The following is a 57,671-nucleotide window of genomic DNA, read 5'->3' as shown; positions in this document are numbered from 1 at the left end:
TGAAGGAAACCAGGACTGGAACTATGATAAGAATGGAGAAAAAACAAGCTGGCCTGTTGACAGGTATTTTATAGAAGGAAAAAGAAATACTACATTTCTAGGAGAAAATGTTATTAAATATCACAGAACCTTGACCACATATCTGAATACTTTATTGAAACAGGGCTTTCAAATAATAGAAATCATTGAACCGGAACCTAGTTCTGAAATGCTAAAGGAAATTCCGGAAATGAAAGATGAACTCAGAAGACCTATGATGCTTCTGATCGCTGTAGAAAAATAAAAAATTACTGTATCTGATTATAAAACAAAAACATAGTTTAAATATCCTTTAGTATATTGTATAACATGGTAATTAAATTAATTCATATCTTTGTATTACAAAATACATTATATGATTACTAAAAAAACAATAACCTTATTAATGGTTCTGCTAATATGCAGTTCTATGGGTGCACAACTCAACTCAAAAAAATATGAAAAGAAGATAGACAGTCTTATTCTTACCGGATTTGGAAATCAGGATGAACCGGGAGGTGTCTTTATGGTAGTTCAAAAAGGTAAAAACCTTTATCGGAGAGCCTTTGGAAAAGCCAATCTGGAACTGGATGTCAACATGACTCCTGAAAATGTTTTTCAGATCGGTTCTATGACCAAACAATTTACAGCTGTAGCGATTCTAATGCTTGAACAGCAGGGAAAACTTAAAGTAAGTGATCTGGTCTCAAAATATATTGCAGACTATCCGAATGGCGATAAAATTACTATTCATCATCTTCTTACCCATACTTCAGGAATCAAGGATTTTACAAAGATGAAAACTTTATCTTCTATTGCCCAAAAAGAAATAGAACCTAAAGCCATGGTTGATTTTTTCAAAAATGAACCTGTTGATTTTGCACCCGGAGAAAAATTTGATTACAATAATTCAGGGTATGTTGTTCTGGGATATATCATAGAACTTACTTCTGGAGATACGTATGAAAATTTTATTAAAAAAAATATTTTTCACACAATCGGAATGACCCATTCTTATTATGCTTCAGACCGGAAGATCATCCCTCTAAGAGCTTATGGATATCATAAAAAAGAATATGGTTTTGTAAATAAGACGATTATTAGCTTCAGTGTTCCCTTTTCTTCAGGTTCACTGATGTCTACCGCCGATGATCTATGGAAATGGCAGCAGGCTTTGAATCAAAATATCTTATTAAATCCACAGGAAACTCAGAAAGCCTTTCAAAAATATAAACTTAATAATGGAGAAGAATTCACCTATGGCTACGGATGGCATCTGAAAGACATCAACGGAACTCCGGATCGTGAACATGGCGGCAGTGTATTTGGATTCAAAAGCATGGGAGTCTATATTCCTGAAAAAGACATTTATGTAATAGGGCTCAGCAATTGCGATTGCCATTCTCCCACCGAAATTACACGCAACATTGCCAAAATAACCTTAGACGAAACAAAAACCTCATCCAAAAACCTTAAAACTAAGTAAAAGCACCTTAGTTAGAATGAAGTGATAAATCGTTTTATAGAAAAACTTTTGATTAAACTATTTATTTGCTTTTAGGAAGGACATGATGTGGTACTTTAAAAATAGCAGCCAAAACAATAATTAAGCATACAATATTAATCAGCAGGGCTATTGTAAAAGCAGTATGATAATTTTCTACTATGGGTTTTGCTCCGAGAAAATAATAGAACACACTTCCCACTGCTACAATTCCTATGATTGCTGCAATCTGCTGAAAGGTGTTATAGACTCCGGAGGCGTTTCCTGTCAGCTTTTCAGGCATTCCAGAAAAAGCAATACTGGCCAGTGAAGGAATTACAGAGCCCACTCCTGCTCCATGGAAAAACAACAGTAGATAAAACAGGTAAAATTCTGTATAATTATTGAACATAATAATCTGAAGGATCAAAACCAGCACAATAAAACAAAGTCCTGCTATCAGGGCTTTTTTTCCATATCTCAGAATCAGCTTCACTGAAAAAGCAGAAGCCATTATAAATCCCAGACCTTGAAATACGATCACTTCCCCTGCTTTCAAAGGACTCATCTTTAAACCATTTTGAAAAAATAAAGAGAGAATATAGAAATAAGAATCCAGCATGATAAAAAAGAAGGAAACAGCAATAATACCCAGATTGAAATTTTTATAACGAAACAATTCAAAATCAACAAGGTATGATCTTTTATTTTTTAATTTCAATTTTTGATTTTTTATGAAGTAAATCAAAATACAAATTGAAATAGCCACCAACAAGATATTCTGAACAGAAAAACCTTCTTTCTCAGAAGCGGTAAGAGCATACGTTGCACTGAAAAGCCCTACGGATAACAGAAAGACACCTCCAATATCAAAATATTCCTTTGTATTCATTTTGGATTCTTCCAGTTTCCAAAGGCTGAAAAAAATAGCCATTAAACATATTGGAATATTAATCAGGAAAATAAGCCGCCACGGTTCATCAAAACCTCTTAGTGAAGAAAAATATCCCCCAAGAAACTGTCCTGAAATGGTTCCGATCCCGATCGTAATACCATACCACCCCATTGCTTTAGTACGCTGTTCATGTTCCGGAAACAGAATCTGAATCATTGAAAGTACTTGCGGAGCCATCAATCCGGCACTTATTCCCTGCACCAGTCTTGAAATCATCAGCTGAATTGCTCCTCCTGAAATTCCACAGGCTATAGAACTAGCCATAAAGAAAATCAACCCGAGAATAAAAATCTTTTTTCTCCCATATACATCTCCCATTCGGCCGCCAGTAATCAGAAAAGAAGCAAATCCGATGAGATAAGCGGCTATCATCAGCTGCATTTCTCCATAAGAAGCCTGAATATCACGCTGTATAGAAGGAATAGAGACATTAATAATGAAAATATCCATTATTGTCAATAGCTGACCAAAAAGTATAACAAATAATTTCAAATAGTTACGTTTCATTTTTATATAGATATATCTATTTTTTATTTCGTGAAAAAATTAGGGTAATAAGCCCTGAATCATTTTTTTGATCTGGTCAAAAGAATCATTATTTTTGTTAATAGTAGAGGTTATCACAGCACCTTCTATCAGCAGAAATATATTTTCAGTGATTATATTGTGGTCCGGCAATTGATGCTCTTCATTGTATTCTTTTACAATTTTATTGATCATCATCTTTTGTTTTTCCTTATGATTTTTTGCAAAGGCAGATACTGCTGCATTTCCTTCTCCTGTCTCAGAAACAATTTTAATGAAAGGACATCCTGCAAATTTTGATGACTTTTGCAGTTTTTTACGATAGTCTATCATAGCAGAAATCTTTTCTTTCGGATCTGAAATATGGGCAATACTCTTCTCCAAACCTTCGAACCAATGCTGCTCTTCTTTAATCAGATAAGCCTGAAGAAGATCATTTTTGGATGCAAAATGATTATACAACGAACCAATAGCGATATCAGCTTCAGCAATAATCTGATTAATTCCTGTAGAATTAAATCCTTGCTTATAAAATAAGTCTGAAGCCACTCTGATGATTCTTTCACGTACTTTTTCCTTTTTCATTCTGAAAAATTTTCACAAAACTACATAAAAAATAGAGAAGTCACTCTATTTTTTTTATTATAGAGAAACTCTATCTAATTCATGAATTTTTTTTTCCGTGGAGTTATTATAATTGCCAAAATAATACGATCTTTAAACTAAAAGACCAAGCATGTTCAAATTTTTCAGGAAGAAGAAAAAAAATAAGGCCAATCTCCATTCTGTAACCATTCCTAACCAGGGATGGGAAAAAGTCTCTGAAGATCATGATGCTATCAGATGGGTAAATCCACAACAATCTGCCCTGATTGTCCTTCACTATTTTGATAAAGAACCTGATCTTCCTACTGTAAGAGATCTTGATTATCTGAAAAAGTTTTATAGAAATATAGCGGCTTCCTCCAATGGTGGCAGTATTGAAACAGATATTATCCATATTCATGATATTCCTTGTATAAAGACCATTATTAAGTTTCCTCAGCAGGAAACTGGAATGATTTATATCGCCTCTATCACCATTCCTTTTGAAAACTGCAGTTATGTGGTAAAAATTCAGGCTAACGAGATTGGCATTACAGGAATGAGAGATGCTGTTATTCTCAACAAGATGATCGAAGCCGGAGAAGTAAAAATAGATGACGAAACAATGACCCATTGGTTTGAAGATCCTTATGATCCCGACTTTAAGCAAGGAACACTTATGAATAAATCTGAGCTTGAGAAATATGATCATGAATTTCCTGAACATCCGCTTTCCATCGCCAGATCTCTAATCCGATCAATAACTGAAACAATTATTTTCAAAAAAGAAATAAAGGAACTTTCATCATTTAAAAGATAAAACCACGTCCATGAATTCATCCAACCCCGTTGTTTATTTTGAAATCCCTGTTAATGATCTGAACCGTGCAGAAGAATTTTATTCAGCTGTATTCAATTTCAGTTTTGAAAAGGAAATTATTGATCAATATGAAATGGCCCTCTTCCCTTTTGAGGAAAAAAACAGTGGAATTACCGGAGCTTTGGCTAAAGGTGATGTTTATAAACCAACAAAAGATGGGGTTATTATTTATTTTAAAACAGAAAGTATTGATGCTACATTGGAGAAAGTTCTTCAGCATTCAGGAAAAGTTCTTTATCCCAAAAGAACTGATGATAAATATGGTTTTGCAGTGGCAGAATTTGAAGACTCGGAAGGAAATAGGATTGCACTTCACCAAACGATCTGAGAGGAATGAAGATGGAGGCCGGGAGATGGAAGTTATGAAGTACATAGAAGCAAAATTTCCCACTAATGAAACATTGAGTGATACTAAACGAATTATTATGTAAGTATTTTACAAAATAATTTATTACTTCTGTGTTAAATATGAACCCATAGATTATTAGAGGTGTAATTGTTTTCGGTATAAAATAATTTTTGAAACGCTTTTGACATTAAAAAGATTTATGGTTTAAAACTTCCTGCCTCCATCTTCCATCTTCCATCCTCAAAACGCATTCCATTCATCGCATAACATTTTTCAATTTATGTTTCAGCATATTTTGTATCTTTAATTACCATTTCAATAAAAATATTTGGTAATTCGTTATGACAGAAGAACTTTATTTCATCAAAACCAACCCAAATATTGCCAAAATCAATTTGTACAATAAGCTTTGCCGTGAAGAAGAAAATTTTCTGAGCTTCCTTCAGCCTGATGGAAAAAGAAGTCTTGAAATCATCAAGGATAAAGTAAAAGATTCTGTAGAAGAGCTTACCCGGGAAGAGCTTCTCAATATATTTTCATGGTTCAGTAAGGCTTATCCTTCAGATCATGAAGAAATAAGAACGCAATTGTTCATCAATGGTATTGATCTTTTTTACGAAATTCAATCGCCGGTACATACTGAATACTTTCTTAAAATTCTTTCAGACTATGAGAAGCTGTCCCAGGAAAATCTGAATTATATTGTCAATGCCCAGAACTTTAACCAATTTCTAATCTATGGAATTTTTCTTACAGAAATAATCAACAGAGAGCAAGGCAAAGAAAATATCCTATCTGATTATCTTAAAACGGATTACCAGTCTTTATATACGCTGGCTGAAAATCAGTCCGAGTTGAAAAGCTGGGATGAGAATAACACGGCTAATCTTCAACGTTACTTCAATGATCTTTATGACCTAACTAAATTTTATAAGGGTTCAATTATTCAATTATAATTCAATAAAAAAAGAGAATGTTATACCTCTTTCCAAAGTTCAGGATGCTGCATTAAATAATCAAACGCTTCCTGTACAGCTTTTTCTGGACTTTTAGGATTAAAACCCAGCTCATTCCTGGCTTTTGAAATATCAAAATCCTGTTGCAATCCTGAGAACATTGAGATATCTTTTCTAGTCAATACAGGAGCTTTTCTGCTCAATTTTGCAGAGAATTCCATTAAAGCAGCAATAGTAAACAAAATTCTTTTGGGAACAGATTTGGGGATTTTCAATTTAAGATCAGGGTATCGCTTATTCGCCAGAATTGTTGTATCTGTAATTGTCATGCATTTCTCATTAGCCAGAATATAACGTTCTCCAGGACGTCCTTTTTGCGCGGCCAGATAACAGCCTTCTGCAACATCTTTCACATCTATCCAATTCAGGGTAATCTTTGTATCTACAGGAATCTTTTTGTTCAGGATAAGCTTTAGTATACCATAGGAAACATTCAAAGGTAAAAAGGCTTCACTGCCAATCATCGCGGACGGCATAATGGAAACAAGTTCTACTCCAAGTTTTGCTGCGAGTTCAAAAGCTAGTTTTTCACCATCATTTTTGGAATTATAATACATATCTCTCCTATCCGGATTGTATCCATTGCTTTCCTTTGTGGGCAGTTGAGTATAATCAAGAGCTGCGATAGAACTTACATAAATGATTCTTTTTACTCCTGCTTCAGCAGCGGCTTCAATGGTATTTCGGATTCCTTTGATATTGACATCATAAATTTCTTTTTTTGGATCTTTAGCCCACAGCTTAAAAGAAGCTCCCACCGCATAAAATGTTTCTACTCCCTGAAGTGCTTTTACAAAAGAAGCTTTGTCCGTAATATCAGCCTGAACCAATTCACAATTCAGGCCGGCAAAAGGTTTTGTATTGTGGACATTTCGTACCGTCGCCCTTACCGGAATCTCCCTATTCAGTAAAAATCTGACTAAATTATTTCCTAAATGTCCATTAGCACCAGAAACGAGGCTTAGATTATTCTTTGTCATTGCATTAATTTTAATACAGCAAATTTCATCCTCTTGCTCTCGGTACCACTTGACTTTTGTTAGTTAATTATTTTTCTTCTGATTCGGCTCAGGCTTTCCGGTTTCATTCCAAGAAATGACGCGATATACTGAATAGGAACATGCTGAATAATTTCAGGATAATCTTTTAAAAGCTTAAGATACCGCTGTTCTGCATTGAGGGCAGACAATTCCCTGGAACGGTTTTCATTATAAGCTATAGAGTGTTGAAATACTGAAATACTGAAGTCTTTCATCGCCTGACTCTCGTTGACCAAATGATCGAGATTTACCTTTGTAATCCTTAGAAGTTCACATGCGGTAATACATTCCACACTATGATCCGAGACCGTTCCATTGACAAGATGAGAATAAGAAGTAAAAAATCCTGGTGGGCAGTTGATATGTGTTGTCACTTCATTTCCGTCCTCATCCATATAAAATAATCTGAGGTACCCTGAAACAATATAATATAGGTAATTGGGAACCTTTCCAGCTTCTTCTATCACTGTATTTTTAACAAAAGATACAGGCTCAAAATATTGTTGAATCCTTTCAATTTCTTTTTGACTAAAATTATGATTGGAGCTGATGTATTGTAATAGTTTGCCGTGCATCAAAGTCAAATTTATATACTTACAAAAATACCAAAAAGAATAGTCCACTATTTTATTAATAAGAAAACATTTTTCACAAATCGATGTAATATTCTCTGCAAAATAATTGTCTTGTATAAAAAGCTAAATATGAACCGGAAAATTATTCTTCTTTTAAGTCTTACAGTTTCTTCATTCATTTTTGCACAAAGTGTAGAGGGAACCATTACGGACAAAGAAAATAAACCTGTAGCAGAAACAGAGGTGCTTATCACAAAAAATGATAGTAAATTTTCTGCTATTACAGATGACAAAGGATTATTTAAAATTCCTTTGAAAGAAGATGGAAATTATATACTTGAGATTATAAAAGATGGGGTAAAAACCAACAATGAGAAGATTGAAGTAAAGGGTAATATCAGAAAGGACATCCAGATCAAAGATGAGCCTGTAATACAGAAAGTAGAAGGAGTAACCATTACCGCAAAGAAAAAATTATTCGAAAGAAAAGTAGACCGTCTGGTCTTCAATGTAGAGAATTCTGTAGCATCCCAAGGCATAGACGCCATAGAAGCACTTGCTAAAACACCCATGGTAAAAACCACTGATGAGTCTATAAGTATTGCGGGAAAGAGTAATGTAGCTGTAATGATTAATGACAGGCTGCTGAATCTGAACGGACAGGAACTTATCAATTATCTGAAGACAATCCGTTCTGATGATATTCTTAAGATTGAGGTCATCACCACTCCACCGGCAAAATATGACGCAGAAGGAAAAAGTGGACTGATTAATATTATTCTTAAAAAAAATGCTAATCTGGGATGGAATGGATCTATTCAGACTTCAGGAAATTATTTTTGGGGGAAGCCTACCGTTTCATCAAGAGGAGGTGCCACCTTCAATTACCAGGGAGAAAAACTTTCATTAAGTACCAATTTATCTGCTGGGGATAATTACTGGCAGTATAATATTTATAATAATATGTCCGGTATTTCAAATAATAATTACTGGAACAAAGATGGGGACAACCTTAACAATTATAAATACAAAAGCGGGAATATAAAAGCTGAATATAAGATTAATGATAAAAACCTTATCGGCATCAACTATAATTATTCACACAGCAATCCTAAGGAAATAGGAGTAAGTAAATCGGCCCGTTTCAATGGAAAAGAAGTCACTACTATTTCTTCTGATTTCAATAACAGAAACAGCCGGGATGTTCATAATGCTACTGCATTTTATGAAACTAAAATCGATAGTGCCGGAGGTAAGCTGAATATAACGGCTAATTTGATGCTTAACAATTCCAATGCGAGAAATTTCTCCAATACCTATACTCCACAAGAGATCTATACAATGGCTAACCCGATCAGTAAATACAGAATTTACTCGGGACAGGCTGATTTGGAAAAAACATTTGGTAAAATAAAAACAGAATCCGGGCTGAAGTATACGAAAATCAAAAATGATTCTGAATTTAATTTCTTTGACATTATCAATGGTCAAAATCAGCTTAACGCAGGTAAAACCAATACATTCCTTTATAATGAAGAAAACTATGCCGCTTATTTTTCAACCAATTTTAAGATCAATGATCAATGGGATGCAAAGGCTGGGCTCCGTTATGAATACACCACACTGGAAGGCATTTCTATGAATGATCATATTTCCACAAAGATCAAATATGGTAAACTCTTTCCTACTGCTTACGTAAGCTATAAGCCTAACGAAAACAATTCATTTTCATTAAGCTATTCCCGAAGAATTTCACGTCCTTATTTTGGAAATCTGAATCCGTTTAAGTATTTCACCTCCAACTTTGAATACACCACCGGAAATCCTTATCTACTGCCATCATTTTCGGATAATTTTGAGTTCGGCTATGTTTTGAATAACAATCTCAACATTACCCTTTATCACAGCTACAACAAAGACAGCTGGGACAGAATTCAGATGATTGATGAAAATTACAGATACACCATCGCGAAGAATTTCTATAATGAAAATCAGACCGGAGTCAATATCAGTTATAACTACAATAAACTGAAATGGCTGGAATCTACTATTTTTCTGAATGGATATTATACCAAAGCAAAATCTTATGATCCGTCTATTCTGCCTGTTCCTCCGGGATACAGCGCCAATGTAAACATAGACAATAGTTTCTTCCTTAATAAAGATAAAACAGTGACTTTCTTACTGGGATTGTGGGGAAGTCTTCCGAACAGAGACGGAAATACCTACTATTATACCAATGCCTCATTATACACAGGATTAAAATTGGCATTCATGGATAAAAAGCTTTTAGTCAATCTGTACCTGAATGATGTGCTGAATACCAACCGTGAAAAAGGAATAGAATATTATCCGGATTATAATATTGATTACCAGTACAAAGGAATTACCAGAAACGTTCATCTTTCCCTAACCTATAAATTCGGAAATAATAATGTAAAAGGAGCTACAAAACAAGTGAAATTTGAAGATTCCAGCAGGGCAAACAGCGGCAACAATTAAAACCTTGCCCTCTCTTTAGCATAAAAAACAGGATAAAAACAATAACCCCAGCCGGCAGCCTTTTTTCAATAAGGTTCTGCCGGTCTTTTTTATGATGATTAAAAATGATTTTCCCCTTTTACATTTTTTGAAGTATGTTCCTATTTTTCTTTGACGCAAAGGTTTTATCTTCTTATCACATACTTTTAGGCAGCAAAGAATGGAATCAACTTTGTTGATTCGATAAAGCGGGTGTATCCATCTGCTTCATCAAAATCGATTGTAAAATCGATTCTATCTTAGTTCACATAAAACTAAAAGCAAATTTTAAATAATCTCAAGCATTTAATGTTGCCTCAGTTTACTCCCTCTTTCTTTTTAAAACGGAAAATGATCTTATATAAAAAAAGTAATATAGCATTCCTCCAATAAAATAAGCCACTACATCAAAAATATCTCCTGTAAATAATGGAGACAGCTTCGGACAAAGCACTTCAAACAAAAAAGACAGATATAAAATTGAAGTAAGTACAAACTTAAAATCTGGTTTCCAGCTAAATCTTAACAGAGAATTCATGATATACTCTATCAGGTAACAATACATCGGAACGGTAATAAGATCTGTAAAATGATTATTGATAACAGGAATAAAAATACCATTCTTTCTCAGTTGAATAATGAGCAGCCACGCTGCTAATCCCATCAAAAACCAATATGAAATCCTTTTTTTCATCACATGTGCAGCACTGCCATAATAAATCCAATAATGACCTGCAGCACTTTTGCCATTATATCCTGGATATCGGTTTCATTTTTCTTTTCACCACTTCCAGCAGCCTCATAATCAAACTTTTGTTTTCCTTCCATTGTCATAAGATTTGATAGTGTAAATATACTTAAATTAGAACAATTGTTCTAATTTTAAAAATATGATTTATTCCCAGCCTGATAATTCATATCTTTGAAAGATGAGCACAAAGGAAAAAATTTTGGCTAAAGCTCTGGAACTCTTTAATGACCAGGGATACAACAATATCACAACAAGACATATTGCAGCTGAACTTTCTATCAGTCCGGGAAACCTTCATTACCATTTCAAGCATTCTGAAGATATTATCAAGATTCTTTTTGGGGAACTTACCCTTAAAATGGATGGACTATTGAACAAAATGAAGGAAAAAGAGCATAAAACACTAAATGATCTTTACAGGTTCACTTCTTCCACCTGCGAGATATTTTACGATTACAGATTCATCTTCATGAATCTTGTCGATATATTGAAAAAAATACCTGAAGTTGAATCTCAGTATGAAGGCATTAACCTCAACCGAAGAGAAGAATTTCAGTTAATTTTCTCCGATCTTCAAAAGAATAACATTTTGAAAAAGGATGTTCCTGATTTCATCATCAATAATCTCACGGAACAGATTTTCATCATTGCAGATAATTGGATTACCCATAACCGATTGATTTCAAAGCTTAAGAAAAAAGCAGCAATTCAGTCATATACGCTTTTACTGATGAACCTCTTCTACCCTTTACTCAATAAAGACCAGCAAAAACTCTATGAACAACAATACATCCGATAATCCTCCCTTTGTCATCAGAAAAGGAGACTCATGTGATCTTCCCGAGATGTTACAGCTTTTTCAGAACACCATTACAACCATATGCAAAGTGGATTATAATATCGACCAGCTTAATGCCTGGAGATCTGGTGCAGAGAATCAGGAAAGATGGAACAATGTTATCAACCAACAATTTGTTTTAATTGCTGAAATAAAAAATAAAACAGTAGGCTTTTGTACCCTTGATAAAGGAAATTATATTGATCTACTCTTTGTTCATAAAGATTATCAACATCTGGGGATTGCCACTCAACTTTATAAGCTTATTGAAAAAGAAGCTCTACATCAAAATCAAAAATTCTTAACTGCAGATGTGAGCAAAACGGCTAAACCTTTTTTTGAAAGGATGAATTTTAAGCTTATTCAGCAACAAACTGTGAATGTAAAAGGAATTGATCTCATCAATTATAAGATGGAAAAAGCCTTATAACATGATAAAAAACATATAAGGCTATTTTAACAGATTGTGGCATAGAATTAGCTTAGAAAATGACAAGTAAAATTGTTTTGAACCATTATTTTAGACCATTAAGATACGTAAATGGTTAAGTTTTTTCTAAAAAAACAAATCTTGTTATAACCACTACATTACATCTTAATGGTTTAAATATTGGAACTTCAGGGAAATCCTGTTATATTTACAATATCAATGAAACACTTAAACAGCATATTGCGTCTTCCATTCTTCAGTGAATATTACACTCCGAGCTATCGTTCGGGAGGACTTTCTATATCTGTATTCTAAATTAAAATCTAAACTTAAAATATATAGAGCCCGGACAGTATTGTCCTGGCTTTTTTCATTTAAAAAACTTTACAACATGATTGATACATTACAAGAAAATGTTTCTATTATCCTGCCAGAAAACGGATTGGAGGAGAAATTAAAACAAGCAAAAGAAGAAAACAGATCCCTATCGGTTAAACTAGGTTTTGATCCCACTGCTCCGGATTTACATCTTGGACATGCTGTTGTTCTGAAAAAACTGAAACAATTTCAGGATCTTGGACATCAGATTATTATCGTAGTGGGAAGCTTTACCGCGAGAATTGGTGATCCCACCGGAAAAAATAAAGCAAGAAAACCTTTAAGCGCTGAAGATGTTCAGCATAATGCACAAACTTATATCAACCAGTTATCTAAAATTATTGACGTTGAAAAAACAAAGATTGTTTTCAACTCTGACTGGCTTGATGCACTGAATTTTTCAGAAGTTATCCAGCTTTTATCAAAAGTCACAGTTGCGCAACTTATGCACAGGAATGATTTTAACAAAAGGTTTACAGAAAATACTCCTATTGCCATACATGAGCTGGTATACCCTATTCTGCAAGGCTTTGATTCTGTAAAAATTGAATGTGATATCGAAATGGGCGGAACAGATCAGCTTTTCAACTGTACCATGGGAAGACAGCTGCAGGAAGTTCATCAGAAGCCTGCGCAGATTGTAATGTGTATGCCGCTGCTGAAAGGTCTTGATGGAAAGGAAAAAATGAGCAAGTCTTTGAACAACATCATTGGTCTGACTGATGAACCGAATGAAATGTTTGGAAAGACTATGTCTATTCCGGATACATTAATTGAAGAATTTATTGATCTTACCACTAATTTTTCAGTCGACGAAAAAAACAGTTTAAAATCAAAAATAAACAGTGGTGAAAATCCGATGAACATCAAAAAACTGGTTGCCAAAAATATTATCAGTCAATATCATAATGATGAAGCGGCTGAAAATGCTGAGCTGTTCTTCAATAATCAGTTCCAGAATAAGAATTTTGATGAAAAAAGTTTTGAGCCTGTTTCTATCGATACTCTAGCCCATAATCAACAAAAAATGACTGTTCTTGAACTTTGTCATCAGTTAAGAAAGGACCTTAGCAAATCAGCAGTCAGAAGGCTTATCGAAAGCGGAGGTATTCAAATTGACTCTGTAAAAATGACAGAACCTGATAACTCAATTGAGTTGGTAAAAGAGATCAAAATAAAAATTGGTAAAAGAAGCTTTTTTGAATTGGTGTAAAAGAAAGATTAAATGCCGGAAAAAGCAGTGAAATTTACAAAAGTATTACATTCATTACCATTTCCGGCATATCTATTCTAAGCCTATTTTTATTTTCAAATCCAATTAAATCAATATCTTCGCCCCAAGAAACAAAAAGCAATGACGCAGGCTGAAATCCTTACCCTGATTGATGAAGAACTTTTCACAGACAATATTAAAACCGAACTCAGTGAGCAAAAAATTATCTGGACAGATCATTCAGGGACAGAAAATTCAGTATCTCCACATCAAACGGCGATCAACAGCAATGGTGTTATTGCATGGTGGCAATGTAATGAAGCAGGAAAAGAGGAAGTAAGAATCAGATTGAAGGAAAAAAAAGTTCTTACCTGGAAACCACCCATCAACACACTGGTACAGCCTACTTTCCGGGATGGTCTTTTATATTTTTATGAAAACCATCTTATCATTAAGTATAAAGACACTCATTATCAAAGGTTATTTATTTTTAACATCAATACTTTAAAAGACGAAGAAGTTCTCATTAATGCACTCACCATTCAGGTAAAAATTATTGACAACGAGCTATTTTTAGGAGGTTTATACCAAGATGAAGAGTTTCTAAAAATCACTATGTATCCGGATCGTTTTGAAAAAGAAAATATTAGTGAATCCTATCTTCAGCAAAGAAGTATTACATTTGATTAAACTTTAAATCAAGTTCAGGAATTATTGTTAAAGATAAATACTTACTAATTTTGCCGGTCAATAGGAAAAATATGGCCTGAAATTCGAATTCAAAAAAATTATGAAAATTCCATTTACTTATCAAAAAGCTACAGAAAACGATATTGATTATCTTCTTGATCTAAGAACGAAGACTATGGTTCCCCACTATGCAGAATCTAATCTTCCTACAGACCAGGAAACAACTCTGGGCAGAATTATGGATCAGTTTGATAAAGCTCATCTTATTTTTCTAGATAATCAACCTATTGGACTTTTAAAAATAGACAAAACAGATACAAATATTGATATTCTACAACTTCAGATTGATCCCAGCCAGCAAGGTAAAGGATTAGGAAGAATGATCCTGACTGATATTCTAGAAGAGGCTTCTGCTGAAGGAAAAACAGCTTCTTTAAGTGTTTTAAAAACCAATAAGGCACAACACCTTTATTCCAGTTTAGGTTTTAAAATTATAGGTGAGGATATACATTCTTATTTCATGGAATTTTCACCGGTTTAAATGCTGATATTTGCAATAATAAGTTGTAATTGCGAGCTGAATAAAATATATCACAGATTGGGTTGATATTTTTTTCCCACAGATGGCACAGATTTTCCAGATGATGATACATAAGATCTGCGTAATCTGTAAAATCTGCGAGAGATCTTAATCTAATGATTGAGATTGCTTCATTTCATTCGCAATGATAAAAAAGAAACAAAGGATTTACGGATCACTCAATTTTATCGGAGATAAAATCTTTGCACCTTAAAACACACAGTATACAAAATCCTTGCGTCTGCGCGTTTTCCAACAACGTCCAACACCCGAAAACAAGATAATCCAACAATGACTATTGATTAGCCATTGTCACATAGATCAGTCTTCCACCTTCTTCCGCAGACAACAGTATTTTCTTTCCATCAGTAAGTTCTACCATAGAGCCTGGTGGGATTTCTTTCTGTTCCGTAATGTCTTTCATCCCAGCTAAGCTTTGATTCACCAATACCCATTTTTCCTGATGGAAAGTAAAATATCCTACAGGCATTTTATCCTGCATCGTCAGATTTTCATTTCGGATCACCTTTCTCGATACATGCCATTTGAATAAATATTGATTATGATACACCATCAGCCGGTGATTTTCAGGTTTCCAAACCTCATCATCAAAACGGAAATACAGATCTAAAACCGGAAGTGTTCCCTGATGCGGAGTTCCACAGAAAGGGCATTTAGGATTACTGGTATTATCAAAAACATACCATTTCTCAGTACAATTAGTATTCTGACAAGGCTGTATCAGATCTACGGTTTTCAGTAAAGCAGTTTCCCATTCATTGGCAGTAGGACGTCGGATAGGGTCGTGCAGTCCGTCTATAAATGTTTTCCTAAATAAATCTGCAATATAGGGACCTGTTACAGTATAAGGAATCTTTTTAGGGTCACCCCAAAAAGTATCCCATCTTCTCAGGTGATCAGCTCTTACATTATTGGAAGGATCATTGGGGTGTTCTACAAACAGAGCTTTTTCACCCATGGATATCACTTCATCCTTTTCAGAATCCAGATCCCAGATCTTTCCACCGCGAAGTGGATGCCTTCTCAACAGATACATGTAAATCAAAACGGCAAGGGCATGTAAATCAGTTTTCTGATTAGGCAGATGCCTTGCGGGATCCTGAAGTGCGAAATGCTGGGTTTTTAAAACTTCGGGAGCAATAAAATCGGCAGTTCCAATAACTTCCGGTGGAAATAGCTTCGGAACAACAAGTCCGTCAATATCAATAATACAAGCCGATTTGGTTACCGGATCTACCAGAATATTGTTATACGACAAATCTGAATGAGCCAATCCCATCTGATGTAATTTCTTTACACCCCGGCTGATATTAATGGCAATCTGAAAATAACTTAACCAATCTCCCAGTTCAGACGTATCTAGTCTTAACGGATACTGTGGATTTCTAAACATGGGTGCGGTGAACCATTTTCCCACCTTATCTTCACCCTGGATATTATCTGAGCCTACATATCCTTTAGCAAAGAAGAATTTTTGATTGTAAATAGGAACAATAATACCTGTTAACCTATTTCTTTCTACAATATCATAAGGCCATCTGAATATTTCATTCAGAAAGTAGTCTGCAGCATTTCCATTTTGGATATTTTGAAGGTAGGTAGAAACAATTCTCATAATCCTTTCTTTCTGTCCTTCATCCAGCGGATTTCTGTAAAAAGCAACTACATACTCTCGGTCCGGCGAAAAGTAAACATCTTTCACCCCACCCTGGATGGGTTTTTCATCTACATATTCATAGGCTTTGGATGCATCCAGGACAGAGACAACCTTTATATTATTTTTCATGTTTAATTAATAAATTATGGCCAGTGTACGATCATCATGGTTTCCACGGCTCCAGAAATCTATCCAAAGGAGAAGTTGTTGAGCAATTTCTGCATCATTCATAAAATCTACTTTCGTAAGATCATCATTATCTCCATTAAGATCGTTAAAAAATGCTTTCCAGCTTTCTGCATCTTCCAATTTATTTTCGGTAAGAAATTTAGGATCATAAATTCCATCCGTCATAAGAACCAGATATGAAAAATCTTCGATGCATGTTATTCTGAAACGGGATACAATATGATCGTTAAAAATCTCCTTCATGGTCATAAAGCGGGTTCCCCCGCTGAACTCTCCCACATCCATAGTATTCAAAAGTTCTACTTTGGAAAAATCAGTATTGATCAGGTTGATTGGGCAGTCTCCTACTCCGAAACTCAGTACAACATATCCAAACCTGAACTTTTTAACCAAAGCAAAAATAAGTGTGGAATGCAGATCATTGATGGAAAAATTATTATCTAAAGCCGTTTTCTCCAGTTCATGATGAACATGTAAAACACCTTCATATAAAAGTCTTATTACATTTTCTTTGGCTTCATCCTGTTCTTTCTTTGGGGCCTCTGAAGTATAAATGATATTGATGTTTTTTTCAATTTCACTTAACACTTCTGAAGAACTGAAAAACTCATTAACAGAAACTGTGACGAGCCTTGAACCTTCCCTTGCCATGACAGCAGAACCGGCACCATCAGAAACTGAGATAATATTCCAATCTGCCGGAAGTTCACTCACTGCAAAATCATCTTCTCTGAATTTCCCTTCATGGGCATGAGAACGGCCTCTTTTGGAAGCTACAACAATTTTTTTATCTGAAAACATGCCCTGAAATGAAACCTCATCTTCTTTATAAAAGTCAGCATTTCTGTCACTGGGAATATTCTTCCATAAATCTTTGGGATCAATATTGACTAATAACGGAACTCTTTTAACATCTGTATGCTCTTTATCTTCTGTGTGAAAAAATTCTATATCCAGATGATACATATTATGAGCTTTCGGAATCCCAAAAATCCTGTCATTTTCAAACGTTAGTCCGGTTTCTTCAAGGTTTCCAATATTTTTAATCCTGATGTTAGGAAAATCAGCCATCTCAAAAGTGAATTCATAGAACTTCCCTGAATGGGCATGTTGTAATACCCAGTGAACTTCTTTAAACTCTTCTTTTTCTTTATGAATAGTTCCTTTTTCCATAGGCTTTCTCCCGATTCCAAAATAAAATGAAGGTATTTTCATAGGCAAAGTAATTAACCTAATGTTCTGTTGATATCAAATCCACCACCGGAATACCCGTAATAATCGGATGTTCCACACCAGGGACATTTATTGTATCCTTCCCCTTGCAGACAATGGATTCCACCACAAGCACAGGTGGCCAAAGCAATAGGATTTGCACAATGTGGGCAAGAAGTTCCACCCTGAAGCTCTTCTATTGAAATTTTAAGATTGCTTCTTTGGGCAGAAGACAACCTGTAATAAGCTTTCTCATCAATTTTATAAGCGCCTTCCAGTTTATAATATCTTGTAGACATCCCCGGAATACTGGATTCTCCGAATGTCTTCTTAAACTTCATCAGATAGAGTTTATCCGTCTCTGAACATTTACCATTCAAAACAACAAAGTTATTATCCGGAAAACGCTGTTCCATCTGCGGATCTACCTTTTCCAGAATAACAGAATCTATTTTAGATAAATTTATTCCTTCTTTCTTCGCTTCTGTTACACTTTGACTGGTTGTTTTAATAGAATCTGTTACCCATTTGAAGAATTCTTTATAGGAGTTTTCATCCGTATTATTAAACAGTAAAACATTATCTGCCAGTGAACCCAACAGCTTATAATTGGTATTCTCTCCTATAGATACTGCAATGGTATTAGATTTTCCGTTATACTTGCTGTTCCATCTTTCAATCGCTTTGGTAGCATCATCAGTAGGAACCCCGTCTGTAAACAAAAATACGATAGGCTTCCAATCTCCTTTTCTGTCATAGGTTGTTTTTACAATTTCCTGATCTATACAGTCCATTATTTTAATCAATCCTTGAGACAGTGATGTACCACTGCCAATCGGAATTTTTGGAGGATAAAAACTTATGATATCCTGAAGTGGTGTAATCACTTCAGCTTCTCCTGCAAAACCTACCACGGAAATATACACCGTTTCCAATGAATACGGATCTTTCTTAAGTTCCCGGACAATGTTGGAAATTCCTTCCTGCACCTGCTCAATCGGGTCTCCTACCATAGATTCGGAGACATCAATTAAAAAATAAATCGGTAGTCTTCTCATAACTGTAAAGACAATTTTTTAAATAATAATATTTAGCTCCGATGGTGGCGGAGGTAATGTTACGTGATCTGTTGTATTCTGTGAATGCCCGCCTTGTGTAATAGAAGTACTCACCCATTTGAAAAAAGATGAAAGAGTGATCGCATCTGTAGTATCAAGCTTTACAACATGATCTGTTAATTCTTTCAAAAACTGTTCATCAGCCTTAGGTCCTGCCGCACAGCCTACAATGGCTCCAAACTCAAGACCTCTAAGAATTGGAATCATCTGTCTGTATTTCTGAATATCGGAAGGTTTTCCATCAGTAAATATAAAGAGTAAAGGCTGCCAGTCACCTTTTTCATCAGCAGATCCTTTTACAAGATCTTTCTGAACAAGATCGGATACCATTTCCAGTGCAGCCCCGGTATGAGTTGGCCCACTATCCGGACAGGTGATTTCCATGGGATAAAAATTGGAAAGAGCTATTAAAGGAATAATATTCTTAACTTCTCTATCAAAGGTAATAACACTTAAGTGAAGGCTGTCCATCGCTTGCGGATCTGCACGAAGCATACTGATAAGCCCATTAAAGCCGTTGTTCAATGCCTGGATAGGTTCCCCGTTCATAGAGCCGGAAGTATCCAGTAAAAAATAGGCTAATAATCTTCTGTTCATAAGGGTGGTTATTAAGTCTGAAGCCGGCGGAGGAAGTCGAAGACTTCCCAGCCGGCTTTTATGTTGAATAGAAATATAAAGTCTAGTTTGAATATGAATACTGCTGTCTCAGAATATCAATAAAGTTATCCGTATTATGAGGTTCTCCCACCGCACGGAACTTCCAATCTCCATTATGACGGTAAGCCTCTGCGAAAACCATCGCACACATTCCGTTCATGCTAGAATCTCCGGAAAGACTGTATTTTGTAATTTCTTTACCTGTAGCATCTACTGCACGGATAAACGCATTTTCAATCATTCCAAAATGCTGATTATTGGTTCTCCCCTGATAAATGGTAACCAAAAAAACAATTTTCTGGTAGCTTTGATCCAGCTGATCCAATTTTACAATGATCTGCTCATCATCACCATCTCCTGCTCCGGTTCTGTTATCTCCCGTCAACCAAACATTTCCGCTTGGATGCTGCATAGAATTAAAGAAAACCACATCTCCCTGATACAATCCCACCTGTCTTCCATCATTGGTCTGAACCGTTCTTCCAAGATTAGCAACCTTTCCGCTGCCATCCAAAAGAAATGCTACTGCATCAAGATCATATTCAGCTTCTTTATTAAAAAGTTTCCCAAAGAAACCACCTTGCTTTCTTACATCCCATCCTAAACCGATTGTTACTTTTGAAAGATCGTAAACACTTTCTCCACGGTCATTTTTTCTTAAATCAATCGTTTGACCTTTCTGTAAATTAATTGCCATAGCTATCGTTTTGTGTTAGTGTATTAATTATTTATTTGATGATTTGTCCTTTATAATATTTTTCAAGGAAAAAGCCAAGGTCTGCTCTGTATCCTATCCCTGAAGCTTCAAACTTCCAGTTTCCGTTTCTTTTGTATAGTCTTCCAAACTCAACTCCTGTTTCAATGGAAAAATCTTCATCCAATTCATATTTTGCAATCTCCTGGTTGGTACCGTTGTCTACCACCCTGATATATGAATTTCTAACCTGTCCAAAGTTCTGTTTTCTTCTTTCAAAGTCTTCAATAGTGACCACAAAAAGAATTTCTTCAACTCTTGAATCTACTTTATCAAGATCAATAATGATCGCTTCATCATCATCTCCATCACTGTTTTTTCCGCTCGGATCATCTCCGGTATGAGTAAGGGCTCCATCTGGTGAATTCAGGTTATTATAAAAAACAAAATATTCCTCGCTTACTAATTTTCTGTCAGAATCGATCATGATTGCTGAAGCATCAAGATCGAAGTCGTAGCCTGTCCCTTCATTAGGATCCCAACCAAGTCCTATCGTCATTTTAGTCAGTCCGATCTCGATTTTTTGTCCTTTCTGTAGATTAATTGCCATAGTATTTTATGTTATGAATTATTTTTGCATTAAGATAGATTTGATTTACGACTTAACCAAATTTATTTATTAAAAATAATGGATATAAAGCAATTAAATCTAATTTTCCCGGTTAAATTAATGACAACAAAAAAGGTCCAATTAAAAAATTGAACCTTTGTACTGTATCATTGTTGAATTACTTTTTAAAAATCTTTCTTTGAAGCAGCTTCATTTCTTGCTTTTGCCAGCATTGGAATTGAAATAAGTCCCATTACCAATACTATTACAATTTGAAGTGGTAAAGAAATAAAAGAATAAATTAATCCTATCTCCCCTCCAAGGTCAGCATTTTTCCCCATCGAAATAAAAAGAGCCATAAAGCCGTATTTCATAGCCAAATTATAAGCTCCGATTCCACCACTGGCAGGAATAATCATTCCCATTGTACCTACAACAATAATAAAGAAACCATCTGCAAAAGTAAACGTTGAAGTTTCAGGAAGGGCAAAACATACAAAATAGGCAGCAAAGTAATAAGAAACCCACAGCCCTAGTGTATACAATATGAATTTACTTTTTTGTTTTAGCTTAAAAATGGAAGTTATTCCCTGAAGAATTCCTTTTCCAAAATTGACGAGTTTCTCTTTTTTATATTTATAAAGAAGTCCCAAACCTATTAAAAATACTACTCCTACAGCGATCTTGATGCACAAATAAAAAGAATCAAAATCATTAATTCCCAACTTCATCATTTGTTTCTCAAAAAAATTGGGAACAAATTCAGCTTTCTCATCTTTTTTATCCATTACAAAATGATAAAAAGAACGGATTGCATTAAATTTAAAAATCACTGTTAAAAGTAAAAAACCAACCAGGCAAACCAAATCTACCACTCTTTCCAAAATAATAGTACCGAAAGATTTATCTACAGGTACTTTTTCTACCCCATATAAAGCAGTAGCTCTTGCCAATTCTCCACTTCTTGGAATCGTAAGATTCATCAAATATCCAAATGAAGTAGTCCATAATGAATTAGAGTTTGAAATGCGGTATCCCATTGGTTCCAATAGTAAATTCCAACGAATCGCTCTGAACCAGTAGCCTAAAAGCCCAAATACAGAAGCAAACAATACCCAAAGATAGTTGGCCTTCGCCAATGATTGCTGAATCACTTTAAAATCAAGCCCTCGTAAGGCAAGCCATAAAAAAAAGCCTGCAAAAGCAAGCGATATTACTATTGTAAGTATTGATTTTAAAGGATTTTTTGATGTTTTCTCCATGAATTACGTAAGAAGATTTGTTTTTTCATCCGGGAAAACTATTTTCGGCTGGAAGTCCTTGGCTTCTTCAGGGGTCATCTGCGCATAAGCAATGATGATGATGATATCATCTCTCTGTACTTTTCTTGCAGCGGGTCCGTTAAGACATACTTCGCCGGATTTTCTCTTTCCTTTGATAACGTAGGTATCAAAACGTTCTCCGTTATTCACATTGACGATATAGACCCTTTCTCCCACCACTAAACCAGCAGCTTCTATAAGATCTTCATCTATCGTTATACTTCCTATATAATTAAGGTCTGAGGCTGTAACTCTTACCCTATGGATCTTGGACTTGAAAACTTCTATTAACATGCTGCAAATTTATTAATAAAAATTAATAAAACAGTCCTTCATTACCATTAAAAAACTCCCATAAACAATGGGGTTTAATTTTATAAAACACAACAAAAGAGATCTTTAGTTATATTATTAATAATTATATTCTTAAAAACATCAATACTTTATACACAATTTAGGATTTAATAAATACAGGAAATAATATTAACTTTTTGCTAAAGTCAATAAACATAAGCATTTGGCATGATTTTAGTAACCCGTAACGTAGATTTTTCGTAGAAACACGAATTATCATATTTTAACTGTTTTCACTGAAAAGTAAAAAAATTGCATAAGTTTTTATAAAAAAATTGCACAATTAGAAAATAGTATTATATTTGCTATAATTACGAACTAACTTTAATATTAAAAATTATGAACAAGTCTGAATTAATCGACGCAATCGCAAAAGATGCAGGTATCACTAAAGTTGCAGCAAAAGCTGCTTTAGAATCTTTCATTGGTAACGTAACTTCTACTCTAAAGAAAAAAGATGGAAAAGTTTCTTTAGTAGGTTTCGGTACTTTCTCAGTAGCTGAGAGAGCAGCTAGACAAGGGATCAACCCTGCAACTAAAAAACCAATTAAAATTGCTGCTAAAAAAGTTGCTAAATTTAAGGCTGGAGCTGATTTATCAAATGCAGTTTCTGGTGCTAAGAAAAAATAATCATTCAGATTACGAAAATTCAAGACCGTTTCTAAGAGACGGTCTTTTTTTATACCTTATCATTACTCATATTGAATTGATTGTAAATTATGGATTTGAATTTTTAAACCCACCAATAATTCAAATAGAGGCAGTCTTTAATTTCGTTTGAAAAAAATCCATAGAACCTTCGCCAAACAAAATACAAAGCTTTAAAAATAACCATTAAGGAGAATGAAGATATTAAGAAGATTAATTTTTGGCTAAAGCCATTTGGAAGGGAATAAAATAAGTAAAGCAGGCTATCTAAAGCCTGCTTCTATTGATGTTTCAATGTTTTTTCAATTAATCAACTTGAAATCAGTATAGCTAAATCCAATTAATAGCCTCCTAACTTCCTGCTTTTGTCATTCATCTTTCAATCTATGGAGCCAATCGCGAGATTTTCCAGTCCAAATCTTCTAATTGATATATAATTCTATCATGTAAACGATTAGGCCTTCCTTGCCAGAATTCAATCTCATAAGGTTTTGCAAGATATCCGCCCCAATGGACTGGTCTTGGAACTTCTATATTTTCATATTCTTTTTCCAGGTCTTTTAATTTTTCTTCCAGGAACTCACGATTAGGAATTTCCTGACTTTGAGGTGACACCACGGCTCCTAACTGACTTCCCTTTGGCCTCGAATTGAAATAACCATCACTTAAGTTTTCTGCCACTTTTTCAAGTTTAGCTTTGATGATGACCTGCCGTTCCAGATTAGGCCAGAAAAAATGCAGACAAGCTTTATGATTATTTTCTATTGCTTTTCCTTTTCTGCTATTGTAGTTGGTATAGAAAATAAACCCTTCATGAGTGTAAGCTTTCAACAGGACCATTCTTGTTCTCGGACAACCATCTTCCTCTACCGTAGAAACCGCCATAGCATTAGCTTCTGAGACTTCCGGGCTTTCGCTGGCATCCAAAAACCAGTCTCTAAACTGCTCTATTGGATTTTGTTTTATCTCACTTTCAATAAGTTGGGATTTATCGTACACTTTTCTTTTGTCGTGCAGGTTTTCCATAAATATTTTTTATTAAATTTGAGTATGAATCACTCATACAAAGGTAAAATATTAATCTCGACCCCTGACATTTCCGGCGATATTTTTTCCCGATCGGTAGTATTGGTTATTGAACATAACGAAAGCGGAGCTTTTGGTTTGATCCTTAATAAAAAAAATAGCCAGATGAGTAGTAAATTCAAAGATTTCTTTGATTTCAAGATCGAGGTATACGATGGCGGTCCAGTAGAAAATGATAAAGTATTTTTCATTGTAAAAGGTGATGAAAGAGTGACCGAGGTTTACACTGATATTACGAATGAATATTATCTTACCGAGGATATCGAACGTATTATCAATGCTGTATTGGCTAATGAGCTGGATATTCATAATGTAAAAATATTCTCAGGATATTCTGGATGGGCTCCTAATCAACTGGATAGTGAGGTTCAGAGAAAGATGTGGACAGTAGTAGATGTTTACAATCTTGATTACACTCTTCCGAATGATCAAACCCTCTGGAAGTCCATTATGCAGAATCTTGGAGGAGAATTCCTTCTTTGGGCTAATTCCCCTGAGGATATTTCATTAAACTAACGATATCGCTTTCAGATCAATAAAATAATTAACAAATTTTAATATTTTATTAACCAATTTTAAAGAAAGTTTTTCCGTTCTTTGAAAAACCAAAAATCACTGAAATGAAAGGTATTACATTACTTGCTTTATCAATCTTTTCGACTGCTTTTTTATCATTCACTCCTCTTAACAAGAAATATATTGTCATAGATGCCGGTCATGGAGGAAATGATCATGGTGCTGTGTTTGGCCAATTTAGTGAAAAAGATATTACATTAAACATTGCAAAGGAGATTCAAAAGCTTAGTGGAAAGCAAGACCAGTATGAGGTGATTTTAATAAGAAATGAAGACACCTATCCCAGCCTTTCCGAAAGAACTCTTCAAATCAACAAACTGAATCCTGAAATGGTGATTTCACTCCATGTAAATACTTCTCCTCAGGAAGAAACCGCTAAACATGGAACAGAAATATATGTTCAGAATTCTGAAGATTCAAAGAAACTGGCAGGAAAAATCTATAAAAAATTTAGTGTTCGTAAAATTGAAGAGCGCAATAATCTTCATATTTTAAGAGAAACCAAAGCTCCTGCAGTATTGGTAGAACTTGGATTCATCAATAACTCGGCAGACAGAGCTTATATTACCAGTGGGAATGGGCAGCAGGAAATCGCAAAAAAATTCGTTGACATCATCAACGAAAACTAAATAAAAAAACAATTTCTGATTTATTCAGAATAAAACCCGGTAAAGGACTTTGTAGCTTTGTTGTTTACCGGGTTTGTCAATTTTTATAAACTAAAACTCTTTTTCCAACCTTCTACCAATTCTATAAATCGAGAAGTTTCAAAGGTTTTATTTCTTATTTTACCTACAGAAAATATGCCTTTCTCGTCAGAAATCATTAAAATTTCTTCTGCTTTCTGAGATTCAAATGCAATAATCTCGTGTTCCTGGATATCAGCCAGTTTATTTTTATGTAAATAGGTAACGAAGTTTTCCATTAAAGGAGAGATGTAAGCTCCCTCTGTCTGTTTTGGCACTTTAATAATATCTCCTTCCATAAACAAAAGATTACCACAAGTGGTACGGGCAATTCTTTTATTAGGGTTTAACAGAATAACATCATCAAGATCATTCTCCTGGGCATAAATTCCTCCATAAATATTTTCCGGACAATGTACCCTGATATTGCTTAACAGATTATTATTTACATTAATTTCCTTAATCAGATCCAGCTCCAGAGGTCTCTGGTGAACAGCCAAAACGTCATCCATTTCTGCAACTTCATAAAAATAGGAAATTGAAGATTTTGCCAATGTTAATTCATCCTGATTTCTGAATACCTGGAAATTGATAATTCCATTCTTTATTCCTTTACCTTCTATAATATCCTTTTGGAACAGTGACTGGAAAAACTCCAGTGTATAGGTTAAAGGTATATTCATTCTCATCTTTCTCATGGAAGCCATCAGGAAGAAATAGCATTCTTCATCCATGATCAACCTGCTTTCTCTTACAAAGAAGGAAACCTTCACTGCATCGCCCCAAAGAAAGGCTCTGTTTTTTACATTCAATGTGTCTGAGGTAAAATATTGATTTTCCAATTTTTGATGTGATTTATTTACAAAAAAATAATGAACGATAAATCGTTCATCAGTTTTATCATTTGATACAGTTCTGCATTATGCAGCACCTAATTTTATTCTGAGATTTTCAATAAGATTTTCCCAATACATTGCGTTTTCTTCTTCGTCACCTTCTTCACAGAAGTCTGTAATATTTAGTGCTAAATCTTCTGTTATATCATCTATAGTGATAGTCATTTCAAAGAAATTCTTAGTTCCTTCATCTTCCTCCCATCTGAAACGCACGAAACCTTCAGGCTTATATCTGATCAAAGTGGCCTTTTCAGCAGGTCCTCCACCCCAGCTAAAAAAGAAATCATCGCCTTTCTCTGTAACCTCATCCGCAAACCATTCAGACAACCCCTCTGCAGTAGCCAGATATTCGTATAAAATCTCTGATAAACAGTGCATTGGGAATTCGTAATGGACTTTATGTTTCGCCATATAATCTTTGTTTTTATCGTCCCGCAATATATAAATTAATTTTTTTATTACACAAAATTGCAGTTACTTTTTTAAAGAATCTGCATGATATTTATCAGAGATTATAAATATGTATTATGTTAAGTATTAAGCTGTAAAATTGCCATGTCAGGCATAAAAAAAATCTCTCCATTGGGAGAGACATTTTCTTTAATCTTCATTAAGAATATCAAGTATAATTTGGCAGCCTTTTCTAATTTCATCAAGAGATAATGTAAGGGGCGGAGAAATTCTCAAATATTCATTTCTGTACAATTGCCAGAATACAATAAGTCCTTTTTCCATACATTTTTTAGCTACATTCAGTGTATATTCAGGTTCTCCAAGATTTACGGCCAGCATTAAACCTTTACCATTTATATTTTTAATTTTCGGATGTACTAAAAGTTCTCTGAACAGTCTTTCTTTCTCTTCAATTTCTTCCATTACACCACTTTCCAGCACTTCTTTCAAAGTAGCATAACTGGCTGCCGCAATCAATGGATTTCCTCCAAAAGTAGTTACATGCCCTAACTTCGGAGAATAGGACAACGTTTCCATAATTTTTCTGGAACTCATGAAAGCTCCTACAGGAACTCCACCTCCCATTCCTTTCCCCATAACAAGGATGTCCGGAACAATTCCAAAATGTTCAAATGAGAATAACTTACCTGTTCTTCCAAATCCGGGTTGGATTTCATCCAGAATTAAAAGAGCTCCCACTTCTTCACATCTTCTTTTCAATTTAATCAGATAATCATCATTCGGAACCAGAAACCCTGCAGCTCCCTGAATGGTTTCCAGAATTACACATGCCGTTTTTTCTGTAATCTTTTCAAATTCAGCTTCATTATTGAATTCTATAAAACTAACCATCGGTAATAATGGACGGAACTCTCTTTTATGGTTTTCATTTCCCGAAACGCTTAATGCTCCGTGGGTATTCCCATGATAAGAGTTTTTAAAGGAAATGATTTCTTCTCTTCCGGTATATCTTTTAGCCAGTTTCAAACTTCCATCAATAGCCTCTGCACCGCTATTTACCAAATACGTCACTTCCAAAGGTTCCGGAGTAGCTTCAGCAAGTAACTTACATAGCGCAATCGGTTTTTCCTGAGCATATTCTCCGTATACCATTACGTGAAGATATTTATCTGCCTGTTCCTTGATCGCATTAATCACCTTCGGATGTGAATGTCCAAGGGTATTGGCAGAAACTCCAGCTACAAAATCTAGATATTTTCTTCCATCTGTTCCGTAGATATAGTTTCCTTCAGCTTTTTCAACTTCAAAACCTGCTGCAAATTTTGTGGTTTGTGCCTGATATATAAAAAAATCTTTATGCATTTCCATTGTCTCAAAAATTTCAGCAAAGCTATAAAAGATTCAGCAAATGCCGAAATTATTGATCGTGAATAAAAAAGCCACCCTACATTAGTATAAGGGTGGCTTCTCATTGAAATATAAAGATTCGTTTACGTTATAATACTTTTTCCACCGTTACGTAGCTATCATTCGTTACGGTATATGACGTAGTTCCCCCAACTTCTGAAATAGCATCCAGAGTAATATATTGTCCCTGTACTGCATATACCGAAATATCCAAACTAATTTTCCGGTTAGTCCCATCAAAATTAACGGTATCTTCCAGTAGTTGAAATCTTTTCACATCATTCAAATATAAGCCTGCTCCTAATCTGTTGCTGAATGATCCGGCAGGACCTGTAAAGGTAAGATTCACATTGACTCTGTATAATCCAGTCTGCCTGATATATAATCGATTAATATTTGCTCCTGTTGTAGGAACATTTGTTTTAAGTTTTAAAGGATCGGCAAGAAAGTTAGCCTTATTAATTGTATTGTTGATTGGTAATAAAACTGAACCTGAAGTAGTTGAAACAGAATTCAGTTGAAACCTTGAAATATTGTCAGACTCTATTTCAAAAGCTTTGCTCCACACCAACCCATCGAAAACCATTACCTGTCCCGTACTTTTAACAAATAAAAGCATTCCTCTCAATTCTTCTATTCTGGTTACCGGAGCACTCGCCCCCGTATAAGGAAGGTCTGTTTCGGCATTTACAGCTGGAAGTCCAAAACCTTTTACTCCTGTTGCTTCACTGGTATTGGTAATGTACATCATTACCTTATCATTTCCGCTTGCGTTAGAATCTGGATTAGAGATATTTGTGAAATTCACTTGTGCACTGTAAATATTGATCACCAATAAAGACAGTCCGAATAAATATTTTTTCATCTTAATAAGCTTTAATTAAACGTGCTGCGAGATAAGAATTAACTGAGTTAGCATCTGTTCCATAAGCAGACAGTGACCCCCCTGATCCACCAATAGTTCTGATGGTAGGGATAACTCTTAGTTCAGCACCAACTGGTAACGAAAGAGTCTGGGCAAAACTGCATGTCTTATTTCCATTGGTATCAACGACAAATATGAGTGAATAATTTGACTTAGTAACAATGGTTTCCCAATTTCCAGTAGATGTATATCTCACTTGGAGTGTAAGTTTAAATTCTGTAACACCTATTTGAGCACCGAGAGATCCTCCGGTAAAGCCTAAAGCAGCCCCCACATCATAGATTCCGGCCTGTTTTATTGTTACATTACTGGCATTCTTTAAGGTAAGATTATCCACAAGAACTTCACTTTTGTCATCCGGAGCTAAATAAACAGCAGATCCTGTTGAAAGACAAATTCCTAAACCAAAAGCAATACATGGAATTGAAATCCCTGAAGAGATTCCCAGCCTTGAGCCTTTAGGTTGATATATCCCCTGAATCTGGCGTGCAGGATTCCAAGCATAGCCATCGTATTTGTAATACTGATCATCAGTCTTATTATAGATAAGCCCCCCTACAAGGTTTGGATAATCGTTAAAGACATCTGTTACGGCCGCATTATATTGTGGAAATGAAGTGAAGCTGTTAGAATAAGGAAGTATGGTACCTTTAGTTCCATCCAAAACTTTTACAATATTTTTTGTACTATAAATATTACCACCAATCCCGACCTGTGCCTGTAAAAAATAATGGAAAACAAGCATTATAATTAATGTAACTTTTTTCATCTTATTGCATATTTATTTTTTCAACAATAATATCTGATATCGAGTTCCCTGTAGTGTTCATCGAAAAAAACATATTATTTCCCAAACAACCGCCTACCAGCATAGCCTGATTACCATAAAATCTTAATCTTGCTCTGTCATTAGCATTAAAAACACCTACATAAGTAAACGCAAGTGACTGCCCTACATCTATAGACCCTACAGGTATTGAGCCTAATGAAAGGAGTCCGCCTGTAGTATTACTTACTGTATTGTTAACAGGTCTCCATGTTGTTCCGTTATCAGAACTAACTTCTAAATTCAATCTTGAATACAGGTTGGTGGATGCTCCTAAACAAACCGGTGTTCCTACATTAAGTGCACCACTTTTAAATGATACTTTGTATAAGCCTCTTGTTTTAAAGTTAATCACATTACTTGTTGTACTTAGTAAGTCTACATCCGATGAGATTTCGTTCAGTGCTGGTAATCCAGTTGTGAATGGCACGTCTACTGCTGCACATTGCTGGTTAGATCCTATGATACAATTGGGGAATGGCAATAACACACAGGGATCACAAGTAGTAGTAACAGTACCATTCCTTATAAAACGGGCCATTTTATTGTTCTTCATGGTGGTCACAATAGGATCTGAGATTTTCCAACTTGTTCCATCATTCTGAACAACACTTCCCGTTTCACGGTTAAAAATAATGGATCCTTGGGTACCATCTCCTGTTGTACCGGTTAATGAGGAAGGTAATACAGCAGTTGTATTCGCTCTAGGTAATCTAGCAGCGTAATCATCCTGCTTTACATGCAGCTGAGTCCGAACATCCGGCTGAAAGCCCGTGGTTTTCGAAATACCAACTTGAGCACTGATCTTTATATTACAAATAATAAAGATCAAGATAATAAATTCTAATTTCATATTGTCATTTTTAGATTGGCTTGACCTATTAAATGTATAAAATATTATAATTAGATAATTATACAGTCATTAAAAAAACAATAACTCCAATATATTAGAATAATTAAAATCAGTAAAAAACCTTTATAATAAACGAAAAAAATCTATGTTTGCGTTCAAAAAAAAAATTAAGATCAAAAGTTAAAATAGGGATAATTTTAGTTTTTTTTTACGATTTCGATCAAAAAAAAATCACATTTTAATGATATGAATAAACCCATTTTAGCAATTTCCATCTCAATATATCTTATAATTTTGACATTAAAAAAAGTAAAAAAAATTAATTACACAGATATTATACAGAATTAAAATACTGAAATCCAGTTGATTACATTAAAATAGATTATTTTTATCAAGTACAATAAATCGAGTATTAAAATCAATATTTATACTTAAAATAGAATTAGCAAAAATTAACAAGAAATCATTTTTATCACCACTTAATGATATAATATAACTAAAGCTAGATAGTATGAATAAAGATGTGTTTTTATACCAACAGAAATAAAAAACCCGCTTTAAATTAAAGCGGGTTATATTATCGTTATTTTCTTGTCCTTTTCGGCTTCTTAGCCTCTTCTTTGGCTCGTTCTTTCTCTATTGCATCCTGAGCCTGATCATACAATTCATTATCAGAAGAATATTTTATCTCTTCATAATTTGGACTGTCGACCAATATATCCTGCCATTTCCTGATCCGGTCTTTTGTATTCCAGTTGAAATCAGGAAACTTTCTTCTTGAGGGTTCTATTTTACTCATTGGATAGGTATCAGCAGTAGCGCCGATACTACAGGAAATAATCTGTAGAGCTCTTTCCTCAAATAAAGCTCCAATAATACCACATGCAGAAAGTGTAACTCCAATTCTCTCCGGCTTCTGGGTTTCTTTGTTTACATCATCTACATAAGCGATGGATTGCGCATTCCCCACTACTCGAGCCTCTTTAATATCATTACCCTCGTAGTATACCGTCATGTACTTACCTTTTACCTGATTGAATTCATCTTTCAAAGTTAAAGAGTCTACTTTACTAATAGCTAAAGCATTACCAATGACTTTTAAGGAATCTATATTTTCATTCTGAGTATTAAAATAGGCTTCAACTTTATCACCAGTCACCTGCTTTTCCCCGCTCCATAAGATCGGTTTTGTGTACATGTGCATAATACCATCCGTTTCATTAAAGGCTATAGAATCTGCTCTTCCCTGTGCATTGGATTTATATATTCTTGCTTTTCTATAGGCTCTTAAAAAGCTCTTTTTTATCTTGATATCTAAAGAGTCTGGTTTTTGATAGGATATGATTTTCTCGGCTGCAAAATAGGCGGTATCCTTTTCCATAATTTTAACAGCGTAAGGACTTTTGGTCATCATTGAAGAATCTTTTTTCTCAAAGATCTCACCATACCCACCTTTCATATATCTTCTTTCCTTCGGATCATCCAGTTTTACATTACCGGTAGCTTTTCCAAAACCTGTGATCTGATTAAAATACATATCATCACCGGTAAGGATTTTATCATTATAAAAAATCTTGGAATTTTTGTTCAGGAAAGCTTCTTTGGTTTCCATTCTATAGGTTCCTCTTTCCGTATACACCCTATTTTTAGGATTGGCTCTATTGGTAATGGTTGTAGGTCCGAAAAATTCAGCTACTTTGGTATTCTGATTCTGTTTGATATTTACTCCTTCAATGATATATTGGGCATTGTCAATTTTCACATTGCCAACAAAATCGATCATTTTGGTATCCAGAAAATAAGTAGCAGATTTGGTATACATTACATTTCCCTGGCTGTCGGAAATAGTACCTCCTGTATTAAAATAAGCCTGACTCGATAGTTTATCATAATACAGAATATCAGTTTTGATGGTCTGCTTAGGATCCGTCAGGACAACATTTTTTCTGGCAACACCTTTCTGTGTATTACCATCATACTCCATTTCTCCTGCTGTAATAACAGAACCATCAGCATTCTGAAGTTTTGCATTTCCAATTGCTTTGGCAAAGTTTTCTTCACTATAAAGAACAACTTCATCTGCCGTAAGTATAGATCCCTTTTGTTCTATCTGAACATTTCCTACAAAATATTGATTACCATCATATTTGGCGGGATCTTTAATAATTTTATCTGCGTTGATAAGTTTTATTTTATCTTCAGGTTTCAATGGCTGCGACTTTGCAGGAGAAGGGGTGAGATAAGGATCTCTCTTCACAGGAGTTTTATCCTGCGCAAAGCTAAGCGTAGAAATAAAGATAAACAGAAAAAGGATTATTCTCATTAATTAGTCATTCTTAGTGCCATAAAAATATAGCGAATGAGAATCAATTTTTACGCCAAATGCTTCTTCAATGGCTTCTTTGATTCCTTGAATTCTTGGGTCACAGAATTCAATAATTTCTTCGATTTCTTTATCAGAATCTTTTTTGTAGATTACCAAATGGTCATGCTGTTTATCAAAATAAGATTTCTCATAAGATGAAGAGGTCAATGTTTTTTCTCCAAACTGATGTTTACGGATTAATCCGGCATCAAGGAAAATCTCAATTGTATTGTAAATAGTTGCTTTAGAAACATGATATTTCTTCTGCATCATCAGAAGATACAGATCATCAACATTAAAGTGATGATCCATATTATAAATTTCTTCTAATATCGTATATCTTTCAGGAGTGTTTCTAAACCCTTTTTCTAGTAAGTAGTTTCTTAAAACATCCTTGATTAAAGCTATATTTTTTTCTTTTTGTATTGTATCCATTAAAAAAATTATCTACAAATTTATTGAATTTTATTTAAATAGATAGTATGGTTTAAAAGCTCCAGGGATTAAGAGTTATGACGATAATATCCAGATTGTTCAATTTTATTGTCATAAACAGTAAGTTCTGTAATAGGGGCAGACTCTACTTCTACATTATGTGAAGACACTCCCCATGCCTTAAAGTCATCACTTCCGATATATTTTACAAAGTTGTAAATATTAAGGGTAATCTTCTGTTTAACAGTTAAAAGTATATCGTTGATATAAGTATTATCTATAATTACATACTTCAAATCCGGTGGTATGTCATGAGCTCTTAGAGACGGGTGGCTGCTTCTTGAAGGAATGGTTCCATCTGCCATAAGATCTTTCAATACCATATTGAAATAATCATTGATTCTTCTATCTACTTTAAATCCAAGAAGGAAGTTGATTTTATAAACAGTTCCGGGAAGAATTTCATCAACCGTATATTTGAATGTATACGGATCTTCCTGATTCACAATACTTAGAATAAAGTAATGATCTGCTCTTTTCGGCTGTTTTTTGATGATAGAATAAATAATTTTAGATTCTACTTCATCATTTCTTTTAGCACGGCTCAAATACGCTAAGTTTGTGGCATATTTGGGAATGGTTTCATCCAACTTCATATCTTTAAGAATGGATATATATTTGTCAATCTTCACAAATTGGATAAATCTTGTTTTGATTAATCTTCCATTATACCATGCATACATAGAGATTCCAATAGAACCTGCTAATACTACAGTGATCCATCCTCCTTCCATGAACTTAATGATATTTGCACTGAAGAAGCCTAACTCAATAGCCAAATAGACTAAAGCAAATAATAATATTAAAATTTTACTTACTCTATGTTTCAACAACCAAAAAATAAGGAGAATGGTTGTCATTAACATCGTTACTGTAATGGAAAGTCCATAAGCTGCTTCCATTTTTCCAGATTCTCTGAAGTGCAGAACTACAATAATGCATAAAATTAAAAGCCCCCAATTGATTCTAGGGATATACATTTGTCCTTTAACTCCAGAAGGATAGTCAATTTTTTGATTAGGCCAAAGGTTAAGCGACATTGCTTCAGAAAAAATGGTAAAAGAACCCGTAATCAATGCCTGGCTTGCAATAATAGCTGCAGCCGTTGCTAAAATTACTCCTGGTATAATCATCCATTCTTCCATAATCCCAAAGAATGGGTTTACAACAGAAAAACCTGGTTTTTCAAAGTTTGTTAGAAGCCAAGCTCCTTGTCCAAGATAATTTAAAATAAGCATTATTTTAACAAATCCCCAACTTACTCTTATATTTTTAGCTCCGCAATGTCCTAAATCTGAATAAAGAGCCTCTGCTCCAGTTGTACAAAGGAACACTGCACCTAAAATAACTATTGCACTTGGAGAGTTTACAATGAGTTTGTATGCGTAATAAGGGTTAAAAGATCTTAGAATTTCAAAATTTTCACTCAAATGCATTACACCTAAGCCTCCTAATACTAAAAACCAAACCACCATTACGGGACCAAAAAACTTTCCAATAAAGCTGGTTCCGAATTGCTGTACCACAAAAATTGCAATGAGAATTCCAATAGTAATAGGAACAACAGGAGTATGTGGATTATAAATTTCAAGACCTTCAATAGCTGACATCACGGTAAGTGATGGTGTAATTACCCCATCTGCAATAAGTGCAGCAGCTCCTACAATGGCTATAAGATAAAGCCATCCTTTTTTCAGATTCTTAACTAGAGAAAATAAGGCAAGAATTCCTCCCTCCCCTTTATTATCTGCCCTTAAAGCAATGATTACATATTTTATGGTAGTCTGAAGAGTAAGTGTCCAAATAATACAAGAAAGGGCACCTTCTATATATTCATTGAAAGGCATATTACTCCCTTGAGATCTTGCATTTACAATTGCTTTCATTACGTAAAGCGGAGAGGTACCAATATCTCCAAAAACAATCCCTAGAGACACTAAAACTCCAATAAAGGAAAGTTTCTTTATGTCGAAGTGGTAACCATCTTCTGTAACTTCTGCCATATCAGCTTAATTTAATTTAAAGGCGCAAATTTATACTAATTTTATGACGTCATGAATTTTTCTTCATGAATATAATAAATGAAAAAACTTCCTTTCGGAAGTTTTTTTCTATTATAGTTACTTTACGTACATCGCTTTTTTGATCTCCTCTTTTACTTTCTCAAGCTTAGGGAACCATTCTGCAAATAATGCAGCAGAGTAAGGTGCAGGAGCATCAGGAGTTGTAATTCTCTTGATTGGAGCATCTAAGTAATCGAATGCTTTTTGCTGTACCATATAAGTGATTTCAGAAGATATTGATCCAAATGGCCAAGCCTCTTCTAAGATTACTAATCTATTTGTTTTCTTTACAGATGCTAAAATAGTATCAAAATCTAAAGGACGAACTGTTCTAAGGTCAATTACCTCTACAGAGATTCCTTCTTTTTCCATATCTTCAGCTGCCTGCATCGCCAATTTCATGATCTTACCAAAAGAAACTAAGGTAACATCTTTACCTTCTCTCTTGATATCTGCTTTTCCGATAGGTAAATAGTACTCTTCTTCAGGAATTTCCATTTTATCACCATACATCTGCTCAGATTCCATGAAAATAACTGGATCATTATCCTGAATAGCTGTTTTTAATAATCCTTTTGCATCATAAGGGTTTGAAGGTACAACTACTTTAAGACCCGGACAGTTGGCAAACCAACCTTCGAAAGCCTGAGAGTGTGTAGCCCCTAATTGTCCTGCAGAAGCGGTAGGTCCACGGAAAACGATTGGGCAATTCCACTGTCCACCACTCATTTGACGGATTTTCGCCGCATTATTGATAATCTGGTCAATTCCTACTAAAGAGAAATTGAATGTCATAAATTCTACGATAGGTCTGTTCCCATTCATTGCTGCTCCTACAGAGATCCCTGTAAATCCAAGTTCTGCAATCGGTGTATCGATCACTCTTTTTGGACCAAATTCATCCAGCATTCCTTTTGAAGCTTTATATGCACCATTATATTCTGCAACTTCCTCCCCCATCAGGTAAATGGATTCGTCTTTACGCATTTCCTCGCTCATTGCCTGCGCAATTACCTCACGAAAAGTATATTCTGCCATATTTTCTTGAAAAATTTAGACTACAAAAATAGTGTTTTTTTATTATACACATAATAAAAAGGCGTTTCATTTGAACAAGATGCTTCAATATTAATAATAATTCAAAAAAGGATGGTTTATGGAAAAGGAGCTGGAGACTGAAAGAGGGATTTTACTGTAAGCTGAAAATAATTATCGAAACACATCTTTTTATGGATACATTTTAATATGCTTAAAAATTCAATAAATGTTTTCTCAAGTTTTGTGCTCATATTCTATAAGTGGAGAGATTTTATTTTCGTTACATATTTTTCCAAAAAAAATGACATCTCATTTCTGAAATGCCATTTTAAAATTCTATTTAAACTTATATTAATTAGCTTTCTCCCAAACCTGGGTTCTTCCTAATAATGATAATCCCAAATATCCTCTTACATTAAGCTTATCTCCGCTTTTTGTAATGGTACATTTATAAGTCTTACCTGTTTTAGGGTCAGTAATACTACCTCCGGTAAATTCATCACCTTCTTTTTTCAATCCTCTAATGATTTCTAATCCTAAGATTGGTTTACCTTTTCGATCATCTTTACAAGCTGTACAGTTAGGATCTGCCGGTTTTATCAATAACTGAGAAACCTTTCCATAATACTTTCCGTCTGACTTCTTAAAGATTTCAACAATAGATTTAGCCTGCTTGGTTTCATCATCTATTGTCTTCCACTTTCCTTCTATCTGTGCAAATGTCATCACACCCAATAAAGAAAGTGCAAATGTGAACATTATTTTTTTCATATTTCTATAGTTTTAATTTTAATACAATATACTTTTCTATGTATTGATAAAAATATAAATTAATTCTTAACGAACAAAAATTTTTATTATACAAAGCATAAAAGACCTCATAAATGGATTCACTTAATTAAGCTTTCTATTAATCACCCTATCCATATAATCCTGATACCAAGCTTTTGCTATTTGTTTTCCTTGTTCTACTTCAGGGGTTTTTAGCTGACCAATCAGATTCTTTTCAAGGGCAAGGTCAGATTTATCATATACTCCCACAATATCCTTGCCATCAAAACGATAAATATAATTTCCGATGATAAACTGCTCATTGCTTCCGTCAGAATTTACCATAATCCCAGGATATTTCTTATCACTTACCAAACTTCTCCCCCAGCTTCTGATAGGTTTGTTATAACCAATCAGGTCTGCTAGTGTAGGATAAATATCTATTTGCTGAGCGATCTCCGGGTTTTCTCCTTTAAGTTGGTATTCTGGATTAGGAGAATATAAAACCAATGGAACAGCAAAACGATTCATTGCTTTTTCATATTCCGGATAATAGACCTGATTGGTATGATCTCCTGTGAAGACGAAAATCGTATTGTGAAACCAGGGTTGTTTCTTAGCCGTTTCAAAATATTTCTTAATGGCATAATCCGTATACTGTATCGGCTCATGCATTTCTATTTTTCCTTTTTTGAATTTCCCCTGATACTTTTCAGGAATCTTGAATGGGTGGTGAGAGGATGCTGTAAAAACAGTACTCATAAAAGGCTGTTTTTTGCCTACATTTTTAGCAAAATACTGAAGGAACGGTTCATCCCAGATCGCCCACATTCCATCAAAATCTTCATCGTGATTATATTCTGTCTTCCCGAAATAATGCTTAAACCCTAAAATATTTCCAAATCCAAGAAACCCCATAGAACCATTAGGTGCTCCGTGATAAAAAGAAGTATCATATCCCAATTCATTACAAACAGAAACGATAGACTGTATTTTCTGGTTGGAGTATGGAGAACCTGTAAAGGCATCTGCAAGACTTGGGATTCCAGCCAAAACACTGCTCATTCCGTGAATAGACTGTCTTCCATTGGCAAAAGTATTTGGAAAAATAAGACTCTGAGACGCCAGGCTATCCATAAACGGAGTATAGGAAACGTAATCTTTGATGTTTTTATCTTTATTAAAAGCACCCGAATACTCTCTCCCAAACGACTCTACAATAAAAATAATAATATTGGGACGGTCTTCTACTTTTCTGTCATATTGCTTAATCGGCTGAACATTTTCCTCAATATATTTCTGATCTACAAAATGAACTTCTCTGAAATTATTGGTATTCAAAGTTCTGAAGAAAGAGAATGTACTGTTGAGAACCAAATTCCCCTGCAATGGATTGGTTACAAAACGGGTAGCATCCACCATATTGATAGGCCTTGTACTATGTTTGAAATCACCTCTGATTCCTCCTACCACCAAAACAGCTGTAATACACAAGGTAACAATGGAAGATAAAAAATAAGGAAGTAATTGAGCAGGTTTCGTCTCTTCAACCTTTACTTTTTTATAAAGAAAAACCCACAATCCCATTAAAACAATAAACCAAATCAACACAAAAGGATGCTCTCCAACGGAAATCATAAGGGTCTGGGAAATATTGGATTCGTGTTCTGCTACCTGAAATACAGCTGAAGTAAGCCTTGCCTGAGAGAATTTATAGTAAATAAAATCTCCGAAATTCATCCCATATGCCAAACCATTAGTCAAAAAGTAAACCCAGAAAAGAACTTTCTGAAACCCTTTTTTTGTATTGATAACCAAGGGTAAAAGACTTAATAATATGAATAATGCATTCACATACAATATCGCAGTGGTATCGAAGGCTATCCCATGATAAGCAAGCTTAAGATACTCTGAAACAGAGTCTACCTTAATCAGGTCTTTATTAAAATACCAAAATAAAAGTCTTGCAATCTGATAAAAAGCATAGGCTAAAAAAATCCTGTAAAGCAATGCCAGAACTTCCTGTTTTCTAAATCCTTTTAAAAATTTCATGGGGCAAATTTACATCAAAATCACTTTATGGCGTTTTTTAGTGCATATTATTTTGAGCTAGAATTTTTAAAAACTGTAATTTTGTACTTATGGATTTTATAAAGAATAATCTAGCCAATGCCTTGACCCTGGCTAATCTATTTGCAGGCTGCGTAGGTGTAATACATCTTATTTTAGGAGACTATCAAACAACAGCAATATGCCTGATTCTCTCCGCTATTTTTGATTTTTTTGATGGATTTGTGGCCAGAGCCTTACACTCAAACTCGAACCTGGGACTTCAGCTTGACTCACTTGCAGATATGGTAAGTTTTGGAGTTATTCCGGGACTGACCATGTATAAAGCACTTGAGCCATTCGGAACTGAGCTTCTTGGACTTCATTTGCCATTTGAGGTTAAATATATCGGTCTAGTAGTAACGATTTTCTCCTGTTTAAGACTTGCTATTTTTAATCTTGATGAAGAGCAGAGGTATTATTTCAAAGGATTAAATACACCAACTAATACGGTTCTTTTATTTGGATTATATTATGCATTTAAGGAAACCGGAACGTTCAGCTTCCTATTTCAAAACGAATTACTGCTGATTATTCTGGCGTTTCTCACTTCATGGCTTTTAGTAAGCCCAATCAAGATGATGGCCATGAAATTTAAGTCCAAAGCATTAAAAGACAACTATCCAAAGGTAGTACTCCTGGTAGGTGGAATTGCAATTCTTGCCATTTTTAAGATTATAGGAATTCCTTTACTTGTCATCTACTACATGTTAGTATCCCTTATTTTTCAAAGACAATTAAAATAAAATAGAAGTAAGAAAATCTTTTATTTTTAAATTAAATTATTAATAAACAACATGAACTTAAAACTGCATAAACCACTTTGTATTTTTGACCTGGAAACTACGGGAACTAATATCGGAAAAGACAGAATTGTGGAAATCTGTATCTTAAAAGTAAATCCGGATGCCTCCAGAGAAAGCAAAACCTGGAAAGTGAACCCTGAAATGCCAATTCCAAAAGAAAGCAGTGAAATTCACGGGATCTACGATGAGGATGTAAAAGATGCACCTACCTTCAGGGAAATCGCTTCCAAAATCATGGAAATGATTACCGGAACTGACCTGGGAGGTTTTAATTCTAACAGATTTGATGTTCCTCTTTTGGCAGAAGAATTATTAAGAGTAGGAATGGATTTTGATCTTAGTAAATTCAGATTGGTAGATGCTCAAACTATTTTCCACAAGAAGGAACCTAGAAACCTTGGGGCTGCCTATCAGTTTTATTGTGGTAAAACATTAGAAAATGCACACTCTGCAGAGGCTGATGTATTGGCAACTTTTGAAGTTCTGGATGCACAGGTAGGAAAATATGACGATATTCCAAATGAGATTGCTCCATTAAGCGAGTTCACATTCCATAATAAAAATGCTGATCTTGCCGGATTTATCGGGTATAATGATAAGCAGGAAGAGATCTTCAACTTTGGAAAATATAAAGGCCAAGGAGTAAAAGCTATTTTCCAGAAGGATCTTGGATATTTCGGATGGCTTCAGAATGCTGATTTTCCGTTGTACACCAAGAAAGTATTCACCAAAATTCAACTTTCAAGTAGATTTTAACTATGTCTGATCTGGTTCGTTTTAAATTTTATGAAACAGCCCTTGAAGCTAACAGGGACAAACAAATTCTGACTGAAAACGGAATCAATAGTTTCATTGCCAATGAACAGCTCATCCAGTCGGATTGGCTGCTTTCTCAGGCTGTAGGCGGTATCCAGCTTCAGGTTTTTGAAGAAGATCTGGAAAAAGCAAGTCATGTCCTGAAAGAGTATAAAGACAATGAACAATATTCATTAGAAGTAGAACACACGATTGAAGATCCTGAATTTGATTTTGTTTGTCCAAAATGTGATTCTAATCACATCTACAGAGATGACAGAGCTACCAGCTTCTTTGGCATTTCCTTTTTAACGAGCCATAAGTTCGTATGCTACTATTGTGGGAATGAATTTACCCATGCATAGCTAAAATTAAAATATCAACAATAAGGGAGATTGCTTCGTTCCTTACAATGATGCAATCCTAAAATAAATAAAGAATTATGAAGATCATCTGCATAGGAAGAAACTACAGCGAACATGCTAAAGAATTAGGAAACGAAGTTCCGGAGAACCCTGTTATTTTTATAAAACCTGATACGGCGGTTTTAAAGGGAAATGATTTTTATATCCCTGAATTCTCCAATGATATCCACTATGAGCTTGAGGTGGTGGTCAAAATATCAAAAGGGGGAAAATACATTCAGAAAGAAACGGCTCACAAACATTACGAAGAATTGAGTTTAGGGATTGATTTCACGGCCCGAGATCTTCAGAGTGAATTGAAGTCAAAAGGACTTCCATGGGAGCTTGCCAAGGGTTTTGATGGCTCTGCAGTGGTTGGAAATTTCTTTAAAAAGGAGAACTTTACTCTTAATAACCTGTCTTTCTCACTTCTTAAAAACAAAGAAAAAGTTCAGGATGGTAATACAAAGGATATGCTCTTCAATATTGACGATATTATTGCTTTTGCATCTCAATATTTCACTTTAAGAGTAGGGGATCTTATCTATACAGGTACTCCCAAAGGAGTAGGAAAAGTAGATGAAAATGATATTCTGGAAGCTTACCTGGAAGACGAAAAAATTCTTGACATCCGAATATTATAAGTATTTAACATAAAAGTCTGGTAAATTTTTCATATCTTTAGGTAACAAAATGAAAGGTTATGATAAATATTGTATTACCCGTAGATTTTGGGGACAAAACAGACCAACTGGTAGAAGGTGCCATAAAATTTGCAAAACAACTTAATGGTAGAATTTACCTGATCCATGTTGCTCCATCAGATATCGGCTTTGCCATTGGTGATATGGGGTTCCAATATTTTCCGGAAGTGGAAGCGAATGAAATTCGGGAAGAATTGGTTCAGCTTAATAAAATTGAACAAAGGATTATTGCCCATGATGTTGATTGTGAGCACCTTTTAAAACAAGGGCTAGCAAAGGATATCATTTTGGAACATGCTAAAGCTAAAAACGCGGATTATATTGTGATGGGATCACATGGAAGAAGTGGAATTTATGATGTATTTGTAGGAAGTCTTACCAAAGGGCTTACAAAAAGTTCAAATATTCCTGTTTTAGTCCTTCCTATCCACGACTAAGTAAAAGAAAATTTTAATCGTTAGTAATAAAAAAACCGATCAAATAAATTATTTGATCGGTTTTTTACTATATAACCAATTAATTAACCTTCTTTTTTGTAGATATTCGGATCGTAGTAAGGGTGCTTACCTTCCGTTGGAGAATAATAGTCTTTATCTTTGTCACCGCCTAGTGTTACAACCAGTACGTAGCACCAGTAAGTAAATAATACACAGCAAACTATAAATAGAATCCAGTTTAAAACATTTCCGAAAGTATCAAAGAATGTGAAACTCGATTTGAAAACTTTGCTTAAGAATAGAAAGAAAGACGTCATTATTTTCCTTTTTTAAATTAACTTTGTACAAATTTATAAAAAATGTTTAAATTACTTTCAAAAGAAAGCAATATTTTTTCAATTCCTGTTTATATTGGTTGTCTTCTTTTAGTAGTCGTAATATTTAACATACTGAATTTCAGCACTTATGAAGCAATTATTGCCGGTATTACTTTTCTGGGAATTGCTTTGGGATATTTTTGCTTTCACAGTGTTGCCCTTAATTATCAGACCCATTTGCCGCTATTTTTATATACATTCTTTATTTTTGGATTGTATCCTGGTAATCTAGATATAGGAATTGCCGTTTCATTGCTTACTAATTCCTTTCTGATCCTACTCTTAACGAGTGCTGATGAGGATATAAGGAAAAAATCATATGTATTGGTAGGTGCCATCGTAGCATTGAATTTTATTTTCCTTCCTACTACCTGGCCCATGGCTGTTTTTGTAATCATTCACGTCATTGCTACTTCTGCCAAAGTTGGACTAAATCTTTTCAGATTCCTTTTGGGAATCATTCTGATTGCATTTAGTTATTTTTCTGTTATGTATTTCGTTCAGTTTACTTCATGGAATATTGATTACTTTCCGTTTGGAAAGATGAAACCTGTGACAGATTATACGGAATTATTTCCTTTAATCCCTGTGGCATTAATGCTTATTTATGCTGTATATGACCATTTTCAAAATTATAATAAGAAAAGCCCAATCAGCAGATACAAATACACATTTCTGCTGGTCTTTTCCTTAGCTCAGCTTGTTACCATCATTCTATACATGAATAAAAGCTATGAATATTTATTGCTTCTGGCATTTCCTTCAAGTATTATCTTAAGCAGGATGATGAGATTCTTACCCAAATATTGGATGCGGGAGGCTGGTTTATGGCTTATTATTTTAAGTTTACTTACCTTTAAAGCAGGTACATATTTTGATTTATTTTAAAAAATTATGATTCAGATAGACGATAAATTGATTTCTGAGGAAATCTTTTCCGAAGAATTTGTGTGCAACCTTACCAAATGTAAGGGGGCATGTTGTGTGGAAGGTGATGTTGGAGCTCCACTTGACAAAAATGAGCTTGAAATACTGGACGGTATTTTTGACAAAATCAAACCTTACCTTACTCAGGAGGGCATCAAGGCCCTTGAAGAACAAGGTACATGGACTACCGATCCACACGACGGAATGTATGTTACTCCCATGGTGGAAAACCGTGAATGTGCCTACGTAACTTTTGACGATAAAGGAATTACGAAATGTGGTATTGAAAAAGCATATGAAGATGGAGCGGTAGACTGGCAAAAACCTATTTCCTGCCACCTTTATCCTATCCGTGTTACAGAATACTCTTCATTTACGGCTTTAAATTATCATGAATGGAATGTATGCAGCGATGCCTGTACGCTTGGAAAAGAGCTTCAGGTTCCTGTTTATAAATTCCTGAAAACACCATTGATCAGAAAGTATGGCGAAGAATTTTACAATGTTCTAAGCGGAGCTGCTGACGAATGGAAGAAAGAATATGGTTCATAGATAACCTGAATAAAAAGAAAAAGCCGGAATATTAATTTCCGGCTTTTTTATGTAATGTAAAATGGAAGTTAGAAGATGGATGATGGAGGTTCTTATTAAACCATTGGGCATTGATGGCTATCAAATAAATAATCTTAGAAGAATTAAATACTACTAAAATTAATGATTGTCTTCAATAACTTCCAACTTCCAGCCTCAGGCTTCCCTACTCTTTTAACTATTTAAAATCAGCATCCGTAACTCCTGAATTGACCGTAATCTTAGTAGTTTTGATTTCTACTTTCTGGCCTGCACCTTCTGCTTCAACTTCTTTAGGGAATTGTATTCCATCTACCGTCATATAACTTTTAATCACCACATTGCCCTCTCCTGCCATCGTTTTATATAAAAGTCCTGTAGCAGTATCGAAATAAAACTTTCCTTTATCTGAAGCCAATACATTATAATCTTTACCATCCAGTTTTTCTACGGTAACATTTTGAAAAGTAGCTCCGTCAAATGCTAAAGCATCCACTGGTTTTGCTTTTTTAAGTTCAGTAATTTTGTCTGCAGGAATAGCCGTTTTGGTTCCCATCTGATCAAAATATCCTTTTTCACCATCGAAAAACTGAACCATCTGCTGCCCCATAAGCGATTGTACAGACTTGAACTTGTTTCCCATTTTTTTGGTAGTCATAGTAATTTCCATACCTTGGGCTGTCATGCTGTTTTCCATATAAAGAGTTTTTACTCCTTCTAGCTTATCTTTTCCTCCCAATGCTTTAAAGTAGTTATCCAACACCTCTTTAGCGGTTATAGTTGATGTAGCGGCCTCCGTTTTTACAGAAGCGGCATCTTTCTTCTGAGCTGCTGCCGGAACAGAGAAAAGTACGGCACAGAAAAATGGAATGATGATCTTTTTCATATATGTAATAAGTTTAAAGGGTAAATATAGGAATATTGGCGGACATGCTAAATATGAGTAATGTGTAATGAGTAATTAATAATGAATAATGAATAATAAGTGAGCAATCATGGGAATGATCCCGAGGCTGAGGGAGTCTTATAATTTTCAAATAAAAAAACCGCCAAAGAATTGACGGTTTTGAAATATTTATATCTGAGTATAATTATTTTTTAAGTTCTTCTAAAAATTCGTCGTGAGAAATTTTAGTTTCTTTTTTGCTAGCTTTTTCAAGAATTACATCTTTTAATTTAGCCATAGCTACTTCAGAAGAAATTTGTCTTACTTGCTCCTGATCTTTTAACATTTCAACAGCATATTTTTGGATCTCCTCATCACCTAAGTGGTGGATTCCGTAGATAGCCAATTGGTTTTTCACTAATTGCTCAGCTTGTGCCAATACATCAGCATAGTCAAGGTTGATTTCGTTATCAGTCATCAATTTACCTTCGATGATCTGGTATCTCAATTGGTTTTTCTCGTTTTCAAGGATTTCTTTAGCCTGTTCTTCAGACTGGATGTTCTGGTTAGAAAACATTAACCATTTTACTAAGAAAGTTTCAGGAAGTGCTACTTCTTCTTTTTCAGTAACCTGCTCCAATACTTTATTCACGAAGTGAACGTCAGCATTTTGCTGGAAATACTCATCTAATTCTGTCTTAACTTTTTCTTTAAGCTCGTCTTCAGACTTGATGTTTCCTTCTCCGTATACTTTGTCGAATAACTCCTGGTTAAGTTCAGCTAAGTCTAATGAATAGAAGTCTTTTACTTTAACTTCCACTTCATTGTGGTGTAGGTGCTCTACTTCTTCTTTGCTGAATCCTAATTCTTTAGCTAATTCTTCATCACCTGCAAGAGTTTCTTTAGTTACTTTTACAGATCCATCCATTTTCAAAGCTTTTACTAATTTGAAAGCTTCTTTGTTTTCAGCTGTAATGGTAACGTTCTTTGGATGGTGGTGGTGCTCTCCTTCAGCATCTTCTTCTACAACTTGAGAAACTTCTAAAGCGATGTAAGAATCTTTAGTGATTTTATCTTGAGGAACCTGCTCAGCGAAACGCTTCTGCATGTTTTCAATACTCTTGCTGATTTCTTTTTCAGAAGCTTCTACTTTGTAGTGAGGCGCTTCGTACTTAGCTAAATCTATAGTGAATGCAGGCTCATATCCTACTTCGAAAGCAACTGTTACCTGATCAGCATTGTAATCTAATTCGTTTACTGGCTGAGGAATAGGCTGACCAACTAATCTTAACTTGTTTTCGTTAACATAGCTGTTCAATGCATCAGAAACCTGTCTGTTGATTTCTTCAAATGCAATTCCTGCTTCATATTGTTTTTTAACCATACTCAAAGGCACTTTCCCTTTTCTGAATCCAGGAACTTGCGCATTTTTAGCATAATTAATCAATTGCTTTTCTACTTTTTCTTTGTAGTCAGATTTCTCCAATGTTACAGTAAGTAATGCACTTACATCATCATGGTTTTGTGCGGTAACCTTCATTATTGATTAAAATTTTAGGTTGCAAAAATATGAATTTTTTATGAAAATCACCCATTTAAAATCAACTAATACAGCCAAATATTGTTAAATAAAAAAACCACTGAAAAAATCAGTGGTTCCCCAAAATTAATATAACGATATATAGGCTCTTTGCGATGAAGAGCTTACTTCTTAATTAATGAAAATCGATGAAGATATCCACATCGCTTTCCCCTCCTACAGTGCTTCCCTGCTGGTTATCTGCTGAGGGTGAATTGTCATTCACGGATGTTGCTCCATGTACAAGGGTAATATTTGCTTTACCTGATGCAGCAGTAGTTACAGTCCATTCAGTTTTAAGCCCCAATTTCTTACCATCCGTTCTTACTACATCATCAGCCGTTCTTTTTACTTTGATATCTGCTCCTGAGAATTTATAAGTAACAAAGTGCATATCTTTTTCTTCTATAATTTCCTCTGCATCATGATAATGATCTCCGTGTTTAATCTGGAAATTAACATCTATAGCATATGTTGCGCCCTGAGTAAGGTGTAAGTGATCTTTTGTCTGGCCGTTAGTAACGGTTACAGTCTGTTTGGTTCCATCAGCTTTATTAGTAGCCGTTACAATTACCTGCCCTACTTCTTCATGCTCATGAATATCTTCAGGAATATCATTCCCGTCACGGCAGGAAAACAATAAAACAGCAGCGAATAATAATAGTGATATGTTGAATATTTTTTTCATTGTAATTTAAATTTTAAATAATAAGAGTTAAAAATTGTATTTAAGAGTAACCACAAAGTTTCTTCCCGGTTCCGGCATATAATATCTCAATCGGTTAAGATATTCCTTGTACTCTTTGTTAAAAATGTTGTTGATTCTGAAATTCAGATTCATGTTTTTGAATAGATCTGCACCAATAGATGCGTGAAATATCGAAAATCCGGCAGGAGGAGTACTGTAATCTATTATTTTAGTTACCATTTCTCCATCCTCAATAAACTGTACCGATTGATCTCTGATAGGGAAACGATTTTGTTTGAATACATTTTCGTTTTCCAGTCTGATATAGAAATTGGTTGGTTTGTTCAGTGTTAATTCCAATGAATTTCTAAGATTCATAGGCATCATAAGAATAAGAGGTTCGTTATTGGTAAGATCATCCCCTCTCAAGGCACTGAAATTGGTCGTCCATTTCAAATTATCCAAAATACTAAGCTGTGCATCAGCATCTATACCATACATTCTGGCTTTTACCTGCTGATATGCCCAAACTGCAAAGGTCCCTCTGCTCGTATTTTGAATTTCCACCGGCATTTGATTGATAAAACTGTCAGAGAAAATAATATAAGGATTAGCTTCTATCTGCAATCCTTTTAAGACATTGAAACGCCCTGTTAATGAAAGATTGGCATTATAAATCTCCTCTTTTTTGATTCTTAAATCTCCTTTTTCAATAATGGCAGCAGAATGGTGAAGCCCATCTGCAAATAATTCTGCAGGATTCGGTGTTCTGCTCATTCTTGAGAAATTAAACTTGATATCAAAATTTTTAGAAGGATTATAATTCAACCCTACATTTGCTGAGAAGTTATGATTGTCAATAATTGGGCGAGACAGTGTTCTGCTTCCGCTCTCTTTCACATAAAATTGCGGAAAAACGTTCGCATACTTATCATCCCATTCTTTAGTATCATAATATTTATAGGAATCATATCTGCTGAAATCATATCTTACTCCTGCTTCTGCATTCAGTTTTGGAGTAAAACGGTATTTAAAAACAGAAAATGCTCCTGCATCATAACGGTAATAATCAGGAATCAGACGTCTGACTTCGGTCGCCGGGTTAGGATAATTATCCTGGAATCCTGCTGAAATTCCGCTTTCAAGGCTCCATTTTGAACGCTCAATAAGATGGGTAAGGCTTGCCGAATGGGTAATCAGCCTTAGATCCATAGAAGGAGTATCTTTCAAATCTCCTTTTCTGATATCATATTCCTTACGTCTGTTCAATTGAAAGCTATATTGAAAAGTAATTTTACCAAAATCAGCAAAACGTTTATAAGCGGAAATCTTTGCAATATGATGTTCCACAGTCTGCTTCGGATAACCAATATTGTAGCTAAAATCATCCAGAAAATAAGGTTGTCCTAGCGTCATTGCTTTATAGATATCATACCCATTTCCAAGATGTGCTCCTCTGTAAATTCCAAAATCCTGGTTGGTTCCACTGTAGGAAACATCAAATCCCTGCATGAAACCATGATTCCCGAATGAAAAATTGAAAGAATTAGTCTCCGCTCCGGTGTTTTGAAGGGTATGATGCGGAGTGTATAGATCTCCAAGCTTCTTATAACTTCCTCCTGCTTTTACAAACCATTCATTTTCCCATGATTTAAGCACATTAGCAGAAATTTCACCTCCTCTACCATTGGAAATTCCTGAAAGCTTCACATTTCCCATGATCGTATCTTTCTTTGGAGGGATTGCCGGCTCTAACAGTACGACTCCTGCTACACCATCATTTCCATATTTTAAAGCAGATGCTCCTTTGATGACATCTATATGTTCAAAGTCATTGACATCCACATTGGGTGCATGTTCTGCGCCCCATTCCTGTTCTGCAAGCTTCACTCCATTATTCATAATAGAAATACGGCTTCCATAAAGACCATGAATCACAGGTTTGGTAATATTATTCCCTGTTTTCAACGCTGAAACTCCCGAAATTTTAGCAAGAATATTTCCAAGGTTTTCCGTGGAGTTTCTTTCAATTTCGGCTTTATCCAGCGTTTTCATTACTACAGAACCTTTATTTTTATGGCTCCCGTGCAATGTAATGGTTTCTATATCACCGGAATGATGTTCCAGAATAATGGTTAGATGAAGATCCTGATCAACTCCTATATTTTCAGTATAATCATTGCAATCAGGATGTTTTGCAATGAGTGTATACTTCCCTGCAGGGACTTTACTAAAGGAAAATACTCCTTTTTTATCTGTTCTCGCTGTAAGGTTTCCAATTTTCACCACAGCATTTTCCAGCATGGTTTTATCATGAAAATCATGAACCGTTCCTTGTACAGTATAAGTTTTCTGTGCACTCGTAAATACAGATCCACAAAAGATCAGCAACAGGCAATAGATCAATTTCATTGTAAAATAGATTGATTGCGTACCCTTTTAATTAGGGGTACATTTTTCGTTAAAATTTATTGAATGGGTTTAGATTCATGACACAGTATATAATGTATCATGTAAAATGTATCACTGATAAGAAGTCAAAAGTTAAGATTGTGGAAGTAAGTCACCGAGTACTTATCCTTTACAAGCTACAGCTGTTTTTCAACAACTATAAACATTAAACTTCAAACCCTGAACATTAAATTCTACAGTATAGAGTGTAAACCCAATAAGAATGTATTGATTAGGAAATTGCGGGCGGTCCGCGAAGCTGAAAGGTAAATTTGGTCTGAGACCAGATTTTTTCCTGAATAGCGATAATTTGCTTTACTTCGTGCGTATAATGCTCAAAGCTAAAGCTGAATTCTTCAGGAGCTAATGTGTGTCCAGTCACCAAAAAGTGGCAGGCCAGACAGTCACCCGCTTTCTCTTTAGTAATGGCTTTCGTTACAGAATTTTCGACTTTTTTAAAGTTAAATGCTTTAAAATAATCTACAGATTCGTGATGGTGAAAGCTTTGAGAAAGCAGCGCGATGAAGTATACCCCAAACAATAGCCTGGAGATAAATACTTTTAAATTTCTGCTTTCTTTAATCATGTTTCAAAATTATGAAAATAATTTAATTTTCAGCCAAAACTTCTATTAAATTACTTTTATGATTCACTCTTGATAAGTAGAAAAGAATCATACTTTGTTACAAAAAAGCTTCATAAAGTAAATTATGAAGCTTTGTATGATCAATTAATCAAGTTGGGTTCCTAAATATTCCCATTCCTGTAGAGCGTTATCCAGCTCTTCTTTAGCTTTATTGTATTTTTCTAAAGTTTCATCGGAAGGGTTTTCTTTAGCGAAAGAAGCTTCCATTTCTTCTACTTTAGTTTCAAGCTCAGAAATTTTTTCTTCTACCTTCTTGATTTTATTTTGAATATTTTTTTGTTCCTTGCTGACAATACTAGATGCCTGGCTGGGGCTAACGACAGGTTTCTCTTCTACTTTCTTTGGCTCTTCTTTTACTTCATTGTGAAGTTTAGCTTTTTCTGCAGAAATTTCTCTGATGGTTTCTTTTTGTCTGTACTCAAGATATTCATTGATATCTCCAAGGAATTCTTTCATCTTCCCGTCACGGAATTCATAGATTTTATCACAAAGTCCCTGAAGGAATTCCCTGTCGTGAGAAATTACGATTAACGTACCTTCGAAGTTCTGTAATGCCAGTTTAATAATCTCTTTAGACTGAATATCCAAGTGGTTGGTAGGTTCGTCCATGATCAAGGTATTGAAAGGACGAAGTAATAGTTTACAAAGTGCCAGACGGTTTCTTTCCCCTCCGGAAAGTACTTTTGTTTTCTTGGTAACAGCATCTCCCTGGAATAGGAAAGATCCTAATAAATCTCTTACTCTAGGTCTGGTTTCTTCTGTTGCCGCATCTTCTGCTTCTTCAAGAACCGTTTTATTCGGTGTTAAAACTTCTTCCTGATTTTGGGCAAAGTATCCGATGTTTACGTTATGTCCAAGATTCCATGTTCCTGAATAATCTTTAATATCTCCTGCTAAAATTTTGGCCAAGGTTGTTTTTCCTTGTCCGTTTTGTCCTAAAAGAGCAATTCTATCTCCTCTTTGAACAATAAAATCTACATCGTCAAAAATCTGTTTCTGACCATAAGCTTTTCCAAGGTTTTCAGCTTCAAAAATTACTTTCCCGGGAACCATAGACTGTACAAAACGGATATTGAATTTTGAAACATCTTCATTATCTACTTCAATACGTTCTATTTTATCTAATTTTTTAATAAGCGACTGGGCAAAAGATGCTTTAGTAGCACTTGCACGGAACTTATTAATATTATCTTCCATCTGCTTGATCTCCGCATCCTGATTCTTTTTAGCCTGAATCAGTTTTTCACGGCGGTCTTCACGCATCACAAGATATTTGGTATAATTGGCTTTATAGTCGTCAACCTTCTTATTGTTGATATCAAAAGTACGGTTACAAACAGCGGTCATAAACTGCTTATCGTGACTTACCAGCACAATTGCTCCGGGATAATCTTTTAAGAAGTTTTCCAGCCAGATGATAGATTCCATATCCAAGTGGTTGGTAGGTTCATCGAGAAGCATGATGTCATTCTTTTGAAGAAGCAGTTTTGCCAATTCGATTCTCATTCTCCATCCTCCTGAGAACTCATCAGTGATTTTTTGGAAATCATCAGCTTTAAACCCTAAACCAAACAATACTTTTTCCATATCACCTTCCAGATTGTAGGCATCATGGTTCATCAAAAGGTCATTCAGTTCGGTCATTTTATTAATCAAATCCGTATAGGAATCACTTTCGTAATCGGTTCTTGTCGCCATTTGGTGATTCACCTCCTCAAGTTCGTTCTTCCATGCATTAATTTGTTCAAAAGCCTGCATGGTTTCAGCCCAAACCGTTCTTCCTTTTACAAAATCAAGATCCTGCTTTAGGAAACCAATGGTAACGCTTCCTTCTGTAATCACTTCTCCTTCGTAGAAATTAATTTCTCCGGACAGCATTTTCAATAAAGTAGATTTTCCTGCTCCATTTTTTCCTACGAGCCCCACTTTATCATCCTTTTTAATGGTGAAATTTACATTTTGAAATAAATAATTTCCCGAATGGTGTAATCCTAAACTTTGAACCGAAAGCATTTTAATTGATAATTAGTAATGAATAATGAATTTTCGGGTGCAAAAATACGGAAAAAGAAATGAATGGCCCAGAAATAAAAAAAGCAGCCCAAAACAGACCGCTTTTTTGTCTTTTCAAAGCCATCCTGGCCCTTATTATCTTATTGTATCAATGAGTGACTCAACAGCTGATTTTCCAGAAATACATCCAATTTCAATTCCTAGAAAATAAAACTCTATTTCTAAATGGAAATACAAAGGGCATCTGATGTGATGCCCTTACAACCTAAAATTTAAAACTAAAAAGGACTAATACTAATTATTGATTTCATCCAACTTTATTGCCGGAGTTCTAATAATCGAACGAGTCCAGATATCGTTATTGGGAACGCTGGTCCCATACAGAAAGTCGGATACAAAACTATCTTCCGGAAGATGAAGTTCTACTGAAAGCCTTGCATTGCTTTTTTGATCTACGATAGTGTTGCTTGAAACATTCAATCCATTGTTGAGAAGCTCAACATTTACTTCATATTCCGATCTGGCCTTCAAACCATCGTGATACAATCCGAAATTAGCTGAAATATGGATATAATCAGCCAGTATATTGTAATCGTATGATGGCTTTTTATCTATTATAAGCTCTCTCACATATTCTTGCAATTCTTTATACAGCTCTCTCAATAAAGGATGTCTACCGTAATCTGTTTCCAGCTCATTTCCTGATGCAAAAACTGGTGAAACGGCATTGGTTTCTTCCAGCATGAGTTTTCCATATAGTTTTGATAATTCGTTGTATACTTTATCTCTGCAGACATAAGCTTTAGAAAAGGCATCTTTTCTTTCTATTTCGAATCCTGAAAGTAAAGCATCCCATGCCTTATTTACTTCAAGATTGGTTTTTCTGTTTCTTATATTTTGAACATAATTCTTAAGATCATCTGAACTGGCAAAGTCTGTAGAAATATATACTGACTGCGGACCTTCCAAATACCCGCCTCCGATATCAGCATGGGCTCCCGGAACAAAAATTTCTTTCCAGACGGAGGTATTATTCCGGAACTGATGATCCTGCATCATTTTAGAATTCTCAAAAAAGCCAGTCAGTGGGAAAAAAAAACGGCATTCATGAAGTGCACAGACATGAAATACATTTTCTACCTGATGAGGCACACTCAGATCATAAGTATTAAATGGCTTTGATTCTACCGTATCAAAAGCTCCCAAAAACTTAACCTTAATTTTAGCAAAAGAATAGTTGGAAAAAAGCCAATGACTAAAGGTTCTGGCAAGCATTCCTCCTCTCCCGAAACCATATACATAAAAATGATATTCGTCATTTTCATCATGAACAATCTTCTTTACAAAGTCTTCTGCTCTCTGAAGTTTATCATCTGATGAATACCCATTTCCATAAGGTGGGTTTGCACATGTTGTCATGGCAAAATTACTGTCTTCTTCTCCTGAAACGGTTCCTATTCCTTCAATATATATTTTCTCAGTACCGATAAACGATTTGTACAATTTATAGATATTGGTGAATGCACCGTGATAGCTTTCATTATTATTCAGTGGTTTATCTGACGAAAGTGCATTGACCCCATTGTTTCCCGTGCCATCAAAAAAAATTCCGACGGAAATCACTCTACTGCTATTCATTCTTTTGTTAATTTTTTATTACAGATCTCTCTGTACACTTATGTTTTTATTTTAAAATCCCTAAAAGAGACATTTCAAAATAACGGAAGAAAGAGCAGTCTGGCTAGAGTGAAAAGTACTAAATAAAAAATTCCGTATTTCTACGGAATCAGATTATATTTTTTCAAGAGAATAGATATTGTTGACAATGGCATAGATCACTATTCCCACTGTGTTTTTAGCTCCTATTTTTTCAAGGATACGCTGCCTGTGGCTTTCAACGGTTCTGGGACTTATGAAAAGTTTCTCACCAATTTCATTGTTGGTAAATTCCTGACAGATCAGTTTTACAACGTCTTTTTCTCTTTCAGACAATTCGTCTTCGGTTTCAAAAAGTGAGTTTTTCTTAGCTGAGCTGTTCATATAGGTAAACAGCATCTGATGGTCTTCAGCGGTAAAAAAAACTCCGTTTTTATATACCATTGTAATGGCCTCAATAAATGTTTTCTTATCTGAATTTTTTGGCAGAAAAGCAGAAACGCCCAGCTTGACCATATATCCTAAGATGGATGTTTTATAGTGTGAAGATAAAATAATGATTTTAAGATCCGGATATTTTTCTTTGAGAACCTCCACCAGTTCAAAACCATTCATCGGCTTCATCTGAACATCTACGAGGGCAATATCAGGAAAGTCTTTCTCTGAAAGCTTCTCCAGACAGTCTATAAAATCAGGGCCGTTATCTGCAGTAAGGGATACAGATATATTTTTCTCATTAGACAGCAGCATTTTTACCCCTTCAAGGATCAGCTGTTCATCATCAATCAGTGCTATTTTGATTTGGGAACTCATGATATTTCGGAATTTTAATAATTAAACGACTTCCTTTATTTAAAAAAGATTTTTTCCATTTATGACTGGCATTCATCGATTTGATCCTGGATTCAATGTTTTTGATTCCCATTCCTTTTTTTACTTCTTCATATTCGAATCCCTGTCCGTTGTCTGAAATGACGACGGCCATATTGTGTGCATCATCTTTAATGTAAATCCAAAGATCTGTCGCTGTTGAATGTTTGATAACATTGCTGGTAAATTCCTGAATAATCCTGTACAATTGTACTTCTACAAAAAGATCTTTCTTTTCATATCCTGGCATTACCTGCATGGATATATTAATTTTATGAGAAAGATTGGCAATGAGTTCTTCTACATACAAGACCAATCCTACTGATTCGAGATTAACAGGATATAATGAATGAGAAATACTTCTGGCAGCATCGATCAATGAGGACATTTGCCCATGAATATTTTTTTTAATCAATTCATCACCTTGGGTATCCAGATTATTGAGCCATAAGGATAGGATATTGAGCCTGTTCCCAATATCATCATGAATCATTACGGCTATTCTTTTACGCTCTTCTTCCTGAGCCTTGATATTTTCCAATGCCAGTTTTTTCTGATGAAGAACTTCTGCTTCATGCTGTACATTTTTCTCCTTCATAATCCTGCTTATAAAAGCCCTGTAAGCTAATAGAATAAAGGCTACTATAATTGCTATAGTAACAATTATAAGGATTAAAAGGTTGATATTTAAGGTTACTTCTTTAATCTGATAAAGGTATATAAGAGTGAACAGTACAGGATACTGGAAAAAATATTATTGGCACTGAAAAGTATATAATAACTGTTTTCCGAAAGGTTAACAATCTGATGCTGGATGATGAAAATAAATACTGAAACAGAATAATAGAAAAAAATACTGGCATCTACCCAAAGAAAGCGGTTCTGTGCTGATGTTTTTTTAATTTCACTAATCAATGTAAGCCCTGAGAGACAAATGATGATAATATTAGAAACCACCTTTGCGATATCAGCATTGGCCGGATAATCAAACCCGTACTTTAAGATCATAAAGCCAACGGAAATAGCTGCTCCCAATCCTAAAAAATAGTTAGGCCAATGCAGCTTTCTGATAAACAACCCTGTCAGTAGAAAAAATTCTCCGGCTATATAAAACGGATAGAGAAATGAAGTATCATTAAGTCTGAAAACATAAGGAAGTGCAAGATTCAGCAGTTCAATAAAAAATAGAAAAGCAATACAATAAAAATATTGCTTTTCTTTATGATTTAATATGCGGTATTTAGCTGCTCCCAGCAAAATAACTGCTAGAAGCAATGCATAGTTTAGGAATAAAATCGTCTTATAAAGATCTGCCATTCCTTAATTTATTATTTTTAAAATCCATTTTCAACCCCTGGTATACGACAGATGGGAGGGCATGGTTTTGCCCAGTCATACATATTGGAAAAAGTTTCTGCACGTGGTGAATTCTGAAGGTCTTGACGGAAAGAAATGAAGATGAGGGTTACCAACATTTTCCCGTATACTTTATTATATTTAAGCCCGAAAGAACATTTGATTTCCCACAAGCCTTCATCTGAAAGACATAAATCTGCCGTAGGAACATAAAATTTGGTAAAAATTCCTGCTCCTTCAGATTCTTTGTGTTCTTTATAGAACCAATCCATTCCTGATTCTCTCCAGGTTTCAATAGCATCAATAGCCACATCCTGATCCAAAATAGGTTTATTGGAGATAGGATAAGCCATATCTGAAGTTTGTTCCATTTTTTCAAGTCCTTTGGAAAGAATGGCATTTTTAACAATAGTATATTCCTGAATCTCCTGAAGCTTCAGGTCTTTGTCTAATTCAGTAAGATAAGTGTATGGATATTCTTTTTGATCTATTCGGTCTCCTTTTTCATTCAGTGGATAAAAAATCAGAATAACCTGATTGTTCAATATTCCCATTGCAGCACAGAATTCAGGATACTCCTTATAGCTTTTCATCCATTGAAGAGGGCCATCAGAAATATTGAATACATAATTGGTAGGAATTAAATTCTTCATCCTTAAAAAATCCCAGCGGCAGCCAATCCATTCAT

At 34.8% G+C, this 57,671-nt stretch carries 60 protein-coding genes (2 of these 60 cut by a window edge); 21 read left to right on the top strand and 39 right to left on the bottom strand.

Features of this window, described 5'->3' with window-relative positions; genetic code table 11:
* Nucleotides 1-283 carry the 3' portion of a class I SAM-dependent methyltransferase gene (locus AC3HD6_RS00530; RefSeq protein WP_488894587.1) on the top strand. It extends 449 nt beyond the left edge of the window, so the window shows 283 of its 732 coding nt (coding positions 450-732); its start codon lies beyond the left edge, outside the window; its stop codon occupies nucleotides 281-283.
* 111 nt (nucleotides 284-394) lie between these two features.
* The gene (locus AC3HD6_RS00525) at nucleotides 395-1,504 is read left to right on the top strand and encodes a serine hydrolase domain-containing protein (RefSeq protein ID WP_488894586.1); all 1,110 of its coding nucleotides are present in this window, start codon (nucleotides 395-397) and stop codon (nucleotides 1,502-1,504) included.
* 61 nt (nucleotides 1,505-1,565) lie between these two features.
* Here AC3HD6_RS00525 and AC3HD6_RS00520 read toward each other — a convergent pair whose 3' ends face one another.
* Both AC3HD6_RS00520 and AC3HD6_RS00515 read right to left on the bottom strand, forming a co-directional pair.
* Entirely contained in the window at nucleotides 1,566-2,963 is a 1,398-nt protein-coding gene (locus AC3HD6_RS00520) for an MFS transporter (RefSeq protein WP_488894585.1), read from the bottom strand.
* Between the two features lie 39 nt (nucleotides 2,964-3,002).
* Entirely contained in the window at nucleotides 3,003-3,566 is a 564-nt protein-coding gene (locus AC3HD6_RS00515) for a TetR/AcrR family transcriptional regulator (RefSeq protein ID WP_488894584.1), read from the bottom strand.
* 151 nt (nucleotides 3,567-3,717) lie between these two features.
* Between AC3HD6_RS00515 and AC3HD6_RS00510 the strand changes: the two genes are divergently transcribed.
* The 3 genes from AC3HD6_RS00510 (at nucleotide 3,718) to AC3HD6_RS00500 (ending at nucleotide 5,751) form a co-directional block, all read left to right on the top strand.
* Nucleotides 3,718-4,386 (top strand): hypothetical protein, encoded by a 669-nt coding sequence (locus AC3HD6_RS00510; protein ID WP_488894583.1) that lies wholly within the window; start codon nucleotides 3,718-3,720, stop codon nucleotides 4,384-4,386.
* A gap of 10 nt (nucleotides 4,387-4,396) precedes the next feature.
* Nucleotides 4,397-4,774 (top strand): VOC family protein, encoded by a 378-nt coding sequence (locus AC3HD6_RS00505; RefSeq protein ID WP_488894582.1) that lies wholly within the window; start codon nucleotides 4,397-4,399, stop codon nucleotides 4,772-4,774.
* A gap of 362 nt (nucleotides 4,775-5,136) precedes the next feature.
* Nucleotides 5,137-5,751 (top strand): hypothetical protein, encoded by a 615-nt coding sequence (locus AC3HD6_RS00500; RefSeq protein WP_488894581.1) that lies wholly within the window; start codon nucleotides 5,137-5,139, stop codon nucleotides 5,749-5,751.
* A 20-nt stretch (nucleotides 5,752-5,771) separates the two neighbouring features.
* Here AC3HD6_RS00500 and AC3HD6_RS00495 read toward each other — a convergent pair whose 3' ends face one another.
* Together AC3HD6_RS00495 and AC3HD6_RS00490 are read right to left on the bottom strand one after the other, a co-directional pair.
* Entirely contained in the window at nucleotides 5,772-6,791 is a 1,020-nt protein-coding gene (locus AC3HD6_RS00495; RefSeq protein ID WP_488894580.1) for an NAD-dependent epimerase/dehydratase family protein, read from the bottom strand.
* 59 nt (nucleotides 6,792-6,850) lie between these two features.
* On the bottom strand, nucleotides 6,851-7,426 hold the full coding sequence (locus AC3HD6_RS00490; RefSeq protein WP_488894579.1) for a Crp/Fnr family transcriptional regulator: 576 nt from the start codon (nucleotides 7,424-7,426) through the stop codon (nucleotides 6,851-6,853).
* A gap of 129 nt (nucleotides 7,427-7,555) precedes the next feature.
* On the opposite strand from AC3HD6_RS00490, the gene AC3HD6_RS00485 reads away from it, so the two are divergent.
* Entirely contained in the window at nucleotides 7,556-9,928 is a 2,373-nt protein-coding gene (locus AC3HD6_RS00485; protein ID WP_488894578.1) for a TonB-dependent receptor domain-containing protein, read from the top strand.
* Nucleotides 9,929-10,268: 340 nt separating this feature from the next.
* Here AC3HD6_RS00485 and AC3HD6_RS00480 read toward each other — a convergent pair whose 3' ends face one another.
* Entirely contained in the window at nucleotides 10,269-10,640 is a 372-nt protein-coding gene (locus AC3HD6_RS00480; protein ID WP_488894577.1) for a hypothetical protein, read from the bottom strand.
* Nucleotides 10,640-10,774: a hypothetical protein gene (locus tag AC3HD6_RS00475; RefSeq protein ID WP_262495897.1), complete on the bottom strand. Its 135-nt coding sequence runs from the start codon at nucleotides 10,772-10,774 to the stop codon at nucleotides 10,640-10,642. Before AC3HD6_RS00475 ends, AC3HD6_RS00480 begins: the two co-directional genes overlap by 1 nt.
* Before the next feature lie 101 nt (nucleotides 10,775-10,875).
* Between AC3HD6_RS00475 and AC3HD6_RS00470 the strand changes: the two genes are divergently transcribed.
* The 5 genes from AC3HD6_RS00470 (at nucleotide 10,876) to AC3HD6_RS00450 (ending at nucleotide 14,787) form a co-directional block, all read left to right on the top strand.
* Complete coding sequence (locus AC3HD6_RS00470) at nucleotides 10,876-11,496, top strand: TetR/AcrR family transcriptional regulator (RefSeq protein WP_488894576.1); 621 nt, start codon at nucleotides 10,876-10,878, stop codon at nucleotides 11,494-11,496.
* Nucleotides 11,474-11,965 (top strand): GNAT family N-acetyltransferase, encoded by a 492-nt coding sequence (locus AC3HD6_RS00465; protein WP_488894575.1) that lies wholly within the window; start codon nucleotides 11,474-11,476, stop codon nucleotides 11,963-11,965. Before AC3HD6_RS00470 ends, AC3HD6_RS00465 begins: the two co-directional genes overlap by 23 nt.
* A gap of 391 nt (nucleotides 11,966-12,356) precedes the next feature.
* A complete protein-coding gene (gene tyrS, locus AC3HD6_RS00460; RefSeq protein WP_488894574.1) occupies nucleotides 12,357-13,556 on the top strand; it encodes a tyrosine--tRNA ligase in 1,200 nt (399 codons plus the stop codon).
* A 141-nt stretch (nucleotides 13,557-13,697) separates the two neighbouring features.
* Nucleotides 13,698-14,246: a hypothetical protein gene (locus AC3HD6_RS00455; RefSeq protein ID WP_488894573.1), complete on the top strand. Its 549-nt coding sequence runs from the start codon at nucleotides 13,698-13,700 to the stop codon at nucleotides 14,244-14,246.
* A gap of 100 nt (nucleotides 14,247-14,346) precedes the next feature.
* Nucleotides 14,347-14,787, top strand: a complete 441-nt coding sequence (locus AC3HD6_RS00450) for a GNAT family N-acetyltransferase (RefSeq protein ID WP_488894572.1) — start codon at nucleotides 14,347-14,349, stop codon at nucleotides 14,785-14,787.
* A 334-nt stretch (nucleotides 14,788-15,121) separates the two neighbouring features.
* Here AC3HD6_RS00450 and AC3HD6_RS00445 read toward each other — a convergent pair whose 3' ends face one another.
* The 8 genes from AC3HD6_RS00445 to panD all read right to left on the bottom strand — a co-directional run bounded on the left by AC3HD6_RS00445 (nucleotide 15,122) and on the right by panD (nucleotide 22,600).
* The gene (locus tag AC3HD6_RS00445; protein WP_488894571.1) at nucleotides 15,122-16,633 is read right to left on the bottom strand and encodes a helix-hairpin-helix domain-containing protein; all 1,512 of its coding nucleotides are present in this window, start codon (nucleotides 16,631-16,633) and stop codon (nucleotides 15,122-15,124) included.
* Between the two features lie 6 nt (nucleotides 16,634-16,639).
* Nucleotides 16,640-17,908: a PP2C family serine/threonine-protein phosphatase gene (locus tag AC3HD6_RS00440; RefSeq protein WP_488894570.1), complete on the bottom strand. Its 1,269-nt coding sequence runs from the start codon at nucleotides 17,906-17,908 to the stop codon at nucleotides 16,640-16,642.
* Between the two features lie 11 nt (nucleotides 17,909-17,919).
* Nucleotides 17,920-18,963, bottom strand: coding sequence for a TerY-C metal binding domain-containing protein (locus AC3HD6_RS00435; RefSeq protein ID WP_488894569.1), 1,044 nt, complete (start codon nucleotides 18,961-18,963; stop codon nucleotides 17,920-17,922).
* 18 nt (nucleotides 18,964-18,981) lie between these two features.
* On the bottom strand, nucleotides 18,982-19,620 hold the full coding sequence (locus AC3HD6_RS00430) for a vWA domain-containing protein (protein WP_488894568.1): 639 nt from the start codon (nucleotides 19,618-19,620) through the stop codon (nucleotides 18,982-18,984).
* Between the two features lie 82 nt (nucleotides 19,621-19,702).
* The gene (locus AC3HD6_RS00425; protein ID WP_068944463.1) at nucleotides 19,703-20,377 is read right to left on the bottom strand and encodes a TerD family protein; all 675 of its coding nucleotides are present in this window, start codon (nucleotides 20,375-20,377) and stop codon (nucleotides 19,703-19,705) included.
* Nucleotides 20,378-20,408: 31 nt separating this feature from the next.
* Entirely contained in the window at nucleotides 20,409-20,984 is a 576-nt protein-coding gene (locus tag AC3HD6_RS00420) for a TerD family protein (protein ID WP_488894567.1), read from the bottom strand.
* A gap of 185 nt (nucleotides 20,985-21,169) precedes the next feature.
* A complete protein-coding gene (locus AC3HD6_RS00415) occupies nucleotides 21,170-22,246 on the bottom strand; it encodes a lysylphosphatidylglycerol synthase transmembrane domain-containing protein (RefSeq protein WP_488894566.1) in 1,077 nt (358 codons plus the stop codon).
* A 3-nt stretch (nucleotides 22,247-22,249) separates the two neighbouring features.
* On the bottom strand, nucleotides 22,250-22,600 hold the full coding sequence (panD, locus tag AC3HD6_RS00410; protein WP_029294648.1) for an aspartate 1-decarboxylase: 351 nt from the start codon (nucleotides 22,598-22,600) through the stop codon (nucleotides 22,250-22,252).
* Between the two features lie 399 nt (nucleotides 22,601-22,999).
* Here panD and AC3HD6_RS00405 point away from each other — a divergent pair, with 399 nt between their 5' ends.
* A complete protein-coding gene (locus AC3HD6_RS00405) occupies nucleotides 23,000-23,290 on the top strand; it encodes an HU family DNA-binding protein (RefSeq protein ID WP_027379880.1) in 291 nt (96 codons plus the stop codon).
* A 402-nt stretch (nucleotides 23,291-23,692) separates the two neighbouring features.
* Here the strand turns inward: AC3HD6_RS00405 and pdxH are convergent, their stop codons facing one another.
* Complete coding sequence (gene pdxH / locus AC3HD6_RS00400) at nucleotides 23,693-24,334, bottom strand: pyridoxamine 5'-phosphate oxidase (protein WP_488894565.1); 642 nt, start codon at nucleotides 24,332-24,334, stop codon at nucleotides 23,693-23,695.
* Nucleotides 24,335-24,358: 24 nt separating this feature from the next.
* Between pdxH and AC3HD6_RS00395 the strand changes: the two genes are divergently transcribed.
* Together AC3HD6_RS00395 and AC3HD6_RS00390 are read left to right on the top strand one after the other, a co-directional pair.
* Nucleotides 24,359-24,910, top strand: a complete 552-nt coding sequence (locus tag AC3HD6_RS00395; RefSeq protein WP_488894564.1) for a YqgE/AlgH family protein — start codon at nucleotides 24,359-24,361, stop codon at nucleotides 24,908-24,910.
* A gap of 104 nt (nucleotides 24,911-25,014) precedes the next feature.
* The gene (locus AC3HD6_RS00390) at nucleotides 25,015-25,599 is read left to right on the top strand and encodes an N-acetylmuramoyl-L-alanine amidase family protein (RefSeq protein WP_488894563.1); all 585 of its coding nucleotides are present in this window, start codon (nucleotides 25,015-25,017) and stop codon (nucleotides 25,597-25,599) included.
* Between the two features lie 83 nt (nucleotides 25,600-25,682).
* Here AC3HD6_RS00390 and AC3HD6_RS00385 read toward each other — a convergent pair whose 3' ends face one another.
* The 12 genes from AC3HD6_RS00385 to AC3HD6_RS00330 form a co-directional block, all read right to left on the bottom strand.
* On the bottom strand, nucleotides 25,683-26,498 hold the full coding sequence (locus AC3HD6_RS00385) for an aminotransferase class IV (RefSeq protein WP_488894562.1): 816 nt from the start codon (nucleotides 26,496-26,498) through the stop codon (nucleotides 25,683-25,685).
* 78 nt (nucleotides 26,499-26,576) lie between these two features.
* The gene (locus AC3HD6_RS00380) at nucleotides 26,577-26,963 is read right to left on the bottom strand and encodes an START-like domain-containing protein (protein WP_034696870.1); all 387 of its coding nucleotides are present in this window, start codon (nucleotides 26,961-26,963) and stop codon (nucleotides 26,577-26,579) included.
* A 189-nt stretch (nucleotides 26,964-27,152) separates the two neighbouring features.
* Nucleotides 27,153-28,328, bottom strand: coding sequence for an aspartate aminotransferase family protein (locus AC3HD6_RS00375; RefSeq protein WP_488895333.1), 1,176 nt, complete (start codon nucleotides 28,326-28,328; stop codon nucleotides 27,153-27,155).
* Between the two features lie 133 nt (nucleotides 28,329-28,461).
* A complete protein-coding gene (locus AC3HD6_RS00370; RefSeq protein WP_488894561.1) occupies nucleotides 28,462-29,238 on the bottom strand; it encodes a hypothetical protein in 777 nt (258 codons plus the stop codon).
* A gap of 1 nt (nucleotide 29,239) precedes the next feature.
* Nucleotides 29,240-30,067: a hypothetical protein gene (locus tag AC3HD6_RS00365; protein ID WP_488894560.1), complete on the bottom strand. Its 828-nt coding sequence runs from the start codon at nucleotides 30,065-30,067 to the stop codon at nucleotides 29,240-29,242.
* Nucleotide 30,068: 1 nt separating this feature from the next.
* Nucleotides 30,069-30,977 carry a hypothetical protein gene (locus AC3HD6_RS00360; protein ID WP_488894559.1) on the bottom strand — a complete coding sequence of 303 codons (909 nt, stop codon included), beginning with the start codon at nucleotides 30,975-30,977 and terminating at the stop codon, nucleotides 30,069-30,071.
* 583 nt (nucleotides 30,978-31,560) lie between these two features.
* Complete coding sequence (locus AC3HD6_RS00355) at nucleotides 31,561-33,300, bottom strand: OstA-like protein (protein WP_488894558.1); 1,740 nt, start codon at nucleotides 33,298-33,300, stop codon at nucleotides 31,561-31,563.
* Nucleotides 33,301-33,303: 3 nt separating this feature from the next.
* On the bottom strand, nucleotides 33,304-33,777 hold the full coding sequence (locus tag AC3HD6_RS00350; protein WP_002976876.1) for a Fur family transcriptional regulator: 474 nt from the start codon (nucleotides 33,775-33,777) through the stop codon (nucleotides 33,304-33,306).
* A 68-nt stretch (nucleotides 33,778-33,845) separates the two neighbouring features.
* Entirely contained in the window at nucleotides 33,846-35,840 is a 1,995-nt protein-coding gene (locus AC3HD6_RS00345; RefSeq protein ID WP_488894557.1) for a KUP/HAK/KT family potassium transporter, read from the bottom strand.
* 117 nt (nucleotides 35,841-35,957) lie between these two features.
* Nucleotides 35,958-36,938 (bottom strand): pyruvate dehydrogenase complex E1 component subunit beta, encoded by a 981-nt coding sequence (locus AC3HD6_RS00340; RefSeq protein ID WP_045500521.1) that lies wholly within the window; start codon nucleotides 36,936-36,938, stop codon nucleotides 35,958-35,960.
* A 351-nt stretch (nucleotides 36,939-37,289) separates the two neighbouring features.
* Complete coding sequence (locus AC3HD6_RS00335; RefSeq protein WP_488894556.1) at nucleotides 37,290-37,709, bottom strand: DUF2147 domain-containing protein; 420 nt, start codon at nucleotides 37,707-37,709, stop codon at nucleotides 37,290-37,292.
* A 123-nt stretch (nucleotides 37,710-37,832) separates the two neighbouring features.
* Complete coding sequence (locus AC3HD6_RS00330) at nucleotides 37,833-39,761, bottom strand: LTA synthase family protein (RefSeq protein ID WP_488894555.1); 1,929 nt, start codon at nucleotides 39,759-39,761, stop codon at nucleotides 37,833-37,835.
* An 89-nt stretch (nucleotides 39,762-39,850) separates the two neighbouring features.
* On the opposite strand from AC3HD6_RS00330, the gene AC3HD6_RS00325 reads away from it, so the two are divergent.
* From AC3HD6_RS00325 to AC3HD6_RS00305, 5 genes are all read left to right on the top strand, one after another.
* On the top strand, nucleotides 39,851-40,564 hold the full coding sequence (locus tag AC3HD6_RS00325; RefSeq protein WP_488894554.1) for a CDP-alcohol phosphatidyltransferase family protein: 714 nt from the start codon (nucleotides 39,851-39,853) through the stop codon (nucleotides 40,562-40,564).
* Between the two features lie 51 nt (nucleotides 40,565-40,615).
* Nucleotides 40,616-41,380, top strand: a complete 765-nt coding sequence (locus tag AC3HD6_RS00320) for an exonuclease domain-containing protein (RefSeq protein WP_488894553.1) — start codon at nucleotides 40,616-40,618, stop codon at nucleotides 41,378-41,380.
* A 2-nt stretch (nucleotides 41,381-41,382) separates the two neighbouring features.
* On the top strand, nucleotides 41,383-41,784 hold the full coding sequence (locus AC3HD6_RS00315) for a putative signal transducing protein (protein ID WP_488894552.1): 402 nt from the start codon (nucleotides 41,383-41,385) through the stop codon (nucleotides 41,782-41,784).
* A 77-nt stretch (nucleotides 41,785-41,861) separates the two neighbouring features.
* Nucleotides 41,862-42,467: a fumarylacetoacetate hydrolase family protein gene (locus AC3HD6_RS00310; protein ID WP_488894551.1), complete on the top strand. Its 606-nt coding sequence runs from the start codon at nucleotides 41,862-41,864 to the stop codon at nucleotides 42,465-42,467.
* A gap of 59 nt (nucleotides 42,468-42,526) precedes the next feature.
* A complete protein-coding gene (locus AC3HD6_RS00305) occupies nucleotides 42,527-42,964 on the top strand; it encodes a universal stress protein (protein ID WP_488894550.1) in 438 nt (145 codons plus the stop codon).
* Nucleotides 42,965-43,047: 83 nt separating this feature from the next.
* Here the strand turns inward: AC3HD6_RS00305 and AC3HD6_RS00300 are convergent, their stop codons facing one another.
* Entirely contained in the window at nucleotides 43,048-43,281 is a 234-nt protein-coding gene (locus tag AC3HD6_RS00300; RefSeq protein ID WP_488894549.1) for a DUF6341 family protein, read from the bottom strand.
* A 42-nt stretch (nucleotides 43,282-43,323) separates the two neighbouring features.
* Here AC3HD6_RS00300 and AC3HD6_RS00295 point away from each other — a divergent pair, with 42 nt between their 5' ends.
* Both AC3HD6_RS00295 and AC3HD6_RS00290 read left to right on the top strand, forming a co-directional pair.
* Nucleotides 43,324-44,229 (top strand): DUF6427 family protein, encoded by a 906-nt coding sequence (locus AC3HD6_RS00295; protein WP_488894548.1) that lies wholly within the window; start codon nucleotides 43,324-43,326, stop codon nucleotides 44,227-44,229.
* A gap of 6 nt (nucleotides 44,230-44,235) precedes the next feature.
* The gene (locus AC3HD6_RS00290; RefSeq protein ID WP_209918089.1) at nucleotides 44,236-44,820 is read left to right on the top strand and encodes a DUF3109 family protein; all 585 of its coding nucleotides are present in this window, start codon (nucleotides 44,236-44,238) and stop codon (nucleotides 44,818-44,820) included.
* Nucleotides 44,821-45,037: 217 nt separating this feature from the next.
* On the opposite strand, the gene AC3HD6_RS00285 is transcribed toward AC3HD6_RS00290, so the two are convergent.
* From AC3HD6_RS00285 to AC3HD6_RS00235, 11 genes are all read right to left on the bottom strand, one after another.
* A complete protein-coding gene (locus AC3HD6_RS00285) occupies nucleotides 45,038-45,724 on the bottom strand; it encodes a hypothetical protein (protein ID WP_488894547.1) in 687 nt (228 codons plus the stop codon).
* A gap of 205 nt (nucleotides 45,725-45,929) precedes the next feature.
* Nucleotides 45,930-47,264, bottom strand: coding sequence for a trigger factor (locus AC3HD6_RS00280; RefSeq protein WP_488894546.1), 1,335 nt, complete (start codon nucleotides 47,262-47,264; stop codon nucleotides 45,930-45,932).
* Nucleotides 47,265-47,439: 175 nt separating this feature from the next.
* A complete protein-coding gene (locus AC3HD6_RS00275; RefSeq protein WP_488894545.1) occupies nucleotides 47,440-47,991 on the bottom strand; it encodes a hypothetical protein in 552 nt (183 codons plus the stop codon).
* Nucleotides 47,992-48,018: 27 nt separating this feature from the next.
* On the bottom strand, nucleotides 48,019-50,403 hold the full coding sequence (locus AC3HD6_RS00270) for a TonB-dependent receptor (RefSeq protein ID WP_488894544.1): 2,385 nt from the start codon (nucleotides 50,401-50,403) through the stop codon (nucleotides 48,019-48,021).
* A 271-nt stretch (nucleotides 50,404-50,674) separates the two neighbouring features.
* A complete protein-coding gene (locus AC3HD6_RS00265; protein ID WP_488894543.1) occupies nucleotides 50,675-51,028 on the bottom strand; it encodes a hypothetical protein in 354 nt (117 codons plus the stop codon).
* Between the two features lie 144 nt (nucleotides 51,029-51,172).
* On the bottom strand, nucleotides 51,173-53,101 hold the full coding sequence (locus AC3HD6_RS00260) for an ABC-F family ATP-binding cassette domain-containing protein (RefSeq protein ID WP_488894542.1): 1,929 nt from the start codon (nucleotides 53,099-53,101) through the stop codon (nucleotides 51,173-51,175).
* Between the two features lie 294 nt (nucleotides 53,102-53,395).
* Complete coding sequence (locus AC3HD6_RS00255; RefSeq protein ID WP_488894541.1) at nucleotides 53,396-54,739, bottom strand: T6SS phospholipase effector Tle1-like catalytic domain-containing protein; 1,344 nt, start codon at nucleotides 54,737-54,739, stop codon at nucleotides 53,396-53,398.
* Between the two features lie 153 nt (nucleotides 54,740-54,892).
* Nucleotides 54,893-55,570 carry a response regulator transcription factor gene (locus tag AC3HD6_RS00250; protein WP_488894540.1) on the bottom strand — a complete coding sequence of 226 codons (678 nt, stop codon included), beginning with the start codon at nucleotides 55,568-55,570 and terminating at the stop codon, nucleotides 54,893-54,895.
* Nucleotides 55,539-56,225, bottom strand: coding sequence for a sensor histidine kinase (locus AC3HD6_RS00245; RefSeq protein ID WP_488894539.1), 687 nt, complete (start codon nucleotides 56,223-56,225; stop codon nucleotides 55,539-55,541). The genes AC3HD6_RS00250 and AC3HD6_RS00245 overlap by 32 nt, the downstream gene beginning before the upstream one ends.
* A gap of 95 nt (nucleotides 56,226-56,320) precedes the next feature.
* Nucleotides 56,321-56,944, bottom strand: a complete 624-nt coding sequence (locus AC3HD6_RS00240) for a hypothetical protein (RefSeq protein WP_488894538.1) — start codon at nucleotides 56,942-56,944, stop codon at nucleotides 56,321-56,323.
* Nucleotides 56,945-56,961: 17 nt separating this feature from the next.
* On the bottom strand, nucleotides 56,962-57,671 hold the 3' portion of the coding sequence (locus tag AC3HD6_RS00235; RefSeq protein WP_488894537.1) for a hypothetical protein. The gene runs 61 nt beyond the window's last position; only the last 710 of its 771 coding nucleotides appear in the window; its start codon lies off the right edge, out of view; it ends in the stop codon at nucleotides 56,962-56,964.

This window comes from Chryseobacterium sp. II3a, assembly GCF_057815135.1.
Note: the sequence above shows the minus strand (reverse complement) of the source record. Positions and strands in the feature narration are given on the sequence as shown.

Bases quoted from the DNA above. Each gene is read 5' to 3' on its own strand.
- AC3HD6_RS00250 (WP_488894540.1), bottom strand. From the start codon at position 55,570: ATGAGTTCCCAAATCAAAATAGCACTGATTGATGATGAACAGCTGATC.
- AC3HD6_RS00260 (WP_488894542.1), bottom strand. From the start codon at position 53,101: ATGCTTTCGGTTCAAAGTTTAGGATTACACCATTCGGGAAATTATTTA.
- AC3HD6_RS00395 (WP_488894564.1), top strand. From the start codon at position 24,359: ATGAATCACTCATACAAAGGTAAAATATTAATCTCGACCCCTGACATT.
- AC3HD6_RS00475 (WP_262495897.1), bottom strand. From the start codon at position 10,774: ATGGAAGGAAAACAAAAGTTTGATTATGAGGCTGCTGGAAGTGGTGAA.
- AC3HD6_RS00240 (WP_488894538.1), bottom strand. From the start codon at position 56,944: ATGGCAGATCTTTATAAGACGATTTTATTCCTAAACTATGCATTGCTT.
- AC3HD6_RS00375 (WP_488895333.1), bottom strand. From the start codon at position 28,328: ATGCATAAAGATTTTTTTATATATCAGGCACAAACCACAAAATTTGCA.
- AC3HD6_RS00275 (WP_488894545.1), bottom strand. From the start codon at position 47,991: ATGAAAAAAATATTCAACATATCACTATTATTATTCGCTGCTGTTTTA.
- AC3HD6_RS00450 (WP_488894572.1), top strand. From the start codon at position 14,347: ATGAAAATTCCATTTACTTATCAAAAAGCTACAGAAAACGATATTGAT.
- AC3HD6_RS00510 (WP_488894583.1), top strand. From the start codon at position 3,718: ATGTTCAAATTTTTCAGGAAGAAGAAAAAAAATAAGGCCAATCTCCAT.
- AC3HD6_RS00485 (WP_488894578.1), top strand. From the start codon at position 7,556: ATGAACCGGAAAATTATTCTTCTTTTAAGTCTTACAGTTTCTTCATTC.
- AC3HD6_RS00280 (WP_488894546.1), bottom strand. From the start codon at position 47,264: ATGAAGGTTACCGCACAAAACCATGATGATGTAAGTGCATTACTTACT.
- AC3HD6_RS00500 (WP_488894581.1), top strand. From the start codon at position 5,137: ATGACAGAAGAACTTTATTTCATCAAAACCAACCCAAATATTGCCAAA.
- AC3HD6_RS00245 (WP_488894539.1), bottom strand. From the start codon at position 56,225: ATGAAGGAGAAAAATGTACAGCATGAAGCAGAAGTTCTTCATCAGAAA.
- AC3HD6_RS00455 (WP_488894573.1), top strand. From the start codon at position 13,698: ATGACGCAGGCTGAAATCCTTACCCTGATTGATGAAGAACTTTTCACA.
- AC3HD6_RS00495 (WP_488894580.1), bottom strand. From the start codon at position 6,791: ATGACAAAGAATAATCTAAGCCTCGTTTCTGGTGCTAATGGACATTTA.
- AC3HD6_RS00505 (WP_488894582.1), top strand. From the start codon at position 4,397: ATGAATTCATCCAACCCCGTTGTTTATTTTGAAATCCCTGTTAATGAT.
- AC3HD6_RS00290 (WP_209918089.1), top strand. From the start codon at position 44,236: ATGATTCAGATAGACGATAAATTGATTTCTGAGGAAATCTTTTCCGAA.
- AC3HD6_RS00265 (WP_488894543.1), bottom strand. From the start codon at position 51,028: ATGATTAAAGAAAGCAGAAATTTAAAAGTATTTATCTCCAGGCTATTG.
- AC3HD6_RS00295 (WP_488894548.1), top strand. From the start codon at position 43,324: ATGTTTAAATTACTTTCAAAAGAAAGCAATATTTTTTCAATTCCTGTT.
- AC3HD6_RS00435 (WP_488894569.1), bottom strand. From the start codon at position 18,963: ATGAGAAGACTACCGATTTATTTTTTAATTGATGTCTCCGAATCTATG.
- AC3HD6_RS00425 (WP_068944463.1), bottom strand. From the start codon at position 20,377: ATGGCAATTAATTTACAGAAAGGTCAAACGATTGATTTAAGAAAAAAT.
- AC3HD6_RS00520 (WP_488894585.1), bottom strand. From the start codon at position 2,963: ATGAAACGTAACTATTTGAAATTATTTGTTATACTTTTTGGTCAGCTA.
- AC3HD6_RS00270 (WP_488894544.1), bottom strand. From the start codon at position 50,403: ATGAAATTGATCTATTGCCTGTTGCTGATCTTTTGTGGATCTGTATTT.
- AC3HD6_RS00525 (WP_488894586.1), top strand. From the start codon at position 395: ATGATTACTAAAAAAACAATAACCTTATTAATGGTTCTGCTAATATGC.
- AC3HD6_RS00480 (WP_488894577.1), bottom strand. From the start codon at position 10,640: ATGAAAAAAAGGATTTCATATTGGTTTTTGATGGGATTAGCAGCGTGG.
- AC3HD6_RS00300 (WP_488894549.1), bottom strand. From the start codon at position 43,281: ATGACGTCTTTCTTTCTATTCTTAAGCAAAGTTTTCAAATCGAGTTTC.
- AC3HD6_RS00405 (WP_027379880.1), top strand. From the start codon at position 23,000: ATGAACAAGTCTGAATTAATCGACGCAATCGCAAAAGATGCAGGTATC.
- AC3HD6_RS00325 (WP_488894554.1), top strand. From the start codon at position 39,851: ATGGATTTTATAAAGAATAATCTAGCCAATGCCTTGACCCTGGCTAAT.
- AC3HD6_RS00360 (WP_488894559.1), bottom strand. From the start codon at position 30,977: ATGAAATTAGAATTTATTATCTTGATCTTTATTATTTGTAATATAAAG.
- AC3HD6_RS00350 (WP_002976876.1), bottom strand. From the start codon at position 33,777: ATGGATACAATACAAAAAGAAAAAAATATAGCTTTAATCAAGGATGTT.
- AC3HD6_RS00490 (WP_488894579.1), bottom strand. From the start codon at position 7,426: ATGCACGGCAAACTATTACAATACATCAGCTCCAATCATAATTTTAGT.
- AC3HD6_RS00445 (WP_488894571.1), bottom strand. From the start codon at position 16,633: ATGAAAAATAATATAAAGGTTGTCTCTGTCCTGGATGCATCCAAAGCC.
- AC3HD6_RS00430 (WP_488894568.1), bottom strand. From the start codon at position 19,620: ATGAACAGAAGATTATTAGCCTATTTTTTACTGGATACTTCCGGCTCT.
- AC3HD6_RS00355 (WP_488894558.1), bottom strand. From the start codon at position 33,300: ATGAGAATAATCCTTTTTCTGTTTATCTTTATTTCTACGCTTAGCTTT.
- AC3HD6_RS00380 (WP_034696870.1), bottom strand. From the start codon at position 26,963: ATGGCGAAACATAAAGTCCATTACGAATTCCCAATGCACTGTTTATCA.
- AC3HD6_RS00305 (WP_488894550.1), top strand. From the start codon at position 42,527: ATGATAAATATTGTATTACCCGTAGATTTTGGGGACAAAACAGACCAA.
- AC3HD6_RS00440 (WP_488894570.1), bottom strand. From the start codon at position 17,908: ATGAAAATACCTTCATTTTATTTTGGAATCGGGAGAAAGCCTATGGAA.
- AC3HD6_RS00340 (WP_045500521.1), bottom strand. From the start codon at position 36,938: ATGGCAGAATATACTTTTCGTGAGGTAATTGCGCAGGCAATGAGCGAG.
- pdxH (WP_488894565.1), bottom strand. From the start codon at position 24,334: ATGGAAAACCTGCACGACAAAAGAAAAGTGTACGATAAATCCCAACTT.
- AC3HD6_RS00315 (WP_488894552.1), top strand. From the start codon at position 41,383: ATGTCTGATCTGGTTCGTTTTAAATTTTATGAAACAGCCCTTGAAGCT.
- AC3HD6_RS00370 (WP_488894561.1), bottom strand. From the start codon at position 29,238: ATGAAAAAATATTTATTCGGACTGTCTTTATTGGTGATCAATATTTAC.
- AC3HD6_RS00390 (WP_488894563.1), top strand. From the start codon at position 25,015: ATGAAAGGTATTACATTACTTGCTTTATCAATCTTTTCGACTGCTTTT.
- AC3HD6_RS00310 (WP_488894551.1), top strand. From the start codon at position 41,862: ATGAAGATCATCTGCATAGGAAGAAACTACAGCGAACATGCTAAAGAA.
- AC3HD6_RS00415 (WP_488894566.1), bottom strand. From the start codon at position 22,246: ATGGAGAAAACATCAAAAAATCCTTTAAAATCAATACTTACAATAGTA.
- panD (WP_029294648.1), bottom strand. From the start codon at position 22,600: ATGTTAATAGAAGTTTTCAAGTCCAAGATCCATAGGGTAAGAGTTACA.
- AC3HD6_RS00345 (WP_488894557.1), bottom strand. From the start codon at position 35,840: ATGGCAGAAGTTACAGAAGATGGTTACCACTTCGACATAAAGAAACTT.
- AC3HD6_RS00330 (WP_488894555.1), bottom strand. From the start codon at position 39,761: ATGAAATTTTTAAAAGGATTTAGAAAACAGGAAGTTCTGGCATTGCTT.
- AC3HD6_RS00255 (WP_488894541.1), bottom strand. From the start codon at position 54,739: ATGAATAGCAGTAGAGTGATTTCCGTCGGAATTTTTTTTGATGGCACG.
- tyrS (WP_488894574.1), top strand. From the start codon at position 12,357: ATGATTGATACATTACAAGAAAATGTTTCTATTATCCTGCCAGAAAAC.
- AC3HD6_RS00515 (WP_488894584.1), bottom strand. From the start codon at position 3,566: ATGAAAAAGGAAAAAGTACGTGAAAGAATCATCAGAGTGGCTTCAGAC.
- AC3HD6_RS00320 (WP_488894553.1), top strand. From the start codon at position 40,616: ATGAACTTAAAACTGCATAAACCACTTTGTATTTTTGACCTGGAAACT.
- AC3HD6_RS00420 (WP_488894567.1), bottom strand. From the start codon at position 20,984: ATGGCAATTAATCTACAGAAAGGACAAAAAATCGAGATCGGACTGACT.
- AC3HD6_RS00465 (WP_488894575.1), top strand. From the start codon at position 11,474: ATGAACAACAATACATCCGATAATCCTCCCTTTGTCATCAGAAAAGGA.
- AC3HD6_RS00335 (WP_488894556.1), bottom strand. From the start codon at position 37,709: ATGAAAAAAATAATGTTCACATTTGCACTTTCTTTATTGGGTGTGATG.
- AC3HD6_RS00470 (WP_488894576.1), top strand. From the start codon at position 10,876: ATGAGCACAAAGGAAAAAATTTTGGCTAAAGCTCTGGAACTCTTTAAT.
- AC3HD6_RS00285 (WP_488894547.1), bottom strand. From the start codon at position 45,724: ATGAAAAAGATCATCATTCCATTTTTCTGTGCCGTACTTTTCTCTGTT.
- AC3HD6_RS00365 (WP_488894560.1), bottom strand. From the start codon at position 30,067: ATGAAAAAAGTTACATTAATTATAATGCTTGTTTTCCATTATTTTTTA.